Below are 56,580 nucleotides of genomic sequence, written 5' to 3' on the forward strand. Positions count from 1 at the left end.
CCGGGGGCACGGGGGCGTCGCCGGCGGGCGCGGGCGTCGCTGCGTCCATCGCGATCGGGGTACCGATCGGCTCGACCTTCGACCCCTTCCATTCCCCGTCGACGTCGGTCAGCCCGATCCGCATGGTGAGCTTGATCTTGTTCGGCGCTCGGTCCGGCCAGGTCGTCGTGGACGTCAGCACGACCAGCGCGGTCGCCTTCCCCTCGTCCCGGCTGAAGTCGGTCAGGGTCGCGTCGAGGACCTGCGCCTCGCTCCGCGCACCCGTCTGCCGGATCTGCTCCGCCAGCGCGTCCCGCGTCTCGTTCAGCGAGGCGACCATGTCGTCCCCGGTGATGGAGGACTCCATCTTCGCGAACGTCCCGTCGAGGTCGTCGGGGTTCACCGTGTTGAGGTTGATCGCGACCTGCCGCGCACCGGTCAGTGCGTCCTCACGAGCCGCTGCGGCGGGTTTGTCGACGACCAGGGCATGCGCCCATCCGTAGCCGAACCACGCGGCGAACCCGAGCGCCACCACGGCGAGCAGGCTCGCCGCCACCAACGCGGGCTTGAGCAGTGTCGTGTTGCGCATCACTTCTCCACCCTACTTGAAAGTAACTTCGGCCCACCCGAGCCGTCACCACGCAGCCCGAGGGCGCCTCACTTCGGGGTGATGCCCATCAACGCCGCGAGCTGGGTGGCGATCGGGTTCAGGTTCAACGCCTCCGGCGCGACCTTCGGCTTGTAGTCCCAGGGCTGCGGCGTGTTCGGGTCCGCGTACGCGATGCGGTTCGCCGAACGCACACCCGTGACGCTGCCGAGCGGTGTCGTGCAATTCGCATTCGTGTTCAACGGGAAGTCGTCCACGGTCGGATCGAAGTCCGGGTTCTCCCGCTTCATCTGGTCGACGATCGCGTGCGTGCCCTCGTAGCCCTGGGTACACGGCGGCGGCTGGTTCGTCTCCAGGATCAGTCCCTGATGGAGCGTCCCGTCGCCTGGCGCAGCCGTCCCCGCGCCTGCCGCCAACGCGGGCAGGAACGTCAGCAGCGTGTTCAAGGCGAGCGAACGCGGACCGAGTGACGCGCTCACCAACGCCAGATTGCCCAGATCCGTGGTCAGCGCGGGACCGGCCTCGTCGATCAACGAACCGACCTCCTTGCTCGCCGCCGTGCCCGTCTCGATCAACCGACGCAGGTCCGGATCGTTGTCCCGCAACTGCGCCGACAGCCGGTTCAGGTCACCACTGAACTGCCGGATCGCCGACGACTGCTCCGACTGCGTGTCGAGTACGACACGGCCGTCACGAATCAACTGCAAAGTCTGCGGCAGATGCTCGATGCCGACCTCGCTGAGCGAATTCACCGAGTCCACCAACACCTGGAGATCGTCACCTCGGCCGTCGAACGCGCGACCGAGCTCCGTCACCGTGGTGTTCAGCGAATCCAGCGGAACGGATCTCACCAGCGAGTTCGTGCTCGCCAGCACCTCCTCGACCGGCACCGGGATCGACGTGTCGTGCCTCGTGATCTGCGAACCGTCCTCGAGATAGGGCGCCTCGTCCGACGGCGGCTGCAGGTCCACGTACTGCTCACCGATCGCCGACCGGTTCGCGACCACCGCTCGCGCCGACGCCGGAATATCGGGGCCGCCGGAGTCCAGCTCCAGATCGACCTCGACCCCGTCGTCGGTCAGGTGCAGTTCCCCGACCCGGCCGACGGGCACACCCCGATAGGTGACCTCGGCGTTGGTGAAGATGCCACCGGAATCCGCGAAATCGGCCGTCACCCGGTACTGCCCGAACCCCATCAGGTTGTCCAGCCGCACATACGTCGCCCCGACGTACAGCAACCCGACCGCCGCGACCAGGACGAACACCACCAACTGGACACGAACCAGCTTCGACCTCACCGGCCACCCACCCCCAACGAGTCGAGCAGTCCGCTGAGCGGGTTCTGCGGCGTCTGATCCCGCACCGCACCGGCGACCGGTTCGGTGCCGGGCGCGGGCGCCTCACCCGCAGGCGGCGCGGGCGCAGGCACGATCGGCGGAAGCGGCAGCAGTGACACCGTCGGCCACCCCGGACGCGGACCGTTGCCGTTGTAGTACGGGTTCGACGGGTCGACGTTGGGGACGTAGCCGTTGTACCCCGGCGGCGGCGGGACGTAGACGGGGTCGGGCATCCCGACTCCGAGCGCCTCCAACTGCTGCCCCAGGCGCATGTCCAGGGTCAGGAACAGGTTCATCGAATTGCCGTGGATGACCTTCTCCGCGCCGTCCGGGAACGGGAACGTCGGAATCAGCGGCATCACCGTCACCAGGTCGTCCCCGGTGTCGGCGAGTGCCTGCAACGTCGGCCGCAGCGCGCGGAGGTCGGCGATCAGGTTGTCGCGCGACTGCGTCAGGACGTCCGTGCCGACCTCCCCCAGCCGATTCAGCTGGGTGAGCATCTGGATGAACTGCGGCCGCTGCTCGTTCAACACCTGCACCGCAGGAGGGATCTCCGCGAGCACCGCATCGATCTGATCGGTCTGCTCCGCCACCCGGCCCGACAGCGCGTCGAGGCCGTCCAGCGCGCGGGTGATCTCGTTCTTCTGACGTTCCAGACCGCCGATCAGCGTGTTCGCCTCCTCCAGGAGGGCCCGTACACGGTCCTCCCGTCCGTCGAACGCCACCGTCAGCTCGTGGATGATCGGCTGCAACTGGGCGACGCCACCACCGTTGAGCAACAGCGACAGGGCCCCGAGGACCTGCTCGATGTCCGTCGCGTGCCTGGTCCGGTCCACCGGAATCGTGGCACCGTCCGCCAGGCGCGCGGAGGACGGATCGATCTCCGGTGCCTCCAACTCGATGAACTTCTCACCGAGCAGGCTCGTCTGCTGCACACTCGCGACGGCGTTGGCAGGCAGGTCGACAGCCGAATCGACGACAACCGCCACGTCCGCGGTCCACCCGTCGTCCGGGACGCCGATGTTCTCGACCCGCCCGACCGCCACGCCGTCGACCTTGACCGTCGACTGCGGCACCAGATCGAGGACGTCGTCGAACTGCACGGTCAGGTGCATCGGATCGTCACCGATCTCGGCACCACCGGGCAGCGGGATGCTGTAGATCCCCGAACCGCAACCCGACACGACCAGCGCGGTCACGCAAGCACCCGCGCCCATCGCGACAGCCCTGTTCATGCCCTTCAACGGCCACCCCTGCATCATTCCCACCCGCCTCACTGCCCGGACCTGGGAATGTTCTGGTCGCTCAGCCCCGGCGCCTGCGAATTGCCCAGCCGCGGCGAGACCGTTCCCGGCACGGTGCCCGGCTGGGACGGCCGCTGCAGGTTGTCGCCACTGAGAATGCCGAAGGGCAGGTTCAGCGTCGGGGTCTTCACACCCGCGGTGACCTGGTCCATGATCACGTTGCAGTTCTCGATGACCGGGCGCATCTGCCTGCTCAGGGCGTCGAACTCGGGATCGCCCGGCATCAGCTTGCCGAGGTCCATCAGCTTGCACAGGGCACCGAAGGGATCCTGCGTCTCGGGCAGGTTCACCCGCGACGCGAGCGTCCCGGACTCGGCGTCGTAGGAATTGACGACGTTGCTGATCGCGAGGGGCAGCACCGTCAACGCGTCCACCAGGTCCTGTCGATTGTCTGCGAGCGTCTGCGTCACCTGGACCAATCCCTCCGCGTTGCTCGCGACCAGATCCTTGTTGTCGCGAATGAACACCGCGACGTCCCCGAGCGTGACGGACAGCTGGTTCAGCGCCGCGCCGAGATTCTCCCGCTCGCCGTCGAGGAATCCACTGAGGTCCGCGAGCTGCGTGTTGAACTGTCGGACCTGCTCGTCGTTCGCGGCGAGAGCACTGACGAACGTCTGCAGGTTGTCGACCGTGTCGAACAGGTCGCCGCGGCTGTAGTTCAGCGTGGCGGCCGCCTTCGACAGTTCCGTGATGGTGGCGCCGAGGGCCTCGCCGTTCCCGTCGAGGTTCGCCGCGGCGGTGTCGACCAGGTTCGTCAGCGCGCCGTCCTTGTTCGCACCGTTCGGCCCGAGCGCCTCGGACAGTTCCTCGATGCTCGCGTACAACTGGTCGACCTCGACGGGTGTCGCCGTCCGGTCCCGCGAGATCGTCGCCCCGGACTCCATGACCGGACCACCGGAGTACGCGGGCGCGAGCTGGATGTACCGGTCGGCCACCACCGACGGCGTCACCTGCGCCGCCTTGGCGTCGGCGGGAATGTCGACACCGCGATCGACCCGCATCACCACCCGGACCTCGTCGCCGAGGGGTGTCACCTCGTTGACCTCACCGACCTTCACGCCGAGGACGCGGACGTCCGACCCGGAGTAGATGCCGACGGACTTGTCGAAATAGGCGGTGACGGTCGTGGTCCCGGCGCGGGTGAAGGCCCACCACCCGCCGACCGCGACGAGAAGCACGGCGATCACGACACCGACCGAGGTCAGGACCTGGCCGCGGCTGAACTTCGGCAGCCGCCCCGTTGTCATACCGGTCATCAGTTGGCCCCCAGCGTGCGCACCGGATCGCGGTACCCCGGAATCAGGGGCAGCGCAGGCGGCGTCAGATTGACGACGACCTGGTCGAACCAGCGGCCGTTACCGACGATGTTCGCGTACAGCCGGGTGAACGGCGCGTACAGCTTGATCGCCTGGTCCAGGTTGTCGTTGTTGTCCTGCAGGATCTGGACCACACCGCGGAGTTGTTCCAGCGCGGGTCCGATCTGCTGCTCGTTGTCACGCACCAGCCCGGTGAGCTGCTGCGACAGCCGCTGGGTGCCGCTCAGGAGCTGGGAGATCGACTGCTGGCGGGCGTTGAGCTCCCCGAGCAGAAGGCCGGCGGAGGAGATCAGCTGGGTGAACTCCTCGTTGCGTTCCGCGAGGACGGTGGACGTCTTCGCAGTCGCGGCGAACAGCTTCGTCAGCTCCGCATCCCGGCTCTCGATCGTCCGGGACAGTCGCGCGACCCCGTCGAGAGAGGCCCTGACATCGGCCGGGGTGCCCTCGAACGCCTCCGACAGGGTCTGCATGCTCTGCGCCAGCTGCGGGGTGTCGATCTCCTGGATGGTCGTCGCCGCGCTGGAGAAGGCGTCGATGACGTCGTAGGGCGAGGTCGTCCTGTCCAGCGGAATCGTCGCGCTCGGTGAGAGCCCCTCCCCGCCCCGGGGATCGAGTGCCAGGTACTTCTGTCCGAGAATCGTCTTGATCTGGATCGACGCCGTGGTCTGGTCACCGACCCAGGCGTCCTGCACCTTGAACGCGACCTCCACCCGATCGCCCTCGAGGGACACATCGGTGACGCTTCCGACCTTCACACCAGCGATCCGGACCTCGTTGCCCGGTTTGAGGCCTGCGGCCTCGCTGAACTCGGCGCGGTACGTCGATCCCGCTCCGATGATCGGCAGATCCTCGAGGAAGAACGCCGACATGGTCGCGAGGAGCACGAGGACGATGCCGAGTGCCCCGATCTGCGCCGGACTGCGGCGCGGCGCGCTCATTCGCCCGCCCCGTTCGCCGAGCATCGCGGTGCCGAGTTCGTGTACAGCGGCTGGTTCACCGTCGGCATCCCCGTCGGCAGGTTCAGGTACTGCGACTCACCCGGACCCGCGACGACGTCGATGCCGCACAGGTAGAACTGGAACCACGAACCGTAGCTGGCGATTCGGCTGAGCTTGTCCAACTTGACGGGCAGGTTCGCGAGCACCTGGTTCACCGCGTCGCTCTGTGCGTTCAACGTGCCTGCCAGAGTGTTGAGAGCCGACACCGAACCCTGGATCGACGGTCGCGTCGGCTCGAGTACGTCCGCCGCCGTGTCGGCCAGACCGGCGAGCGACGTGACGGCGTCACCGACCACCCCTCGGTCGTTGGCAAGGCCCGTCACCAGCTGCTGCGTGTTCACGATGAGGGAGCTGAGCTCCTTGTCGTGCTCGTTCACGGTCGTGAGGACGACGTTGAGGTTGTCGATCACGTCCCCGATCACCCGGTCCTTGTCCGCAATCGTGTTCGTCAGGGACGCCGTGGTGCGAACGAGTTCCGAGATGGTGCCGCCCTCCCCCTGGAAGACCTGGATGATCTGGTACGACAGCTTGTTCACATCGTCGGCGCTGAGTGTCTGGAACAGCGGCCGGAACCCGTTGAACAGGGTGGTGAGGTTGACCGCGGGGCTGGTGTGATCGAGGTCGATCGTCTGCCCCTCCGTCATCTTCATGCCCTGCGGTCCGTCGCCCTGTTCGAGCGCGATGTAGCGCTGCCCGACCAGGTTGCGGTAGCGGATGGTAGCCGTGGATCCGACCGGCAGCCAGTCCCGGTCGGTCAGCGAGAACTCGACCTTCGCTTCGCGGTCGTTGACGATCGAGATCTTGTCGACCTGCCCGACGCGGACGCCCGCGATCCGTACCTCGTCACCCTTGTTGAGCGAGGTGACGTCGGAGAAGATCGCGTTGAACCGGGTTCCTCCACCGCCGCTGGTGTTCGCGATGGTGAACGCCAGCAGCGCGGTCGCGACGATCGTCACGACGGCGAAGATGATGAGCTTCGTCATCGGGCCCGCAAGCCCCCTCAACTGGGCCTTCACTTGACGCTCACCTCCGCCCCGCGCAGCGCCGGTGCCCCCACCAGAGTTGTCCAGCCGGCCACGTCCTCGGGCAATGTGCCCGTGCCCTCCCCGTAGATCACTGCCAGCGTGTCCTGTTCGTACGTCGATCCGGTGTAACTCGCGGGCGTGGCGCCGGGAACGGGCGCGTACTGCGGCGCCGCGGGCGACGCCACGTACGACGGGCCGGGATTGCGCGACGGCACCTGGTAGGCACCGTCGTTGTAGGACCCGCCCGGATACTGCCCGAACTTCTGGCCCGGGTCCGCGGGGGTGTAGCACTTGGCACCGCGACTGTCGAAGAGTCGCGGCTCGTCCTGGTTCGGCAGGTAGCGGCCCTTCGGGTTCACGAACACCGTCGCCGCACGCGCACCCGGGTGATCCTGCATGCTGCCGTCGGGATTGAGACCGAGGATCGCGTTCGCGCGCCCCACGATCGGCACGAACTGCGAAAACGTGCACCCGAACGTCGGTGACGCCGCAGCGAGCACCTCGAGGGTGTCGCGCGAATCCGCCGCGATCGAGATCAGCGAGTCACGGTTGGCCGTCAGGAAGTCGGCCGTGGTCCCCGCCGTCGCGGTGACGGAGGACATCAGTGCACGGATCTGATTCTGCTGCTGGACGACGGTTGCCCCGGTGGTCCGGAGGTTGTCGAGCGCGCTGACGAGTTCCGGAGCAGCCTCCGAATACGTCTCCGAGAAGTCCGCGAGGCCGCGCAGCGACTCCTCGAGGTTCGGCAGTTCCGCGTTGACGCCGGCGAAGATCGTCTCGAGGCGTTCGAAGCTCAGCCCGATATCGGCGCCGCGGCCGGTCAGTGCCTGGTTCAGAGCACCGAGCGTGTTCGCGAGATCCTGCGGGGGAACCGCCTGCAGCAGCGGCAGCAAGCCGTCGAGGAGTTCCCCGACCTCGATCGCGTTGCCGCTCGCGTCCTGGTAGAGGGTGTCGCCGTCGCTGATCGGAGCCGTCGTGTCCCCTTCCGGAACGATCAGCGCCACGTACCGCTCACCGAACAACGTCTTGGGCAGCAATCGCGCCGTCGTGTTCGCCGGGATCAGTTCGGCCTTGTCCGGTGCGATCGCGAGCTGCGAGGTGACCTCGCCGTCCTTCGTCGTCGACGAGCGAACCTCGCCGACGATGAGCCCACGGACCTTGACGTCCGCGTGCGCAGGCAACGAGTTGCCGACCGTGTCGGTGACCAGGCTGACGTTCACGACCTTGGTGAACGACTTGTTGTACATCCCGATCGTGAATGCCAGGAACAGGGCGAGAACCAGGAAGAAGGCAAGCCCGAGCAGGCGTCGGCGCAGCGCCGAGGTGTCGTTGCTCATCCCGCCACCCGCACGGTCGTCGTGGTGCCCCAGATCGCGAGGCTGAGGAAGAAGTCGAGAACGGCGATCGTGACGATCGCGGTGCGCACAGCGCGGCCGACCGCGACGCCGACACCGGCGGGACCGCCGGATGCGGTGTAGCCGTAATAGCAGTGGACCATGATGAGCACGAACGCGAAGACCAGCACCTTCCCGAACGACCACAGGACGTCGGCAGGCGGTAGGAACAGGTTGAAGTAGTGGTCGTACGAGCCGCTGGACTGCCCGTTGAAGACCGTGCTGATGATGCGGGACGCGAAGTACGAGGCGAGCAGGCCGACGATGTACAGCGGGATGACGGCGACGAAGCCGGCGACCATGCGGGTCGTGACGAGGAACGGCACCGACGGCACCGCCATCACCTCGAGTGCGTCGATCTCCTCCGAGATCCGCATCGCGCCCAGCTGGGCGGTGAAGCCACACCCGACGGTCGCCGACAGCGCCAGTGCCGCCACGATGGGCGCGATCTCCCGGGTGTTGACGTACGCGGAGAGGAAGCCCGTGAGCACCGAGCTACCCAGCTGGTCGAGCGCGGCGTAGCCCTGCAGTCCGACGACGACACCGGTGAAGCCGGACATCATCACGATGACGCCGATCGTTCCGCCGATGACCGCGAGTGCGCCGCTGCCGAAGGTGACCTCGGCGAGCAGTCGCAGCACCTCTCGTCCGTAATGAGTGATGGTGCGGGGGATCCACCCGATTGCCCGGGCGTAGAACGACATCTGGTCGCCCGCGCGGTCGAGCATGTGCAGCGGTGCCCTGCCTGCGCGGCGCGCGAGAATCACGGTGCGGCTGCCGCGGCCCTTGGCGATGGTCATCGACTCACGCCCCCTTCGCCGGAACGATCTGCAGGTACACCATCGTCAGGATCAGGTTCGCGAAGAAGAGCAGCAGGAACGTGATGACGACCGTCTGGTTCACCGCTTCGCCGACGCCCTTCGGTCCGGGATTGGGGTGCAGTCCCTTGTAGGCCGCGACGACACCGGCGATCACACCGAAGATCGCCGCCTTCGCCTCCGCGACGTACAGGTCGGGGAGTTGCGCGAGCGCAGAGAACGAGGCCAGGTAGGCACCCGGCGTTCCGCCCTGCAGGATCACGTTGAAGAAGTACCCGCCCGCGATGCCGACGACCGAGACGAGTCCGTTGAGCAGAAGCGCGACGAGGACCATCGCGAGGACTCGGGGAACGACGAGCCGGTGGATCGGGTCGATGCCGAGAACCTCCATCGCGTCGATCTCCTCACGGATCGTGCGCGAGCCGAGGTCCGCCGTGACCGCCGAGCCGGCGGCACCCGCGATCAGCAGGGCCGTCACGATCGGACTGCCCTGCTGGATCACGGCCAGGACGCTCGCGGCGCCGGTGAATGCTTCGGCGCCGAGCTGTTTGATCAGCGACCCCGTCTGCAACGACACCACGGCACCGAACGGAATCGCGACGAGCGCGGTCGGCAGGATGGTCACGCTCGCGATGAACCAGGCCTGCTCGATGAACTCACGGAACTGGAACGGCTTGCGGAACGTGTTGCGGACGACGTCGACGAACAGTTGGACGATCAGGCCGGCCTGGGTCAACGCTGCCGACAGTGGACTCAGCAGCGTGCTCTTCGATCCCCCCACCCGCGGCTACCCGTGACCCCAGGAAGAGGACTCCGCGCCGGCGTCACTGTAGGCAGGGATCACCTGCGTAGCGGCGTCGTCACTGTCGCCGAGACTCTCACGGATGCTGGCCTGCGCCTCCGGCGGCAGAGTGTGCAGGATGGACCGGACGCGGTCCTGCCTGCGGTGCACGGCCTGCCGGACGGGCATGCCCGGAGTGGCCTGCATCTGCGGAATGACGCCGGACACCTCCTGCGAACCGTCGTGGTGACCGGCTTCCTTCATCGCCAGCTCGGCCGCCATCTGAGAGTCGTCCTTCTCCTCCGACATGCCGATCGGGCCGATCTTGCTGCCGTTGAGGAACTGCTTGACGACCGGCTCCTCACTAGTCAGCAGCACCTCACGCGGGCCGAACATGACCAGCTGCTTGCGGAAGAGCATGCCCAGGTTGTCGGGGACGGTACGCGCCAGGTTGATGTTGTGCGTCACGATCAGGATCGTGGCGTCGATCTGCGCGTTGATGTCGATCAGCAGCTGGCTCAGGTACGTCGTGCGGACGGGGTCGAGACCGGAGTCGGGCTCGTCGACCAGGATGATCTCGGGGTCGAGGACCAGCGCACGCGCCAGACCGGCGCGCTTGCGCATACCGCCGGAAATCTCGCCGGGCAGCTTGTTCTCCGCGCCGAGCAGACCGTTGAGCTCGAGCTTCTCCATCACGATCGTGCGGATGTCGGACTCGGACTTCTTGGTGTGCTCGCGCAGCGGGAACGCAACGTTGTCGTAGAGGTTCATCGAGCCGAACAGCGCGCCGTCCTGGAAGAGCACGCCGAACATCTGCCGGACCTCGTACAGCTCTCGTGAGGAGCACTGCAGAATGTCGGTTCCGTCGATCACGATCGATCCCTGCTCGGGCCGCAGCAGGCCGATCAGCGACTTGAGGAACACGGACTTACCGGTGCCGGACGGACCCAGCAGCGCGCTGACCTCACCGGCAGGCAGCGTCAGCGTGACGTCCTGCCAGATCTTCTGCGAACCGAACGACTTGGTAAGCCCTTCGACCTTTACCTCTACACCCACCACTTACCTCCACGCTGTTTCGACAGGTCCCCCACTGTGGGTTGGGTCACTGTATCGCATCAATGTGGTACTCGTGACCACCGATCCTACTCACGAGTAAGTACGGAGTGCAATAGCCAGCGCGACCCCCTTTCGAACACCTGTTGGCCAGGGCAAACAACGCCACGACCGCACACCCCGACCGACCGAAACGAAAAAGAGGGCCGCTCCCCTCGCGGGGAACGACCCTCTTTCGTCAGACCTGACGCCGAGGCGTCACGCGACAAGCACCTTACTTGATGGTGATCTTCGCGCCAGCAGCCTCGAGCTTCTCCTTGGCAGCCTCAGCGGCGTCCTTGGCGACCTTCTCCAGGATCGGCTTCGGAGCACCCTCGACGAGGTCCTTCGCCTCCTTCAGGCCCAGGCCGGAGACGACCTCACGGACGACCTTGATGACCTGGATCTTCTTGTCGCCGGCACCCTCGAGGATGACGTCGAACTCGTCCTGCTCCTCAGCGGCCTCAGCGGCAGCAGCCGGAGCGCCTGCAGCGGCGACGGCGACCGGAGCAGCAGCGGTGACCTCGAAGGTCTCCTCGAATGCCTTCACGAACTCCGAGAGCTCGAGGAGGGTGAGCTCCTTGAACTGGTCCAGCAACTCTTCGGTGGTGAGCTTCGCCATGATGGCGGTCCTTCCTGTAAGTCCCATGTCGCTGATCCGCGACGAGGTGGGAGTGGTTTGTTACGTGATACGCAAGACCTTGTTCGCGTCCGCGAGGACGCCCGTCCGGTCTCGTGCGGATCAGCTTTCGGCTGCGGAGCCTTCCGCGGCCTTCTTGTCCTGCAGCGCAGCGGCCAGGCGGGCCATCTGCGAAGCGGGGGCATTGAACAGGCCAGCGGCCTTTGCCAAGTTGCCCTTCATCGCGCCGGCAAGCTTGGCCAGCAAGATCTCGCGGGACTCGAGGTCCGCGATCTTGTTGACCTCGTCCACGGACAGCGCAGCGCCGTCCATGTAGCCGCCCTTGATGACGAGTGCCTTGTTGTCCTTCGCGAAGGCCTTCAGTGCCTTCGCAGCGTCAACCGGCTCGCCCTTGATGAATGCAATGGCGGTCGGTCCGACGAACAGGTCGTCAAGGCCCTCGACGCCCGCCTCAGCGGCGGCACGCTTGACCAGGGTGTTCTTGGCGACGGAGTAGGTAGCGCCTTCTCCGAGCGCGCGACGCAGCTGCGTCAGACTCGTCACCGACAGACCACGGAACTCCGTGATGACGGCGGCGGTCGAACCCTTGAACTGCTCGGTGATCTCCGCAACCGCGGTAACCTTCTCGGGCTTTGCCATACTTCGCCTCCTCTCGTGACATCGTGTTGGTGCGTCCTGCCGGACGGTGTGAAACATCCGGCGAAAGGCCCCGTAACACGACAAACGCCCCGGTGCAGGGCACACGGGGCGTAAACGAGGAGGGATGGACACGGCTCACGCCGGAAACCAACCTCTCCCCTACCTCGTCCTCCTGCGTGGGCCGCCGGACCTGCTCCGGACCTTCAACCGATCTCGCTGCTGGGCAGCGCACACCGGTGACCAACGGTCTTTGGTAGAACTTCTTGGGGTGAACTCGAACTAGTCGAACTCTTCGAAGAAGAATACGCGACTCGGGTCGCGACACCAAATCGTGTCCTCCGAGCATCCCGCCGTGACCTCACCGGCCTCCGCCTTCGCCCGCTCCCGGGCGGGCCTGACACTCGTTCCACCGTCGCCGCGTCGGCTGACCGCACACACGAAAAAGCCGGCCGGGAGTGAACTCCCGACCGGCTTCGTTCTCACGTCAGCGACGTACCGCTTACGCCTCGTCCTCGAGGAGGTTGCGGGTACGGTTCGGATCCACCGGGATGCCCGGTCCGGTGGTGGTCGAAACCGTGATCTTCTTGACGTAGCGACCCTTGGCCGACGACGGCTTCGCACGCAGGATCTCGTCCAGCGCAGCGCCGTAGTTCTCGACCAGCTTGGCATCGTCGAAGGACGCCTTGCCGATCACGAAGTGCAGGTTGGCCTGCTTGTCGACGCGGAAGTTGATCTTGCCGCCCTTGATGTCCGCGACAGCCTTCGCCACATCGGTGGTGACGGTGCCCGTCTTCGGGTTCGGCATCAGGCCACGCGGTCCGAGGACGCGGGCGATGCGGCCGACCTTGGCCATCTGGTCCGGGGTGGCGATCGCGGCGTCGAAGTCCAGCCAACCGCCCTGGATGCGCTCGATCAGGTCCTCGGCACCGACGGCGTCCGCACCTGCGGCCTCGGCCTCGGCGGCCTTCTCGCCTGCGGCGAACACGATCACACGGGCGGTCTTACCGGTGCCGTGCGGGAGGTTGACGGTGCCACGAACCATCTGGTCCGCCTTGCGGGGGTCGACGCCGAGGCGAACGGCGACCTCGACGGTCGCGTCCATCTTCGAGGAGGAGGTCTCCTTCGCGAGCTTCGCAGCCTGCAGCGGGCTGTAGAGCTTGCTCAGGTCGACCTTCTCAGCGGCGGCGAGGTACGCCTTGCTGCGCTTTGCCATGTCTTCTGTCCTTACTTCTCACCACTGACCGTGCGGGTCTGCGGTGAATGATTCGGTTGTGGTTGCGGACCTGGCCGGTCCTCCCACGCGTTCTGTTTCTGTTCGGCCGTCAGCCGAAGCAGGAGTGGATCAGCCCTACGGAGCCCGAGGCGGGCTTCGCTTCGCTCAGCCCTACGGAGTCCAACACGGACTTCGCTTCGCTCAGCCCTCGACGACGATGCCCATGGAACGGGCGGTGCCTGCGATGATCTTCGCGGCGGCGTCGATGTCGTTGGCGTTGAGGTCTTCCTGCTTGGTCTTCGCGATCTCGCGCACCTGGTCCATGGTCACGGTCGCGACCTTGGTCTTGTGCGGCTCGCCGGAGCCCTTCTGGACGCCTGCGGCCTTGAGCAGCAGCTTGGCGGCCGGCGGGGTCTTCAACTTGAAGTCGAAGGTCCGGTCTTCGTAGACGGAGATCTCCACGGGGATCACGTTGCCGCGCTGCGACTCGGTGGCCGCGTTGTAGGCCTTGCAGAACTCCATGATGTTCACGCCGTGCTGACCGAGCGCGGGACCCACCGGCGGGGCAGGGTTAGCCTGACCGGCCTGGATCTGAAGCTTGATCAGCCCTGCGAGCTTCTTCTTCTTGGGGGGCATCTTCGTTCCTATTTCTTGCGGGTGTGTTTCTTGCTGCAGTGCAAGTGTATGGGCCGCACCTCGGCGAACCGGGGTCGGATCGTTGGCAACTAGATCTTGGAGACCTGGTTGAACGACAACTCGACCGGCGTCTCACGGCCGAAGATCGAGACCAGGACCTTGAGCTTCTGCTGCTCGGCGTTGACCTCGCTGATGCTGGCAGGCAGCGTCGCGAACGGGCCGTCCATCACGGTGACCGATTCGCCGACCTCGAAGTCGACCTCGATCAGCGGCTTGGCCGCGGCGGCGGACGCACTGTCGCCGGCGACTGCGGCCGCAGCGGCGGCAGGCTTCTTCGCGCCCTGCTGCGGCATGAGGAACTTGACGACCTCGTTGATGCTCAGCGGCGACGGGCGCGAGGTGGCACCGACGAACCCGGTGACACCCGGGGTGTTGCGCACTGCGCCCCACGACTCGTCGTTGAGCTCCATGCGCACCAGGATGTAGCCCGGCAGCACCTTGCGGTTGACCTGCTTGCGCTGGCCGTTCTTGATCTCGGTGACCTCTTCGGTCGGAACCTCGACCTGGAAGATGTAGTCGCCGACGTCGAGGTTCTGGACGCGGGTCTCGAGATTGGCCTTCACCTTGTTCTCGTAACCTGCGTAGGAGTGGATGACGTACCAGTCTCCGGGTGCGCGGCGCAGCGCCGCCTTCATCTCCGCGACGGGATCGACGGGCTCCTCGGACACATCGCTCGCGTCCTCGGCAGCTTCGACGTCGGCGTCGGCTTCGGCAACCTCGGGGGCTTCGTCGACGATCACGCCGTCAGCGGACTCCGCAGCGACCGCGTCATCGGCAACGGGCTCTCCGGCCACGGCCTCATTTGCGTCGTTATCGGGGGTGCTCACTGGCGGGCTCGCTTCCTCTCATTGCGGGTCGGTTGTCGGGGTCAGCCGAACAACCAGGTGACGCCCTTGACGAACGCCAAGTCCAATCCAAAGATGAACGCCACCATGAACGCCACGAAGACGAGCACAACCGTGGTGTAGGTGACCATCTGCTTGCGGTTCGGCCAGATCACCTTGCGCAGCTCGGCGATGACCTCGCGCATGAACCGCCGGAAGCGCTTGAAGAGGTTCTCCTTGCGCGGCTTCTCCGCTTTCTTCGCCGGCGCGGAAGGTCCGGTGGCGGCGACCGTGGTCGCCGCAGACGAGTCCGCGGCCGCGCTGGAACGGCGACCCGGACGCTTGCCAGTCGGTCGAGACGATGCGGCGCTTGCGGCGACGTCGTCGGTGTCCGAGGACCCCGTGGAGTTCTCGGCCTTTCCGCGATCGTCGCTCACCGTCGTTCCTCTCAGTTGCTGACATCCGGGGCAGGGGCGACAGGACTTGAACCTGCAACCTGCGGTTTTGGAGACCGCTGCTCTGCCAATTGAGCTACGCCCCTTTGGTTGAAGATCGTGACCAGGTCACTTTCCGTCAACCAACTCTGTGACCACACAACACGCGCGCCACCCCGGTCGACTCGAATTGACGCCGTAGGGCAGCGCGCAGCGCTGAACAATCCCAGAAATCTCAGTGTACTGCACGGTGGTCTAACAAACCCAATCGGCTCGATTTCAGCCGAGTCGGACGGTTGCGGCAGCTCGACCGAAGATCTTCTTGCCGTCCACCTTCGCCACGATGGCAATCACCGCAGTGCGGTCCGCCTCGTCGACCGAGCGTACCTTACCGGACAGCTCGATCTCGGTGCCCGTGCCTTCGTTGGAAACGTAGACGGGGCTGGTGAAACGGACGTTGTACTCGAGTACCGCTCCCGGGTCCCCGAGCCAGGACGTGATGTACCCGGCTCCGACACCCATCGTCAGCATGCCGTGCGCAACAGCCATTGGCAAACCCACTGATCGGGCGACCGTGTCGTCCCAGTGGATGGGGTTCGGGTCGCCTGCGACGCCGGCGTACTGCACGAGATCGGCGCGCGTCAGCGTCACCACGGACTCCGGCAGTTCCTGTCCGGCGACGACGTCCTCGAATCGCTTGAGCGCCATCACTCGCCCTCCTCGACGTGTCGACCCATCAACGTGGTGTAGGTGGTGAGCACGGGCTCACCGTCCTGGTCGGTGATGTCGTTGCGGGTGACGATGATGTCGCTGCCGCCCATCACCCGGAGTGAGTCCACGAACACGTCGCAGTAGAGCCGGTCGCCGACCTTCATCGGGCGGTGGAAGACCAGGCGCTGATCCGTGTGCAGGATGTTACTCAGGTCCAGTTCCAGGCCGAGCGTCTCGAAGAACTCCTCCTGCGCGAGGAAGCCGAACACCGAGATGAAGGTGAGCGGCGCCACCAGGCTGTCGTGACCGAGTTCCGCGGCCGCGGACTCGTCCCGATGGGCGGCGTTGTCGTCTTTGACCGCGCGCGCGTACTCACGCACCTTCTCGCGGCCGACCTCGTAGTAGTCGCTGAACCTGTGATGCAGGCCAACGAGATCAGCGTTCAGTTTCACTGAAGCGGGACCCTATCTGCAGTGGACGCAGGCCGTGAGAGAACACAGCGATGGGCCGGCCACGGATGCGATCCCGTACCGGCCCTGCGTCGTATCGAAAAAAAATCGCGTGCCCCGCAGGAGCGGGGCACGCGATGAATGCTACTTGGATTCCCGGTGCGCCTGGTGGGTTCCGCAGTTAGGGCAGAACTTCTTCAGCTCGAGGCGATCGGGGTCGTTGCGCCGGTTCTTCTTGGTGATGTAGTTCCGGTGCTTGCATACCTCGCAGGCCAAGGTGATCTTGGGACGAACGTCTGTGGAGGAGGCCACGGGTATGCCTTCTTTCGGAGAAACTGTGGGTCACCCTGATCTCGGTCGACCAGAGTCTTTTCAGGTTTGTAGCGATGGCCGGACTTGAACCGGCGACACAACGATTATGAGTCGTTTGCTCTACCAACTGAGCTACACCGCCTCGATGCATCGGTGCCACTCTACGCGGCACCCATCCAGCGAGCCCCCTAACGGAATCGAACCGTTGACCTTTTCCTTACCATGGAAACGCTCTGCCGACTGAGCTAAGGGGGCGTGCTCCGCTGCGCGTTGTCCGCGCTTCGAAGCCTCCAAGAGGTTACACAGTCTGTGTCCGGAGTTCCAAACCGCCTGGTCAGGACCCATATTCAAACTGTCTAACCACCAGGCCCCAGCGAGCTCACGCTCACTGGGACCCAGGTGTGGCAGGTGTAGGATTCGAACCTACGTAGGCATAAGCCGACGGATTTACAGTCCGCTCCCATTGGCCGCTCGGGCAACCTGCCGGGTGTCATCCAGGAATCCTCGTTCCACCCTTTCGGGCATCCCGGTTCTCCCTGGCGCTTGAGAAGAATACAACCACCGGGGCGGGTAAATGCAAACCGTGTGGTTATCGTGGGTTCCGAACCCCCGAGACCCTTGGCGGGGGACCGACGACATAGGGAGAGTGACGTGGCGGATTCGTCCTTCGACGTGGTGAGCAAGGTCGAGCGGCAGGAAGTGGACAATGCTCTGCACCAGGCGGAGAAGGAGCTGAACACCCGCTTCGATTTCCGGGGCACCGGCGCGAGCATCGAGTGGTCCGGTGAGGAATCCATCACACTGACCGCAGACACCGAGGAGCGACTCAAGGCTGCCCTCGACGTGTTCAAGGAGAAGCTGATCCGCCGGGACATCTCCCTCAAGGCGTTCGACGCAGGCGAGCCCGCCCAGTCCGGCAAGGTCTACAAGCTCACCGGGTCACTCGTCCAGGGCATCACGACCGAGAACGCGAAGAAGATCTCGAAGAAGATCCGCGACGAGGGCCCGAAGGGTGTCAAGGCGCAGATCCAGGGCGAGGAGCTGCGCGTCAGCTCCAAGAAGCGTGACGACCTGCAGGCCGTCATCTCCCTGCTCAAGGGCGAGGACTTCGGCATCGCGCTGCAGTTCGTCAACTACCGCTAGACCCACCGGTGCCGGCGACCACGTCGCCGGTTCACCGCACGACGCCGGGCGCCCATCGCGGGCCGCCCGGCGTCGTGCGTTCCGTGTCCTGTCAGCCCCCGACGACCGGCAGCACCAACTGCTGGCCCGCATCGCCTGCCGCGACGGTCACCTGGCGCGGAACGAGGCCCCCGCGGAAGCTCGAGTCGCTGCCGGACAGGACCAGGCGAACGCTGTGACCTGTGTCGAAGCGGTGCACGATCGCAGGCATCGTGATCGTGACCGGGGCGTTCGGGTCGACAATCCGCACCGGCGCAACCTGACCGTTGATCAGCGTCGCCGATCCGTCCGGGGCCACGTCGTACAGCTTCGCGAAGGCGACCACGGCGTCCAGGTCTCCGGTCACCGGCGTCGGAGTCGAGATCCGCACCGTGGCGGCCGGGGCACCGACCACGTCCAGCGGTGCGTCCAGCGCGGCGCCGGTCCAGGTCACGAAGCTGCCGGGCGGCTGATTCTCGGGTCGTGGTCCCGGCGGGACCTGAACGATGGACGGCGTCGACCCCTGGACCACTCCCCCGACTGGCGTCGACAGCGTCTGCGATCCCGCGCGAATGGCACCGCGGTCGGACACCAGCGTCCCGCCGTCGGACAGGTACAACGACTGCGCGGTGCCGACGTCGGGCGTCGACGCCGTCTCGTAGCTGTCTGCGGTTCCGGCGGCGCCGACCCAGTCCCGGTAGTAGGCGAAGGTGGGACCGGTGTCGACGTCGGCATCCTTGAGGTGGCGCTCGAACCAGTCCAGGTACCGCGCGGTGGTGTACTGCGTGTCCGGATTCGGCCGGGAGGCACCGCCCGACAGCAGACTCTGGTCACCCCCCGAGGAGTGCCCGCGTTTCTGCCAGATCATCTTGACCTCGGTGCCCTGACGTTGCAGTGCCTCGAAGGTCGCGGTGGCCTCGTTGAGGTTGAAGAGGGTGTCCTCTGCTCCCTGGATCAGCAGTGTCGGCGTGTGGATCCGGTCGACGTAGGACGCCACCGACGCGGAGCGCAGGAACTGCACTGCCTGCGGGTCGGGAAACCCCTGCGTGAGTGAGGTGGCGAGGGCGCCGCACGCCGGGTCTGCGAAGTTCGGGCAGCCGAGGACCTTGGTCGGGTCGGCGCGGTAGCCTGCGGCGCCGGGAGCGGTCACACCTGCAGCACTGAAGATCGTCGTCCATGACGTCTTGGTCGCGCCGGGGACCGCCGTGGACACGCCGACCGTCGCGCCGGTGCTGTTGGGTGCCAGCGAGTAGCTCAGGTCGTTCCAGGTGATCATCGGCACGATCGCGTCGATCCGCGGGTCCACGGCGGCCGCGGCGAACTGGATCGCGCCACCGTAGGACCCGCCGACCATGCCGACCCGCGGATCGTCGGGAAGGGTCCGGCCGTCCTGGGCGACGGTGTCGCGGACCACGATGTCGAGTCCGGGCACCGGCCGGGTGTGCGCGGCATCCTCGTAGGCGATCCCGTCGGCGCCGCCGAGGAAGCTGACGAGATCCTGCGCGGCCTGCCCGTCCGGATCGGGGCTGTCGATGGTGACCTTGCATCCGGTGCCGCCGAATCCGAGGCCCGAATAGGCGAGGACCACGTAGCCACGGGCGGCGAGGAACTCCGCGGTCGGCGCCTGCGCGTCCTTGGTCTGACCGAACCCGTGGGTGGTCAGAACGGCCGGCGCGGGCTTGTCGGCCGACACGTCGTCGGGGGTGTAGAGATCGGCCTCGACGTTGCAGTGCCGACTTCCGTCGGGACCGACCGTCGTGTCGAAATAGAGGCTCGACCTGGTGAACCCGGCCGGATCGGCGTGTGCCACACCGGCGGGGAGCGCCGCAGACGCGATCACCGCGAGTACCCCGAACAGCGTCGTCGTCGTTCTCATCTACCGCCCGATCAGTATGGAATTGCTTACCAAACGGTAAAACTACCCTTGTCGGAGTTACTCGGGGAGCCGTCTACCCGCAAGATCTTCCAGGCGTGCGATCCGGTCCGCCATCGGTGGGTGCGTGGCAAACATCCGGCTCATCTTGTCGCCGGCCCGGAACGGGTTGGCGATCATCATGTGCGACTGCGCGGCGATCTTCGGTTCCGGCGGCAGTGGCGCCGCCTGGGTGCCCCGCTCGAGCTTGCGCAGCGCCGACGCGAGGGCCAGCGGGTCACCGGTCAGTTCGGCGCCGGACTGGTCGGCCTGATACTCCCGCGACCTCGAGACCGCCAGTTTGACGACCGTCGCCGCGATCGGCCCGAGCAGGGACACCAGAAGCAACGCCAACGGGTTAGGTCTGCCCTCCCCTCGACCCCCGAACATGCTCGCGTACATCGCCATGTTCGCGAGACCCGAGATCACCGCCGCCATCGCTCCGGCGACCGACGAGATGAGGATGTCCCGGTTGTACACGTGGGACAGTTCGTGGCCGAGGACGGCACGGAGTTCGCGTTCGTCCAGGATCTGCAGGATTCCACTGGTGCAGCACACCGCGGCGTTGCGCGGATTGCGTCCGGTTGCGAACGCGTTGGGAGCCGCCGTCGGACTGATGTACAGGCGAGGCATCGGCTGGTGCGCGGTCGTCGCGAGTTCGCGGACGATCCGGTAGATGACCGGCGCCTCGACCTCGGTGATCGGCTGCGCGTGCATCGCCCGCAGTGCCAGCTTGTCGCTGTTGAAGTAGGCGTAGGCGTTGGCGCCGACGGCCAGCACGACCGAGAACAACAGGATCGTCCGGTTACCGAACAGCGAGCCGATGAACACGATCAGCCCGGACATGACGACGAGCAACCCGAAGGTCTTCAGCCCGTTCGAATACCGATGCACAGCGGCGCCTTCCCGATCAGATCCCGGTCGGCCGCATGCGGCGGCCGACCCGCCACCAGGTCAACGAGGAACCCCGGGACGGGAGTTCCCTCCGGTGAGACGTTACGTCAGCCGACCCGCGCGACCGTGTATTCGACCAGTCGTTTCAGAGCCTCGTTCGCCGGGCCCTGCGGCAGCTCGGCGAGTTGCGTGCGCGCCAGTTCGACGTATTCGTCGAGCTTGGCCTTCGCCGCCGCCATCCCCGGAGAGCGTTCCAGCAGAACGAGCGCCTCGGCCACGTCGGCGTCGTCGGTGACCGGTCCGTCCAGGAGCACACGGAGTCGGTCCGCATCCGGCCCCTCCTCCCGGAGCGCGTAGAGCACCGGCAGAGTGTGCACGCCCTCCCGCAGATCGGTGCCCGGAGTCTTGCCGGACTGCTCGGTCGCCGAGGAGATGTCGATGATGTCGTCGACGATCTGGAACGCGGTGCCCACGGCGTCTCCGAGACGCTCGAGCCGCGCGACGTCGTCGTCGGACGCGCCGGAGAAGGTCCCGCCGAACCGGCCGCACGCGGCGATCAGCGAGCCGGTCTTCTCCCACACCACCTTGAGATAGTGCTCGACCGGATCCTGGGATTCCTTGGCGCCGATGGTCTCGCGCATCTGGCCCGTGACCAGCGCCGCGAACGTCTCCGCGATGATCCGCACCGCGTCGGGTCCGAGTGTCGAGACCAGCCGCGAGGCGTGCGCGAACAGGTAGTCGCCCGCCAGGATCGCGATGCTGTTGCCCCACCGGGAGTTCGCGCTCGGCGCACCCCGACGCATCGACGCCTCGTCCATGACGTCGTCGTGATACAGCGTCGCCAGGTGCACCAGTTCGACCACCGTCGCCGCCGTGATCACCGGCTGATCGGTGCCGTTCGGGCCGAGCTGGGCGGTCAGCAGGGTGAACAGGGGCCGGAACCGCTTGCCCCCCGCCTTCGCCAGGTGCAGCGCGGCTTCGGTGAGGAAGTCCTCACCGTCGGACAGTTCACCGACCAGCAGTGCCTCGACGTCGGCCAGACCGGTCCGAATGACGCCTGCCAGCGCCTGGTCACCCAGGTCCACACCGGCGACGACGGTGTTCGTCACTTCGCTCGTGCTCACGATCCCAGTACCCATCCTGTTCTCCGGGATGCCCAACCGGACCCCTCACCAACCTGCCGTGGATGCTCACGGTAGTGAACCCGTCGCCCGCACGGCGTACCGGGCTGTCGCCGGGCATGGCGCGACGCCTGCGAAGATACTGCCGTGGTGTCCCCGCAGCCCGAACCCGATCCGCGTGTCATTCCGTCCGGACCTCGTGAACCCGTGCCGTCGGGAGCTCCCACACCCCGGCCCGCCACGGTGCCGGAACACGCCGAGGTCCTGGTCGTCGGCGCAGGTCCGGCCGGATCGGCGGCGGCCGCGTGGGCGGCCCGCACCGGCCGCGGAGTGGTACTGGCCGACGCCGCGACGTTTCCCCGGGACAAGACCTGCGGCGACGGGCTGACACCTCGGGCGATCGCCGAACTCGAACACCTCGGTCTCGGCGACTGGCTCTCGGGCGGACCGGTGAACCGTGGCCTCCGGCTGACCGGCTTCGGGCAGCAGCTGCAACTGCCGTGGCCGGGGGGTTCGCTCCCCTCGACCGGGAGCGCGGTACCTCGCGTCGAGCTCGACGATCGCATCCGCCGGGTCGCGGTCGACGCGGGCGCGACGATGCTGCAGGGCGCGAAGGCCGTCGACGTCCAGCGCGACGGCGGGAGGGTGCGCGCGGTGACATTCACGACCTCCGACGGTCCGCGCACCGTGCGGTGCGAGCACCTGATCGTGGCCGACGGTGTGCGGTCCACACTCGGTAAGCAGTTGGGCAGGCAGTGGCACCGGGACACCGCCTACGGCGTCGCGGCCCGCGCGTACGTCGACTCCGGTCGCAGCGACGACGAGTGGATCACGTCTCATCTCGAGCTGCGCGACGCGGCGGACACGCTGCAGTCCGGCTACGGCTGGGTGTTTCCCCTCGGGTCGGGCCGGGTCAACATCGGCGTCGGGACGCTCGCGACCGCGGCACGTCCGGCGCCGGGCGCTCTGCGTCCGCTGATCGAGCTCTACGCGAGTGCGCGCCGCCACGAGTGGCAGTTGGACGGCGAGATCCGGTCCGTCGCGTCGGCACTGCTCCCGATGGGCGGCGCGGTGTCCGGGGTCGCGGGCCGGAACTGGGCGTTGATCGGGGACGCGGCAGCGTGCGTGAACCCCCTCAACGGCGAGGGCATCGACTACGGCCTCGAGACCGGCCGGATGGTGTCGGATCTGCTGGGGGCGGGTGACCTGACCGACCTGTGGCCGCAGGTGTTGCGGGAACGCTACGGCCGCGCCTTCTCCATCGCCCGCAGGCTGGCCGGGCTTCTCACCGTGCCGCGCGTGCTGCCCACGAGCGGGCCCGTCGCGATGCGGTCGAGGGCGCTCATGACGGTCGCCGTTCGGGTGATGGGAAATCTGGTGACGGACGCCGACGCCGACCTCACCGCTCGGGCGTGGCGGGCAGCCGGCGCGTCGTCCCTTCGACTCGACGCGCGGCCGCCGTTCAGCTGAGCCCGAAGACGGGGAACCGCCCGACGACCGATTCGTGTTCGAAGACGACACGCGCGCCTCGCGGTTCACGGCCACAGGATTCGATCGACGCGTAGATCCACGGCCCCTCGTCGAGTTCGACGATCGCGATGGTGAGCGGTTCGAGACCTCGGTTGCCGCTCCCGGACGCCGCGGGGTCGAGTCGGGTCCATGACACCACCGTGCCGCGACCGGTCGAGGGCACCCATTCGAGGTCGCCGCCGCAGTCTCGGCACACCCACACCTCGGGCGCGAACAGCGTCGCGCAGCAGACGCAGGATCGGAGCATGAAGGCGGTCGCCAGCGGCCGGGTCACGTGGTCGATGCTCATGCCGACACCAGTTCCCCCGACCGCGCCAGCACTCTCTGCACGGTGTCGCCGAATCGGACGGGATCGCTGATCGGCCAGCAGTGCTTCCCACGGACCATCATCACGTTCGGTTCGCCGAGCGCCGCGCGCATGGACGCGAAGCTGGCCTCGGGGATGACGGTGTCGCCGGTTCCCCACAGGAGTGTCACGGGCAGTTGCCGCCGTGCGAGAACTTCGAGTTCGGGTCGCAGGTCGGCGGTGCGAGCGAGGTGCCCGGCCCGCCAGACTGCCATGGGGTCACGGATCACGTTCGGGAGCGCGACACCGGCGATCGCGCCGACGACCTGACCGACCGAGCGGGAGCCGAGGGCATCAGCAGGCAGGTGGAGCATCCAGTCCCAGATCGGGCGTTCGTGGATCGGGCGGTCGACGCCCTCGGACAGCCAGCGTGCCCCTCCGACGGAGTTGACGAGGACCAGTTCGTCGACGTGATCGGGCAGGTCGTGTGCGGTGCGGACACCGACGCCGCCTCCGAAGGAGTGGCCGACGACGGTGACACGGCCGCGGATGCCGACGGCGTCGACGAAACGTCCCACCCACTGCGCGTAGCCGTCGATGGTCCGTTCCCCGACCGGGAGTTCGGGGGTGCCACCGAAGCCGGGCATGGCGGGCGCGTACACGCGGACCCCGCGGTGGGCCAGCTCGTGGAGTGCCGTGCGATAGGTGGCGGGGCCGAGCCCCCAGCCGTGCAGGAACAGGACGGGCCTGCCGTGCCCACCGACTGCGTAGTCCACCGTGGTGCGGCCCATCTGGACCTGCCGCCAGCGAACGTCGTGACTCGGGCGGAGCACGGTGGCCTGCGGCGATGAGGGGGCGGACTGGTGCATCGGATACCTCGGATTCACAACGGCACAGCGACGGTTCAACAGGTGGTTGAGACCTTCATCACAGTGCCGGGTGGAACCCGAATGCACGACGGCCGAACTACGGGGTTATGTACCTGTTTTCGGTAACGGGTACGTGGCGGGAGAACAAACGAGAGGTCACGCTGTCACAACTGGTGAGGACTACTCATCATCATGAGCCTGAATAGACAGGTGCGCCTGCTGCTCGACGACCCACGCTGCGATCTGGGCACGGGAGTTGAAGCCGAGTTTCGACAGGACGTGCTCGACGTGTCCCTGCGCGGTCCGCTGCGAGATGACCAGTTTCGCGGCGATGGCCTTGTTGGTCAGCCCCTGCGACACCAGATCGGCGACCTGCTGCTCGCGACGGGTGAGCGAGACCATGTCGGGTGTCTGCACGGCCTGGGCCTGCTGCTCCCCCAGTACATAGGCGAACGTCTCCTCGGCAGAGAGGCCGCGGCCCTGCCGGAACGCCGCCTCGAACACGGCGTCCGCGAGCGCGTCCCGAGTCCGCTTCTCCGCCTCCTCGTGATGGACGAGAACGTTCGGAACCAGGACGGTGGGGCTGCCGACCGACTCCGCGCGGGACTGGACGGCTCCCATCAGCACCGCCGCCCGTCGGTACCGTCCGTCCGCGGCCGCGATCCACGCGAGCACCTCGGTGCACGAACTGCTGCCGAGAGGATCGTCGACGACACGGGCGAGTCGCAGCGCCTGCTCCAGCAGATCCGTCGCGCCGACGGGATCGTCGGACCAGCAGCTCAGTGCCAGCGCGAGAAGCGAGTACTCACGGAGCGCGGACTCGCCGTGTTCCTCGGTGATCTCGAGAATCTCCTCGTGGTAGGCGATCGCCCTGTCCTCGTCACCGCTCACGCCGGTGGCAACGGCGATCCCGACCAGTGCGGTCGTCAACCGGAAGAGATCCCCTGAGCGGCGGTACCGGGCGATGGCGTACTCGAACTGCGGGATGGCCTCGACCAGACGGCCGGCGAACAGTGCGACCGATGCCGACGCGAGACACGAGATCAGGTCGGCGTCGGAATCGCCCAGAGCTGCTGCCAGCGCTCGGCCGCGAGCGGACAACGCCTCGGCGCGTCGCAGGTCGCCCTGGGTTCCCGCGAGCACGCAGTCGACGGAGATCGCCCGGATCCGGTTCCGTTCGGGACTGTCCAGTTCCACCTCGAGGAGCCGGTCCAGCCAGTGCCTGCCCTCGGTCGACATCCCGCGGCACAACCAGTACGGGTACAGGGCGACGCCCATCTGTAGACCGGCGTCCGCCTCCCCCGACTCGGCCACACAGAAGGTCAGTGCGTCCCGCAGGTTCGGCTGCTCCCGATCGAGTCGCCGGATCAGCTCGACCTGCCGCGGTCCGATCCAGTTCTCCTCGGCGGATTTCGCGAGGGAGGCGTACCAGTCGCGATGCCTGCGTTGCTGTGCGGTGAACTCTCCCGCCTCGATCAGCTTGTCCCGGCCGTACTCGCGGAGCGTCTCGAGCATCCGATACCGCACTCCCTCCCCGGCGTCCTCCCGGATCAGGATCGACTTGTCGACCAGCGACGCGACTCCGTCGAGCAGTTCCAGCGACGGCACCTCGCCGCCGCAGACCCCTTCGGCCGCGTCCAGCTCGAAACCGCCCGCGAACACCGAGAGCCTGCGCCAGAGCACCTGGTCTGCGGTGGTGCACAGTTCGTGGCTCCAGTCGATGCTCATCCGCAGCGATTGTTGCCGGGTCGGGGCACCGCGACTGCCCTTGGTCAGCAGCTCGTAGCGGTCGGTGAGGCGGTCGAGTATCTGTTCGGCCGACATCGCCCGGAGACGGACCGCCGCCAGTTCGATCGGCAGCGGCAACCCGTCGAGCCGCTGGCAGATCGCGGCGACCGCGCCCATGTTCTCTTCCGTCAGCTCGAATCCGGGTACCGCCGACCTGGCGCGCTCGACGAACAGCGACACGGCCTCGTATCGGGGCAGGCCCTGGAGCTGCGTCCTCTCCGGGTCGGGGACGGTGAGCGAGGGAACCCGGAGGACGGTCTCGGCGCCGATCGCGAGCGGTTCCCGGCTGGTCGCGAGGATCCTCAGGTCCGGGCACACCCGGAGCAGCGCCTCGGCGAGGCGAGCGACCGCGTCGATCAGGTGCTCACAGTTGTCGAGGACAAGGAGCGCGGTGCGGTTGGTCAGGTGGTCGGTCAGCATCGTCAGCGGCGGCAGCCCCGGCTGTTCGCGCAGTCCGATCGCGGCCGCGACCGTTGCCGCCACCAGGTCGGGGTCGTGCAGTTCTCCCAGTTCGACGAGCCAGACGCCATCGGTGAAGGCGCGACGGGAGTCCTCGGCCACCCGCAGTGCGAGTCGGGTCTTCCCGACGCCACCGATCCCCGTCAAGGTGACCAGGCGCGACGTCGTCAACGCATGCCTGGCTTCGGTGAGTTCGCGACGCCGACCGACGAAACTGGTCAGCTCTTGCGGCAGATTCCCCCAGGTCACACGACCGGTGGACTCCTTCATGCTCGTGCCTTCCCTCGTCCCCTCGGAGCGCCCCGACTGCGCTCCCAGCGTTACCGGCGGGCTCGATGCAGTGCGACGATCCCACCGGTCAGGTTGCGCCACTGTACGTCTCGCCACCCCGCCGCCTCAATCGCTAGGGCCAACTCCTCCTGCCGGGGCCAGGCCCGGATGGATTCGGCGAGGTAGACGTACGCGTCCGGATTGGAACTGACGGCCTGCGCGACCCGGGGCAGGGCCCGCATCAGGTACTCCATGTAGACGGTTCGGAAGGGCCCGAACGTCGGTGTGGAGAACTCGCTGACGACGAGCCTGCCGCCCGGTTTGGTGACACGGGCGATCTCACGAAGCCCCGCTTCGAAGTCGGAGACGTTGCGCAGCCCGAACGAGATGGTCGCGGCGTCGAAGACGCCGTCCGCGTACGGCAGCGACATCGCGTCGCCCGCGACCATGGGAACTCGGCGCGACACGCCCGCCTTCAACATGCCCTTGGAGAAGTCGGTGGCAACGACCCAGGCGCCGGAGCGGCCGAGCTCGACGGTCGAGACGCCGGTACCCGCGGCCAGATCGAGGACCCGCTCGCCGGGCTGGAGGTCGAGCGCCTCGCGCGTCGCCTTCCGCCAGCCGCGGTCCTGCCCGAACGACAGGACCGTGTTCGTCAGGTCGTAGCGCTTCGCGACCCCGTCGAACATCGACGCGACCTCGTGCGGTTCCTTCTCGAGCGAGGCCCTGGTGCTGTTCTGTGCTGCCACACCGCAACCGTACAGGCGCGGTGGCTCACGCCGTCCGGCGCGCCGGTGCGGGCGGCGGACCGATCACCTGCTCGTAGTGTCCGAGCAGTTCGGTGCACACGGCAGGCCAGGTCCGGCCGAGGACGGATCGGCGGGCGGTGATCCCGAATCGGGCCCGGAGCAGCGGGTCCCGCAGTGCCGCGACCACGCTCGGGAGCTGGTCGGTGAAGCTGTCGACGGGCAGTCGGTAGCCGTTGCGGCAGTGCTCGATCAGGTCGCGGGGCCCGCCCGCGTCGGGTCCGACGACGGGGACACCGCTGGCCAGCGCCTCCTGGACGGCCTGGCAGAACGTCTCGTGTTCCCCGGGATGAACGAAGACGTCGAGGCTGGCGTACGCGCGAGCGAGGTCGTCGCCGCCGAGTTGACCGGTGAACACCGCGGACGGCAGGTCGCGGGCGAGGCGTTCGCGTTCCGGTCCGTCGCCGACGATCACCAGCTGGACGGCGGGGGCGGCCGCCAGGACGGCGAGCCGTTCGACGTGCTTCTCCGGCGCGAGCCTGCCGACGAATCCGACGATCATGCGGTTGCCGGTCGGATCCCAGCTCGCGCGCAGGGCCACGTCGCGCCGGCCGGGCGCGAACCGGATGGTGTCGACTCCGCGCCCCCACCGGTGCACCCGCGGGACGCCGCGGGCGATCAGGTCGTCGGCTGCGGCGGTCGAGGGAGCGAGGGTGCGGGCGGCGCCGCGGTGCAGTCGCCGGGTCCAGCTCCAGGCGGCGCGGCTGGTCGGCCCGAGGCCGTAGCTGCGGGCGAATCCGGCGACATCGGTCTGGTAGACCGCGACGGCAGGCACCGAGAGCCGGTGCGCGGCGGCCAGTCCGCCCGCTCCGAGGACGAACGGGGACGCCAGGTGCACGACGTCGGGATCGAAGTCGCGGAGCGCGCCCAGCATCGACGGCTGCGGAATCCCGACAGGAAGCGAACTGACGCGGGGCACCATGATCGCGGGCACCCGGTGCACGGGAACGCCCTCGTGGACGGTTGGTGCAGGTGGCCCCGACCGGGACCGCCCGCCGGGGACTCCCGGCGCCACGATCATCGTGGGGTGTCCCGCTCGGCGGAGATGCTCGACCACCCGGACGACGGAGTGGCTGACCCCGTTGACGTTCGGCAGGAACGATTCGGCGACGACGGCTACGCGCACGACTCCGAGTGTGCGCGCCACGCACGACGGGTCGGGGCGCGGCGGGTGACGGTGCCGCGAACACCGGGCGACGAGTGGGTTGCCCTATCCGGCGACGTCGGCGTCCGGTACGGCGGCAGCACGACGGCGCACGTACCACAAGGTCGGCGCCGCGAGCAGCCACGTCACGACGATGACGGACCCCGCGGGGACCAGTGCCACCCGCACGTCACGGCCCGACACCCGGACGAGGTCGGGGTCGGCGCGGGCGTACTCGACGTCGATGCGCTGTCCGACGGTCAGGTTGGTCGGGTACAGGACCCCGAGGCGCGGGTTGTGCGTGATGCCGTCGGGGGTGACGAAGCTGACCGCCGATCGCAGCGCTCCCGCGGACAGCACCTCCGCGGTCGCAACGCCCTTGTCGGAGTTGATGGTGTGGTCGTTGCGCCATGCGGCGAGCACGAGGAGCACGGCCAGGACGGAGACCGACACCGCGACGATCAGTACCCCCCTGGTGACGCGGCGCGCGGCCACCTCCGTCACAGCTGCGCCCGGACGGCGGCGTGCAGTTCACGCAGACCCGACCGCTCGGTCGTGACCTCCAGGACACGGATGCCGCGACCGAAGGGATGTGCCAGTTCGGTCGCGAGTTGATCGGGCGTGACGTGGTGGTGTTCGACGCGGTACGCGGCACACAGCGCCGACAGATCCATGCCGTGCGGGGTCCCGAAGATCCGTTCGAAGACGCCCGCGTACTGCGGGTCGCCCTGTTCGAGGAGCTCGAAGATGCCGCCACCGTCGTCGTTGGCGACGACGATCGTGAGGTCCTTCGGTCGCGGTTCGCCGGACCCGATCAGCAGCCCGGAGGCGTCGTGGAGGAAGGTCAGGTCACCCATCAACGCGATGGTCCGGCCGCCCCCGGACGCGTCGGCGGCGAGGGCGGCGCCGACAGCGGTCGAGACCGTTCCGTCGATCCCCGCGACGCCGCGGTTCGACAGCACCCGCACCCCCGGCCGCGGATGGCCGACGAGGGCCGCGTCGCGGACGGGGTTGGACGCACCGAGCAGGAGTTGGTCACCGTCTGCCAGCGCGTCGGTCACGACGGCGGCGACGTGCAGCCCCGTCGGGGTCGCGTGCGCGGAGAGCTGCTGCCGCACGGCCTTGTCCGCGTGTTCGGTCAGGTGCCTGCAGCGTTCGAGCCACGCCTGACTCGGCGCGCCCCGCACGACAGCGCGGGTTCCGGTGGCGAGGACGTTCCCGGAGACGTCGGGCCAGCGGGGGCCGGTCGTCAGCGCGTACACGGCCACTCGGGGGTCGGCGAGCAGCGCCGACACCGGGCGGTGCAGCGTCGGCCTGCCGGTGATGATCGCCTGCCGCGGATTGAGCTGCGGCAGCGCGAGCGGATGAAGGGCCACCCCGTGCAGCGGCGCCGTCGGCTCGGCAACGGTCGGGAGTCCGGCCAGTTCGGGGCGGTGCGCGGCGCCGTGCCCGGAGATGACGACGGTGTCCGGAGTGAGATCGATCTCGAGCGGCACGTCCAGGGTCGCGTGCTCGGTGGTCGTCCACGCGGAGCCGTCGGGCCTGCCCTCCGGAACCGGCCCCTGCGGGTGGGCGTCGGGGACGAGGGGTTCGCGCAGGGGGATGTCGAAGTGCACAGGTCCGGCATTACCGGAACGGGTGCCGCGAGCGGCGGCGAGCACCCGGCACACCGCGGAGCGCCACTGACTGTTCTGGTCCAGGCGGTCCTCGGCGAGCCCGAGGCTGATGGTCGCGCGGACCTGGGTGCCGAACAGACCGAGTTGCTCGATGGTCTGGTTGGCGCCGGTGCCGAGCATCTCGTAGGGCCGATTCGCGGACAGCACCACCAGGGGCACGCGTGCGTAGTTGGCTTCGAGGACGGCGGGTCCGAGGTTGGCGACAGCGGTGCCCGAGGTCATGACGACCGGCACCGGGCGTCCCGCCGACACCGCGAGTCCGACGGCGAGGAATCCGGCGGTGCGCTCGTCGATCCGCAGGTGCAGCCGGATCCGCCCCGCGGCGTCGGCGGCCTGCAGCGCGAACGCGAGCGGGGCATTGCGCGACCCCGGGCACAGCACCACCTCCCGCACCCCACCTCGAATCAGTTCGTCGACGACTGCGGCGGCCTGCGCGGTGGACGGATTCACGGTGTCCAGGGTGTCAGACGTTTCGGCGGGGGTGCCGGTCGGCTGGCACCATGTGCCGATGCGCACCGTCTTCCCCGCCGACGAGGTTTCGACGAACCGGATGTACGCACTGCTCACCGCGTCGGTGGTGCCACGGCCCATCGCTTGGGTGTCGACGTGCGCGGTGGACGGCACCGCGAATCTGGCGCCGTACAGCTTCTTCACGGTCGCATCGGTGTCGCCGGCAGTCGTGCAGTTCACGTCCGTGACCCGCAAGGACAGTCTCCGCAACATCGAGGCGACCGGGGAGTTCGTGGTGAACCTGGCGTCGGCGCCGCTGATCGACCGGGTGAACGCGACGTCGGCGCTGTTCCCGTCCGACGTCGACGAGTTCGCGGCGGTCGGGCTGACCGCGGAACCGAGTTCGCTGGTCGTGCCGCCGCGGGTCGCCGAGTCGCCCGTCGCGATCGAGTGCGGGCTGCATCGGGTGATCGAGGTCGGGAACAGTTTCGTCGTGATGGGTGAGGTGCGGGCGATCGCGGTGCGTCCCGAGTGTCTGGCGGAGGACGGGTTGCCGGAGTTCGCGGCGATCGCGCCGCTGAGCCGACTCGGGCGAACCGAGTGGGGTCTGCCGCCGCAGGTTCGGGTGCTGGAGCGTCCGGGACAGCCGTGACACCACCGCCAGGTGAAGTTAGCCTTACCTCAATAAACGGCAACTTCCGAGGACGGATACATGGCCAAGCGCCCCAAGTACGTCAGGCCCGAACACCGCGAGTTCCTCCGCGCGACGGTGGCGGGCAGCAAGCAGATCAGCCCGCACTTCGTGCGGGTGACGGTCGCGGGCGAGGATCTGCGCTCACTGACCCCGCTGGGCAATGATCACTGGTTCCGCCTGTTCATTCCCACCCCCGACCAGGACGAGCTCCGACTGCCGACGGCGACGGGAAATCTGCTCTGGTACGCGCAGTACCTGGCGATGAGCAAGGCGTCCCGGCCGATCGTGCGCAACTACACGATCCGCGCGTTCCGGCCTGCGGAGAAGGCGTTGTTCGGGAACACCCCGGAGATCGACATCGACTTCGTGTGCCACGGGTCGGGCGACGACGCGGGCCCGGCGTCGAACTGGGCGCAGGCGGTGTCGGTCGGCGACGAGTTGGCGCTGCTCGACGAGGGACTCATCCACAACCCACTACCCGAGGCGAGGCGGTTCCTGCTGGTCGGTGACGAGAGTGCACTCCCGGCGATCGCGGGCATCCTGGAGTCGGCGACCCCGGACATCACCGGCGATGTGTTCCTGGAGATTCCGTCGGCCGACGACGAGCAGGAGCTCACGGTTCCCGACGGGGTGACACTGACCTGGCTGCCGCGGTCGGATCCGCATGCACGGCCGGGCGAGCTGGCACTGGAGGCGGTCCAGGCGGCCGAGTTGGCGCAGCTGCCGGACTACGTGTTCGTGGCGGGCGAGCAGGCCCTGGCGGCCGGAGTGCGACGGCACCTGGTCAACGATCGTGGCGTCCCGAAGGCGGACGTCGTGTTCACCGGTTTCTGGCGTCACGGCCGCGCGGCAGGCTGAGGCGCCTGCGGCGCTCGTGCGCGGTGTGCGCGTCCAAGGACTCGCACACCGCGCACGAGCAGCAGAGCTGCCTAGTTGGCGTGCTTCTCGACGAGCGTTCCGAGGCGCGGCAGCGCCTCGACGACGTTCTTCTTCGCCGACGGACGCAGCGAGGAGTAGACCTTCTTGACCGCGGCCTTGCTGGTGCCCTCGATCTTCTCGTCGGTGACGCCGAGCAGCGCGTCCGCGACCTCGTCGCCGCGCGCGACCAGGAAGTCACCGAAGCCGGCGCCGCCCACGGTCCGGTAGTCCTGCCAGAACGGCTCGAGACGAGTGACGAAGCTCGGCAGCAGGCCCTCGACGGCCTCGGGAACGATCGCCGGTCCGACCTTCTTCACGGCACCGTAGCCGCCCTTGAGCGCGAGACCCGATGCGCCCGACTTGTCCGAAACCTCGGCGTCGATGAGCTCCTGGACGTCCGCGACGACGGCGGGCAGCCGCGCCGGGTCGAGCAGGGTTTCGTTCAGTGCTGCAACCACTTTCAATGCCTCCGAGTTTTGCGTGAATGTCGAGCGCGACCTTATACGACCGCCCGACACCATCATCAACTCCAGTCACCACCATCACAGCAGCCACGTTGGTCACTCGGTGCACCATTCGCTGACCAGCAATTTCACAGCGCATTCACAGCAGAGCATGACATCGGGCCATCCGGTCGAGCCACCAGGCAGTCCGCTCCGGCGTCGCCGCGAGCGCGGCGAGTCGGTCGGGGTCCGGCGTCACCGCAGCGACCGCGAGTTCCCCGTTCGACATCGCACGCGCTGCCGCGATGTCCGCGTCGAAAAACCCTCCGGTTCCCAGCCCACATGCCAGGTCGAGGACCGGGAGGGCCGCCGCCGCGGACAGCCCCGCTCCGATCCCGACAGCGGTGTCCAGCGCGCTCGACACGACCACCTTCGCCCCGCGGCCGGCGAGCTCCTCAGCGAGCCGCACCACCGCCCGCATGCCGCCGAGCGGCGCGACCTTGACGACCGCGACGTCGGCGGCTCCCGCCCGCACGACGCGCAGCGGGTCGTCGGCGCGGCGGATGCTCTCGTCGGCGGCGATGGGCACCGCGACGCCCCGTTCCGCGAGTCGGCGACGCAACTCGACGAGCTCCTCGACGGTCGCGCAGGGCTGCTCCGCGTACTGCAGTGCGCCGTCCGCAGTCAGGGCTGCCAACGCCTGCACGGCGTCGTCGACCGTCCAACCGCCGTTGGCATCGACACGCACGTGGTCGACGTGCTCGCGGACGGCAACGACGCGGGCGACGTCGTCGGCGAGGGTCTGCCCCTTCTCCGCGACCTTCACCTTCGCGGTGCGGGCACCGGGAAACCGGGCGAGGATCTCGGGCACCCGCGCAGCCGCGATGGCCGGGACGGTGGCGTTGACGGGGATCGACGTCCGCAGAGGTGTGGGCGGACCCTCCCAGGCGCTCTCGATCGCCGACCGCAGCCAGGCCGCGGACTCGACGTCGTCGTACTCGGGGAACGGCGCGAACTCGCCCCACCCCGCGGGACCGCGCAGCAGCAGCGCCTCACGAACCGTGATGCCGCGGAAACGAACCCGCATCGGCAGGGCGACCACGGTCGCGGTGGCGCGCAGTTCGTCCAGGGACGGCACGGTCAGGGTTGCCCGGGGAGCAGCACGACCATCAGCGCCTCGGCGTCGGCGAGCAGGGTCCCGTCGGCGTCGGTGAGGCGCGCCGAGACGAAGGTCTTGCGTCCGTCGACGCTGTCGACCCTCCCCTCGACGAAGAGTTCCGTCTCGATGGGGGTGATCTTGCGGTAGTTCACGTGCAGGTAGGCGGTCCGGCTGATCGGCCTGCCCGCGGCGTGGGTGACCATCCCGAACAGGTCGTCGAACAGCAGGGGAAGGACGCCGCCGTGGGCGGCACCGTTGCCGCCCATGTGATACCGACGGAAGACGCCACTGGCGCGTACCCCGTCCGCTCCGAATCGCTGAGCCTCCCACGGCAGCATCAGGAGACTGCCTCGGCCGGGCAGGGCGATGGACCGTCCGGACGGCGACCGGCCTTCGGGCACCCGGTACTGCCCCAGCAGCGCGGCGAGGGCCTCGGCCTGTTCGGCCGCTCGCTCGATGACGTCCTGCGGCGGCGCGGTGGACACGGCCAGGTCCTGGACGACGCGCAATGCCTCGACGAGCCTGCCGAAGTGCGGGCCACCGTTGTCGGGGTCGGCCCGGTACACCGGGAATCCACCGTGCTTCTCGTAGTCGCCGTCCCGCTCGGTCTGCTCGCTCATGTCCTGCACGGTAATCCCCGGCCGCATCGCCGCGCGCAAGGTCAGTGCGCGTCGGCCTATCCTTGGCGTCCGTGACCTTCAATCCCCAGCTGTGGCGCCCCGTCCCCGGGTTCGAGAACCTGACCGACATCACTTACCACCGGCATGTCACCGAGGGTGTCGTCCGGGTGGCGTTCGACCGGCCCGAAGTGCGCAACGCGTTCCGCCCGCACACCGTCGACGAGCTGTACCAGGCACTCGACCACGCCCGCATGACGTCGGACGTGGGCTGCGTGCTCCTCACCGGCAACGGTCCCAGCCCGAAGGACGGCGGCTGGGCGTTCTGCTCGGGTGGCGATCAGCGGATCCGCGGCCGCAGCGGCTACCAGTATGCGGACGGGGAAACGGCCGACACCGTCGACAAGGCCCGCGCTGGGCGCCTGCACATCCTCGAGGTCCAGCGGCTGATCCGCTTCATGCCTAAGGTCGTCATCGCCCTCGTCAACGGCTGGGCCGCGGGCGGCGGACACAGCCTGCACGTCACCTGCGACCTCACGCTGGCTTCACGCGAGCACGCCCGCTTCAAGCAGACCGACGCCGACGTCGGCAGCTTCGACGGCGGCTACGGCAGCGCCTACCTCGCAAAGATGGTCGGCCAGAAGTTCGCCCGCGAGATCTTCTTCCTCGGCGACACCTACACCGCCGAGGACATGCACCACATGGGCGCCGTGAACCGGGTCGTCGACCACGCCGAACTCGAGAACGTCGCCATCGAGTGGGCAACCAAGATCAACGCCAAGTCCCCGCAGGCGCAGCGGATGCTCAAGTACGCCTTCAACCTGCAGGACGACGGCCTGGTCGGCCAGCAGCTGTTCGCGGGCGAGGCGACGCGGATGGCCTACATGACCGACGAGGCCGTCGAGGGCCGGGACTCGTTCCTCGAGAAGCGCGACCCCGACTGGTCGCCGTACCCCTGGTACTTCTGAGCGGCTCGCGGCCGAGCACACACCCTTTCCCGCGTCCACACGGGTTCTGCACGCACAGAAGTCCTGCGCGTACATCAGAACCCGTGTGGACGCCGGGAGCCGGCGCTACCGCGTGAGTCCCAACGCCCGCTCCAGCGTCGGCCACGCCTTGGGCAGCTGGTCCTTCCAGTACGCCCAGGCGTGCACCCCACGCGCCTCGTACTCGACGGTTGCGGGAATGCCGAGATCACGCAGCTTCTGGTCGAGGCGCTTGGTGCAGCGGTTCGCGACGGCCTCGATGGCGCCGCCGACGACGATCCGTTCGAGATCGGTGCCCGGCCCCTCGTACCGGCCGGCGAGGCCGGTGGCCACCGACATGTAGATCGGCTTGCCGCGCAACGCTTCCGCGTGCCGCACGGAGTCGTGTGCTTCCCAGCCCGATCCGCCCGGCGAACCCCACACGTTCCGGATGTCGCCGCCCCGGGAGGAGACCGTGAACTGTGTGCTCAGCCGGCCGACGTCGTCGGTCGTCGAGTAGCAGCCGCTGAACACCGCGATCCCCCGGTACAGGTCGGGGCGCCGATGGGCGAGCATCATCGCGCCCTGCGCACCCATCGAGTTGCCCGCGATCGCGTTGACGCCGTTGGTCTTCAACCGTGCGTCGATGAGCGGCGGCAACTCCTCGGTGATGAAGGTTTCCCACTTGTGTACGCCGAGGTTCTTGTCGGGGCTGTCCCAGTCGGTGTACAGGCTGGCGACGCCGCCGTTGGTCATCACCACGTTGACGTTCTTGTCGGCGAAGAACTTCGGGGCGTCGGTCATGTACATCCAGCCGGACTGGTCCTCACCGCCGCCGACCCCTTCGAGCATGTACAGCGTCGGCCGCGGCGCGCTCGTGTCGGCGGGGAGCAGCACGTCGACGCCCACCACCCGGCGCAGGGACGGCGACGCCACCAGGAAACGCTTGACCTGTGGGGAGGTGACGGTCTCACCGACGATCTCCGGCACGACGATGTCGTCACGCAGCGGGGGCAGCGGCCCCGGATCGTCCTGCCAGACTTCGGGCACCGTCGACCCTGACGTGACACTGCCGGCATCCATGCTGCCGAAACCCGAACTGCCCGAGCTCGCACTGCCGCTCGACGCGGGTTCCGCCACGGCGTGGCCCGCCCCGGCGAACACCGCGACCGCGGCGAGCGATGCCGCCGCCCATGACGTCCGACGTCCCACCCTGCGCATCAAAGTCCCCTCCCAGATCCCCATGTCGTCGTCGGCAGAAGGTTTGGCGAGCGCGGAACGCGGACCCCGTGCACGTGCGCTGCCACACCGACAGGCGCACGCTACCGGCCCCCGGAACCTACGCCGGGCGTACGGTCGAGGTGCCCACCGTTACGTGGCGAGTGTCACAGTGTGACGACTTTGGAAGTCGGGATCGGGTGCGAGTCGGCCTTGATCCAGCGCATCGCCCAGGTGCCCTCGGCGTGGCCGTCGGTGTTGATCCAGTTGCCGAAACCCGGGTCCTTCGCCGACACCACGATGGTCAGCGTGCCGTCGTCGTTCAGCTTCGCGGTGTGGTTGTTGATGTAGATGTTCGTCCGGTGGTAGTCGAGGGACTCCACCCAGAAGTTCTGCAGCACGAAGTTGTAGTACTCGCAGTTCGGGACCTCGGTCTCGATGACCCACGCCTCGTCCTCGGCGAGCTTCCAGTACCCGTGGAAGTAGAAGATCGTCGGATCGCCGCCGGCCTTCTGGAACTGCTCCTGCCCGCGGTCGAATATCTCGTTGGGCTGCGGCATGAAGTCGCGCGACCACTCGAGGAACGTGGCGGCCGAGCCCTTCAGCATGCCGATCGCCCGGTCCAGTCGCCCGCCCAGCTCGTCCTCGGTGAGCGGAACGAATTCGCCGTCGGGGTCGAGGCATTCGATGGACAGCTCGCCGGGCACCTCGGCGCGCCGGTCCGCGTAGGTCTGCCGCACGGAGATGAGGTTGCTGTCCGGTGCGAGCGGCAGCCACGCGCCCTCGGCGGGCTCGTCCACGCTCGCGATGAACTGGAAGCGTCCGTTCTCGTCGACCTCGAGGTCGTGGATGTGCAGGTCACCGGTCTGCAGCATGGTGCCGTCGATGTGGTAGCGGTTGACCCGCGAACCGAAGGTGATCAGCGGGATCGTGCCCCGGGTTCCGGTGATCCGGTACGTGTACTTCCCGGAGATGTTGGCGCGCATGTAGATGTTGTCCGGATTGTCGGCGCCGATCTTGGTCATCATGTTGGGGTTCGGCGCGGACGTGAACTGCGGCCAGCGCGGGTCGGTGTACTCGACGCAGTTGATCGTCGCGTAGCGCAGCAGGCGCGACAGGTAGCGCACGCCCTCGGCCTGCGTCAGGGGATCCTGCGGCACGATCGGGTCCGACAGGATGTTCCCGACCTCGAGCAGGTCGGTGCAGAATTTTTCCCAGGTGGCGTTCATCGTGAATTCCTATCCGGTGAGAGGGGTCAGGCGGTGGCGAACGTGGCGTCGACCTCGGCGGCGGTGATTCCGAAGTCTTCGAGCGAGTACGTGTGTGACGGGCGGCGGTGGTCGGCGAGGCTGGCCTCGTGGGCATCTGCGATCGCGCGACGCGCCTCGTCGGAGAACGGCAGGGAGAACCGGTCGTAGACCATCTCGGCCGACCCGATCGGGTCGGCCACGAAGTCCCGGTAGTCGATGTCGATGAACTGCTCGGGGTTGTGGCGGGCCCGGGCCTCCTGGAAGTTCGCGTTCCCGCGCGCCCACAGATCCAGCTGGGTCCGTCCGATGGTCTTGCGGTCGAAGGCCCGCGACATGTCGTGCCCGCCCTGCTCGGCGAGGCTGAAGGTCGACGCCATCGAGGTGTGCGGGTCACGGAAGGTGCGAACGAACAGCGCATCCGGGAAGACCTTCACGATGTCGTCGATCGCGAAGACGTGGCTCGGGCTCTTCAGAACCCAGCGGCGATCACGATCGTTCATACCGATCAACTGCAGGTTCTTCTTGTACCGGGCATAGGTGTCGGTCCAGTCCTGCTTCGCCAGCCATGCCGTGTACGACGGCACGTACGCCACGGTGTCGAACGCGGTCGAGAGCATCGTCTGCTGGAGCAGTCGCCAACACTCCTCGACCTCCTCGGCACCCATGAAGTGCACCTTCATCAGGTCTGCCTCGTTCGCCTGACGCGCCCGGTAGAAGGCGTCGGCGCGGAGGAAATCGGGGTTCGCTGACCACGTCTCACGGGCGGGACGGGGCTGCGGCGCCTCGGCCAGCCACATCTCGACACCCTGGTGGGCAGGGTCGGCGCTGAGCAGGCGATGCAGCGCGGTGGTGCCCGTGCGGGTCAGTCCGCACATGAAGATCGGCCGCTCGATCTCGACGTCGACATGCTCGGGGTGCCGCGCGAACGCCGCCTCGCTGATCAGCCGGCCCCGGAGCGCGGACAGGATCATCTTGCGGGCGACCACCTTTCCGTGCGGGGTGAGGTCGGCTTCCCGCTCGAACGAGTCGAGCAGCACCGTCAGTCCCTCCAGGTACTCGTCGCTGCCGAAGTCGCCGAGGCCGGCCTCCGTGCGCGCCTGCGCGTGAAGCTCCTCGATGGAACCGATTCCGTCGTAATCCTGAGACATTCCTACATCCTTGTGAAAGTGGATCAGTGGTGGGCGTGGCCGCAGTTGACGTCCAGGCACTGCCCGGTGATCGCGCGGGCGAGGTCGGAGGCCAGGAAGATCACCGCGTTCGCGATGTCGTCGGGTTCCGGCAACCGGCGCAGGTCGGTGCCTGCCGCGATCTCGGCGTAGACCTCGGCGGGGTCGACGCCGCGCTGCTCTGCCTGCTTCTGGACCATGGCCTTGACCCGGTGCGCCCAGATGTAGCCGGGAGCAACGGAGTTCACTCGGACACCCATCGGGCCCAGCTCCACCGAGAGACTGCGGGCGAGGGCGAGCAGTCCGGCCTTCATCACCCGGTATGCCCCGAAGTTCGGCAACTGGTTGCGCAGCACCATCGAGTTGATCACCACGACCGACCCCTCGGACTTCTCCAGGGCGGGAGCGAGTTTGCGGGTCAGGTTGAGCGAGGCCAGCAGGTTGATGTCCAGGCCCTGCCGGACCGATTCGAACTCGGCGTCGAGGAGCCTCTCGTGTGGCGGCTGCACGAATGCGTTGTGCACCACCGTGTCGACCGCTCCGAACTCGGCCAGCGCCGCATCGGCGAGATTCGTCACCGACGCGTCGTCGGTGAGGTCCGTCGGCACGGACACCGCGGTACCGCCGAGTCCCCGGATCTCGTTGGCGACCTCCGTCAGCCGGGACTCGGTCCGCGCGGCCAGGACGACCCGGGCACCGGCGAGGGCGCTGCGCACGGCGACCGAGCGTCCCAACCCCTCACCGACACCGGAGACGATCACGACCTTGCCGTCGAGCAGCGCCGGCATCACCGGCGCTGCTCGCAGGCCCGCGCTCACACCTGAGCCTTGGGGTCCAGGACGACGCTCAGCGAGACGATCTTCCCGTCGTCACCGAATTCGAACAGGTCGGTGGACAGGAAGTCGGGCATGCCCTCGCGCTGGACGCGGAGCTGCATCGCCGCGAACCGGCCGGTGACGGTGATCGGCGAGTACCGGCTCACCGTGAACGCCACCTTCGCGTTTCCGGTGCCGAAGGCCCGGATCTCGTCGATGCCACGGAAGGTCTGCACGCCCAGCGGCTCGTGCTGGACCGCGTCCGCCGCGAACAACGACATCAGTTGATCGACGTCGTGATCACCGAGATGCTTGACGTACGAATCGATCACCGAACAGATTTCGTCTCGGGTGGGCACAGGGAACGCTCCTAAGGTGTGGTTGGTGGAACGGGCCGGGTCAGCCGATGACGCCGCGGATGCGGAGCTTCTCGACAATCTGAACGGCGGCCTCCGCGGGAGTCGTCACGGTCGTGTCGACTCGCAGCTCGGGGTTCTCCGGCGACTCGTACGGGGAGTCGATGCCGGTGAAGTTCGTCAGGTCGCCACGCCGCGCCTTCTTGTAGAGCCCCTTCGGATCCCGCGACTCGGCGACGTCGATCGGGGTGTCGACGAACACCTCACAGAAGCGGTCCTCGCCGATCAGCTCGCGGGCCGCCTCACGCTCGGCCCGGAACGGGGAGATGAACGACGCCAGCACGATCAGTCCGGCGTCGGCCATCAGCCGGGCGACCTCGGTGACCCGGCGGATGTTCTCCACCCGGTCGGCCTCGGTGAAGCCGAGGTCCCGGTTCAGACCGTGGCGGACGTTGTCGCCGTCGAGCAGATAGGTGTGGCAGCCGCTCGCGTGCAGTTGCCGCTCGAGCTCGTTCGCGATGGTCGACTTGCCGGACCCGGACAGACCCGTGAACCACAGCACCTGCGGCCGGTGACCGTTCAGGACCGACCGGGACTCGGCGTTCACGTCGACGGCCTGCCAGTGGATGTTGTCCGACCGGCGCAGCGAGTGCGCGATCATGCCCGCACCGACCGTGGTGTTGGTCAGCCGGTCGATCAGGATGAACCCGCCGGTGTCGCGGTTGTCGGTGTAGGCGTCGAACGGGACCGGCCGGTCGAAGCTGATGTTGCACACGCCGATCTCGTTGAGGGCGAGGGTGTTCGTCGCCGTCTGCTCGAGCGTGTTGACGTTGATCTTGTACTTGGGCTTGGTGATCCGCGCCTGCACCGTCATCGTCCCGATCTGGCAGACGTACGGGCGTTCGGGGAGCATGTCGTGCTCGCCCATCCACACCAGCTGCGCCTCGAACTGATCGGCAACCCCCGGTAGGGCGTCCACAGCGGCGAGGACGTCACCGCGGCTGACGTCGATCTCGTCGGCGAGAGTGATCGTGACCGACCGGCCGGCGGTGGCCTCCTCGAGGTCGCCGTCCATCGTGACGATCCGCTCGACCGAGGACTCAGTTCCGCTGGGCAGCACCCGGACCCGGTCGCCCGGACGCACCACGCCGCCGACGACCTGTCCGGAGAAGCCCCGGAAGTCGAGATCGGGCCGGTTCACCCACTGCACGGGCATCCGGAAGGGCCCGGTGCGCAGGTCGTCGTCGATGTCGACGGTCTCGAGGTGTTCGATCAGCGACGGACCCTGGTACCAGGGCGTGTTCGGGCTGCGCTCGGTGAGGTTGTCACCCATGTACGCGGACATCGGGATCGGGACGACGCGGTCGAGTCCGATCTCGGCCGCGAATGCCGCGTACTCGCCGTCGATCCGCTCGAAGACCTCCTGCGAGTAGTCGACGAGGTCGAGCTTGTTCACCGCGAGCACGACGTTCCGGATGCCGAGCAGTGACACCAGGTAGGAGTGCCGGCGGGTCTGGGTGAGGACGCCCTTGCGGGCGTCGATCAGGATCACCGCCAGATCCGCGGTCGACGCACCGGTGACCATGTTGCGGGTGTACTGCTCGTGGCCCGGGGTGTCGGCGACGACGAACTTGCGCCGCTCGGTGGTGAAGTAGCGGTAGGCGACGTCGATCGTGATGCCCTGCTCCCGCTCGGCCGCGAGACCGTCCACGAGCAGCGCGAAGTCGAGGCCCTCGCCCTGGGTGCCGACCTTCTTGGAGTCGCTCTCGAGCGCGCTCAGCTGGTCCTCGAAGACCAGCTTCGACTCGTACAGTAACCGGCCGATCAGCGTGGACTTGCCGTCGTCGACGCTGCCGCAGGTGATGAACCGCAGCATGGACTTGGTCGCGTGCCGCTCGAGGTACTGCTCGATGTCGTCGGCGATGAGGTTGGACGAGTGAACCATCAGAAGTACCCTTCCTGCTTCTTCTTCTCCATCGAGGCGCTGCTGTCGTGGTCGATCACGCGGCCCTGACGCTCCGACGTGGTGGTGAGCAACATTTCCTGGATGACGTCGGTCAGGGTCGCGGCCGTGGACTCGACCGCGCCGGTGAGCGGGTAACAGCCGAGGGTGCGGAACCGGACGCTCTTGAGTTCCGGAACCTCCCCGGGGCGCAACGGCATCCGGTCGTCGTCGACCATGATCAGGGTGCCGTCTCGCTCGACCACCGGCCGCTGCGCGGCGAAGTACAGCGGCACGATCGGGATGTTCTCCTGCCGGATGTACTCCCATACGTCGAGTTCGGTCCAGTTCGACAGCGGGAAGACGCGCAGCGTCTCGCCGGGCGACCGCCGGACGTTGTACATGCGCCACAGTTCGGGTCGCTGCCGCTTGGGGTCCCAGCGGTGCTCGGCCGAGCGGACCGAGAAGACCCGCTCCTTGGCACGGGACTTCTCCTCGTCCCGGCGGGCGCCACCGAACGCCGTGTCGAACTTGTGGAGGTCGAGGGCCTGCTTGAGCCCCTCGGTCTTCCACATGTCGGTGTGCGTCGACGAGCCGTGCGTGAACGGGTTGATCCCCTTCTCCACGCACTCCGGGTTCTGGTACACCAGTAGATCGAAATCCCCTGCGGCGGCGGACTCGTCGCGCAGCCTGTACATCTCCCGGAACTTCCACGTCGTGTCGACGTGCAGCAGCGGGAACGGCAGCCGCGAGGGGAAGAACGCCTTGCGGGCGAGGTGCAGCATCACCGCACTGTCCTTGCCGACCGAGTACAGCATCACGGGATTCTCACTCCCCGCGACGGCCTCCCTCATGATGTGAATGCTCTCGGCCTCGAGTCTCTCGAGGTGGGTCAGCGCACGTGTCATCGCGCAAGTACCTCCAGTGCTGTGCCGGCCAACTCCGGGCGGCAGATCAACAGGTCGGGCAACCAGGGGTTCTCCTGGTTGTAGACGGGTTCGGAACCGTCGATTCGCGAAACATGCAGTCCCGCAGCACGGGCCACGGCAACCGGAGCAGCCGAGTCCCACTCGTACTGACCTCCGGTGTGGGCGTAGACGTCCACCTCGCCGCGAACCACCGCCATCGCCTTCGCGCCGGCGGAACCCATCTCCACCAGTTCGGCGCCCAGCGCGGTCGCCATGGCCATGACGGGCTCGGGCCTGCGGGTCCGGCTGACGACGACCCGGGGTGCGGCCGGCGCGGGTTCGGCGGGCGTCGGTACATCCAGCGTCGAGTGGGTGACACCCAGCGCGGGCAGGGCCACCGCGCCGACGGTCAACCGTCCGCGCTCGACGAGCGCGACGTGCACGGCCCAGTCGATGCGGCCGAACTCGCCGAACTCCCTGGTCCCGTCGAGTGGGTCGACGATCCACACCCGGTCGGCGGTCAGGCGCGACGGATCGTCGGCTCCTTCCTCCGACAGCACCGCGTCTGCCGGAAAACGTCGCGCCAACTCGACGACGAGGAACTCGTGGGAGATGCGGTCACCGATGCGGCGCACCTCGCCCGGGTCGAGACGCGAGAGTTGCGCGTCCGCCCGGAAATCCAGGAGCAGTTCCCCTGCCGCGGTGGCCATGTCGGCTGCAGCACGGGCATCTTCGGAACTGTGAACGGCCGGTGGGTGCGGCGCGGAGGCCGCGGCGTCTGTGGTCACGATTGTGACCGTAGCAACAGAATGAACAATGTTCAATCCTAGATTGAACATTGTTCATTCACTGAGGTGAGGCGAGCCCACGCCGAGCCGCACAGATACGGTGGCGTGGTGAGCGAATCGAACGGCAAGTCGATCTACGGCGATGCGGACGCGCGGCGCCGCCGCACCCTGGACGCGGCAGCCGCCCTCCTGGACGAAGGCGGGTACGGCGCACTCACGATTCGATCGGTCGCTCAGCGATCCGGAACCAGCACCGGCCTGATCTACCAGTACTTCGCAGACAAACAGGAGATCTTCATCGCGCTGCTCAACGAGAGCCAGATCGAATCCGCCGCCTTCGTGTCCACCCTGCCCCGAGACAGCGGCGTCGCCGCATTGATCGCGGCGGCCATCCCGAACTCGGTGCGACAGTGGGCGCGCGTGGGGCGTATGACCGCAACCTGGCGCGACATCGAGGGCGCCGCGCGGTCCGAACGCGAGTCCGTTCGCGAACTGCGGGTGACTGCGGAGCAGTACAACGAGGAACTACACCGGGCAATTCTCGAGGCCGCTGAGGCGGAGGGGCGAACGCTCTTCAACGATCCCGCGCTCATCCGCTTCGTCCTGTCCGGACTCATGGGCGTGTCCGACACGATCGTCAACAATTGGGCGGCACCACTCGATCCGTCCGAGCTCATCGCCTTCTCCGCTGCCGCCATCACTCGCGGCATCACCGCTCCGCCCGCAGCCGACTGAGTCCCCTGCGAGCGGCCGACGCATGTCGGAACCGACAGCACGACGCCGCGCACGCGACTCGGGCACACTGACAACATGAGCGATGTCGCCGCGCACGACCCTCGCGAGCACCCGACACCGGAGCACACGCGCCCCGACGGGACCACGGACGCCGAGGTCGCGGCCGTCGGCAAACTGTCGGAGGCGTTGGAGACCGTCGAGCGGGCCCGCGGTCACCTCTACGGGTTCCACCAGCTGATCGGCCACGCGGACCGGCAACTCGGCGAAGCGGTCGACGCGCTGCGCGACGCCGGCCATCGGGACCTGGCCGCGGCGGTCGAAGCGGATCTACTGGGCCGCAACGTGCTGCCGGGTCGGTGGACGTTCCAGGTCGTCGAGGAGTTCGACGACGGCTACTGGGAGCCGTTCCGGACGTGGGACCGGACGGTCCGCGACGCGGCACTCGGCGGCAGGCGTCACGTGTACGAGTCCGAGATGAAGGAGGCGCGCCGCACACACGGCCGCGCCGGCCACGAGTCCCGCCCGACGGAGGAGAGCTGACGTGGAAATCCTGAGCAGTCGAATCATCTTGCGCCCCAAGGACTACCAGGCGTCCCTCACCTTCTGGCGGGATGCCCTCGGGCTGGCCGTTGCACGCGAGTATCCGGGCGGCACCGTCTTCTTCGCCGGCCAGAACCTGATCGAGATCGCCGCACACGGCGGCTCGGACGTCGAGTCGACCTTCGAGGGCGCGATCTGGTTGCAGGTCCGGGACCTCGACGACGCCGCCGCCGAACTCGCGTCGGAGGGCGTTCGCATCGACCGCGAACCGCGAGTCGAGCCGTGGGGTCTGCGCGAAATGTGGATCGCCGACCCCGACGGCGTGCAGATCGTCCTGGTGCAGGTGCCCGCAGACCATCCGCTGCGCCGCGACACCCGCTGACCCGCCCGGTCACCCCGCCGCTGCACGCCACTCCCCCGGTTCGACCGGATGTGGCGTTCGGTCACTCCGAATGACCGAACGCCACGTTCGGTCAGCTCTCCGGGTGGTTGGTGGTCGACCCTGCGGGGGTGGTGGGTTCGACGGGAGTCGGCGGCTCGACGGGAGTCGGCTCGACGGGGGCGGCCGGTGCCGCGCGGGCGGCGAGGGCGGGCCTGGCGAGCACTTCGACGGCGAGCAGCGCGGCGAGCGCGATCAGGATGGTCACGATGACGACCGTGCCGGAGGGGTACTTCCAGAACACCAGTGTCGCCACGGCGATCACGACGATCGCGATGCGCAACGGGAGCCGGAACGTCGCGGCGTACGTCTCGACGGGGCGGGGTGCGCGGTCGGTCGACGGAGACCGAAGCCGGTCCATCGCCTTCGTGTAGGTACGTCGGATCGCAGTCGCGGAGGCCGACGCTCCGGACAGGTAACCGATGAGGCCGATGAGCACGGCGAGCACGAACACGGCGCGCAGTGTCGTCCGGAGGGGCTGGACGAGCGTGTCGAACAGGATCGCGGCCGCATCCGGACTCAGGACGTCGGGCGGGAGTTCGGAGAGGTAGACGGAGCGCCCGATGCTGATGCCGACGGCGAGGATTCCCATGGCGATGGCGAGGGTCGCTCCGACCAGCGACACCGCACGGCGTCGACCTCCGGGGGGTGCGGCCCAGACAGCCAGCGCGGCGGCGAGCAGGGTCAGCCACGGCAGGACCGCGGACGCCTTGTCGAGCCAGTTGACGAGGCGCTGAGCCTTGACCAGATCGGCGGACTGGAAGACGACGAAGGACGCGTCGACGTCGGGGATCCGGTCGACGAAGCTGAAGCCGCGGTTGACGAGGTCCGCTTTGACGGTGTCGATGATGGCGGCGAGGTTGACGCTGACCTGTCCGCGGTCGTCGATGCTGACGCTTCCGGAGTTCTCGCCGGTCGCGACGGACACCAACTCCTCGTGTGCCTGCCGGTTGGCCTCGATCCACATCGTCTCGAACTGGCTGGATTCGACGAGTTTCGTGGCGGCGTTCCTGACGAACGTCTCCGCCTGCCCGGCGATGACCGGCGCGAGCCCGACGACCGCGCTCGGCACCCGCGGCGCGACCTCCGTCAACCCGGTGAGGGCGTCGGCCGTCATCTGCTCGACGTCGACGCGACTCATGATCTGGTCGGTGATCTCGTTGGCGAGCGCGGACTGCAGCGCCGGTTCGGATGCGAGTGGCGCGACGGTCTGCACGTAGCGGTCGGTGTCGAGGACCTGGCTGCGTGCGAATCGGGCCGCGACGGCACCGATCCCGAGGACCGCGACGAGGACGAGCAGCAGTGCCGCCGCCGTCCATCGCAGTCCCGGGTGGCCGGATGCCGCGGCGGCTCTCGCCTCGGGTAGTGGTGCGGCGGCGCTCGACCGGAGGTCGGCGACCTCCTTACGCAGGTGTTCCAGTTCGGCGCGCTCGTCCAACGAGAGCGGCGCGGTCGAATCTCGATTGTTCCCGGTGTCGGCCATGGCGAACCCCTATGCGTCCGGTCGTGGGGCTGCGCACCCGCCGCCCTGGTCAAGCCCAGCACATCTCGCGGTCCGGCGACTCATCCGCGGCGGGTGAGTCGGGCCCGCCATCGATCGGCGAACGACCGCGGTCGAGTCCGATCGGGATCCTCGGGCGGAAGGGTGAGCAGGGCCGCGCCGAGGAAGCACAGCGCTCCGAGGAACGTGCCGAGATTCGCGACCGTGGCGTTGCGAAGCTCCCCCGTGCTCGGGACGACGAACGCGGCGACGGCGGACACCCCGAACGCGATCGAGCCGAGCATGCCGAGCCAGCTGCTGACCCAGTTCCGGGCGCGCGGATCCCAGAGCTTGTCGGTTTCGGTGGTCGCGACGACGGCGAGCGCGCTGGACACCAGGAAGGCCGTGGACCCGACCATGTCGGGCCGCCACACCCAGCGGCGTTCCTCCTCGGCGGTCAGCGACACCACGAGCGCCGCGCCGGTACTGACGTTGAAGGCGAGGGTGCCCGCGAACTGGATTGCCGCGGAGTACCAGTCGTATCTGTCGACACGGTGGGCTCCGCTCGATGGTGGGATCCGGCCACTGAGCCACAGTTGGATCGCGGCGGCGGTCGTGAAGAACAGGGAGCCGACGAAGTAGGTGACGTTGTCGGCCCGGATACCGACGGCCTGCGCGTATCCCGGGACGGCGCCGACCGCGAACAGCACGGAGCCGATGGCGAACCCGATCGATTCGCGCCGCAATCCGAGCACGGGCTTCGGGACCATCGGCGACCTCCACTCGCGCGGACACGATCCGGGTTCGACTCTGCCCCGGCGAACCGGGTCGCCGACTCACCCGCTGCGGATGAGGTTGGTTCGTCCCGATTGACGGCCTGGGCCTGGAGGCGAACCATCGACCGGTGCGGCAGCACGTGCCGCAGCACGACCATCGATACGCGAGGCGCCGATGAGATCGACCGCGACACCGTATGCCCCGACGACCTCCACGTCGGCCGGATCGAGCTCGTGACCTCCACCGGAACGAGCCGCGCCGCGGGGGCCACCGCGTCCGGACTGGTTCTCACCGTTCTCGGGGCCGGCCAGTTCCTGATGACGCTGGACAGTTCGGTGATGAACGTGTCGATGGCGCAGGTCGCCTCCGACCTGGGCACCACGATCACCGGCATCCAGACGGCGATCACGCTGTACACGCTGGTGATGGCGACGTTGATGATCACCGGCGGCAAGATCGGCACCATCCTGGGCAGGCGTCGCGCCTTCGGGATCGGTCTGGTGATCTACGGGATCGGCAGCACGACGACGGCGTTCGCGCCGAATCTCACCGTGCTGTTGCTGGGGTGGTCGCTGCTGGAGGGCATCGGCGCGGCACTGATCATGCCTGCCATCGTCGCGCTGGTCGCGGCGAACTTCGCAACCGAGCGACGACCGGCCGCATACGGATTGATTGCGGCGGCGGGCGCGATGGCGGTGGCGGCGGGCCCGCTGATCGGCGGCGCGGTGACGACGTTCGCGTCGTGGCGGTACGTGTTCGCGGGTGAGGCATTGATCGTGGTGGCAATCCTGCTGGTGCTGCGACGCATCGCGGACGTGCCGCCGCAGCGGGTGCACCTCGACATTCCGGGCGCGTTGCTGTCGGCGGCGGGACTCGGCCTGGCGGTGTTCGGTGTGCTGCGGTCCAGCGAGTGGGGGTGGGTTCTCCCGCGCGCCGCCGGCCCCGACCTGTTCGGGCTGTCTCCCGTGTTCTGGTTGATCCTCGCCGGACTGCTGGTGTTGTACGCGTTCGTGCGCTGGCAGTCGCACCTGACCGAAACCGGAGGCCAGCCGCTGCTGGATCTGGCCCTGCTGCGCAACCGGCAACTCACCGGCGGCCTGACGATGTTCCTCGCGCAGTTCATGATTCAGGCAGGCGTGTTCTTCGTTGTCCCACTGTTCCTGTCGGTGGTACTCGAACTGAGCGCCCTCGGCACGGGCATCCGGCTGCTTCCGCTGTCGCTGGCCCTGCTCGTGACCGCGATCGGCGTCCCGAAGGTGTGGCCACATGCGAGCCCGCGCCGCGTGGTGCGCGCCGGCCTGGTTTCGATGCTGGTCGGCATTCTGATCCTCGCCGCGGGCATGGACCTCGGCGCGAACGCGGGCGTGGTGGCGATCCCGATGCTGCTGATGGGCCTCGGTCTCGGTGCGCTGTCGTCACAGCTGGGGGCGGTGACGGTGTCCGCGGTCCCGGACGAGAAGAGCCCCGAGGTCGGCGGTCTGCAGAACACTGCCACGAACCTCGGAGCGTCTCTCGGCACGGCACTGATCGGGTCGGTGTTGATCGCCACGCTGAGCGGTTCCGTGGCGGCAGGAATCGCGAGCAGTCCGGAGGTGCCCGCCGCAGTCCAGGAGCAGGCGAGCACCGAACTGAGTTCTGGTGTGCCGTTCATCTCCGACACCCAACTGGAATCGTCGCTCGCCGACTACGGGGTGCCTCCCGAGACCGCGGAGGCGATCCTGGACGTCAACGCGCAGGCGCGGATCGACGCGCTACAGGCGGCCTTCTCACTCGCGGCCCTGCTGACCGCGGGTGCGCTCTTCGCGACGGGCCGAATACGACGATGAGTTCCGCACGGCTCCCTTTCGGCCAGGCCATGGCCGGGCGCCGACGAGTGCCGACGCCCAGCCTGACCTCCTACGCGCCGCGGACCGCTTCGGCGATCCGGTCGGCCTGCTCGCGGCCCTCGTAGAGCTGACGCAGCAGCCACAGGCGCAGCACCCGCGACACCGCACCTGCCAGGTACAGCGCGGCACCGATCACGGTGACGGCCAGCAGCGCGGTCGCGAGGATCTGGTACGACGCGATGTTGCGCAGGTCGTCCTGGCTCAGCGAGGAGAGGTAGACGCCGAACGCGGCGACCGCGCCGACGACCATGAGCACGAGCCCGGCGATGCGGACCTTCCCGTCACCACCGCCGGTGCCCTCGGTCTTCAACTTCAACTCGGACACGTCCTTCTTGAACTGGTCACGACGGTCCTCCGCGAGTGCGGTCATCGTTGGCCTCCTAGGTAGCTGGTGGAAAGTTCTCGGTCGATTTCGGCGGGGTCGCCGGTCCGGACGACACGGCCCTGCAGGATCAGTGCCGCGGACGTCGCGATCGGCAGGACCGCGCGGGCGAACTGTTCGGCGACGAGGATCGACAGGCCCTCGGCCGCGAGCCCGCCGACGATGTCGTACATCTCGGAGACGACGCGCGGCGCGAGCCCCATCGACAGTTCGTCGAGGAGCAGCACCGTCGGGCTCGTTCCGAGAGCGCGGGACAGCGCGAGCATCTGCTGCTCTCCGCCGGACATCGACCCGGCGAGCTGGCCGCGGCGCTTCCCGAGGATCGGGAAACGTTCGTACGCAACCTCTTCGAGGTCCTTGAGGGAGACGCCGGTGCCGGTCGCCACCCACAGGTTCTCGCGGACGGTGAGGTTGGCGAAGATGCCGCGCCCCTCGGGGATCGTGCAGATCCCGAGTCGGGCGAGCGCGGCGGCGTCGGCGCCGTTGACCGTCCGGCCTGCGAGCCGGAACTCGCCGCCCGTCACCGGCAGGATGCCGGAGCAGATCTTCAGCGTCGACGTCTTGCCGCCGCCGTTCGGGCCGAGCAGCGCGACGACGGCACCGGGCGCCAGCGCCAGGTTCACGCCGTGCAGGACTTCGATCGCGCCGTATCCGGCGCGGACGTCGACGAGTTCGAGCAACGGTTCCGGCTGCGGCGCGGCGTTGTTCGTGTCGGCGGCGGGTGCCGTCATGCGACCTCCTCCGTTCCGATGTAGGCCGCGATCACCGCGGGATCGTTCTGGATCTCGGACGGCGTCCCGGAGGCGATGAGCTTGCCGTAGTCGAGGACGTGGATGCGCGAGCACACCCGCATGACGAGCGGCAGGTCGTGCTCGACCAGGCAGATCCCGAGTCCCTCGCCGGAGAGCCGAAGCAGCAGTTCGGCGAAGTCCTCGGTTTCCTTCTCCGTCTGACCGGACGCCGGTTCGTCGAGCAGCAGGACCCTCGGCTCGGTCATCAGCGACCGCGCGACCTCGACGACGCGTGCGCGTCCCGTGGGGATGTCGGAGACGTCCTGGTGCGCGACGTCGGCGAGCCCGGTGAGCTCGAGCAGCCGGTCGGTTTCGGCCTCGATGTCCCGCCTGCCGCGCAGGCCGGTACCCCGCAGTCCTGTGTGATGGATGTCGCCGGCGACCCGGATGTTGTCCCGCACGGACAGCGACAGGAACAGTTCGAGGCGCTGGAAGGTGCGGGCCAACCCGAGCCGCGCACGCCGGTACGGGGCCTTGCGGGTGACGTCGACGCCGTCGATGAGCACCCGCCCCGACGTCGGCTTCTGCAGTCCGGTGACGGTGTTGAACAGGGTGGTCTTGCCTGCGCCGTTGGGCCCGATGAGCCCGGTGACGCTGCCGGCGTGGACGGCGATGCCGACGTTGTCGACGGCGACGTGACCACCGAACCGGACTGTCACACCGCGGGTTTCGAGGATCGGCTGGGTGCCGAAGGTGGGGTCAGGAGACGACATCGGTGAGCTCCTTCACGGGCCGGGTGCGGTCGACGGTCGGGCGTGCCGGACGGGTGTCGGCGGGCAGGCCCAGTTCGCGGTCGACGCGGGCCATGACCTCGTCGCCGTAGGGGACGTCGACACCGATTTCCTCGGGATCGATCGGCCGGCGTCGCTGCGCTTCCTCGGAACCGAGAACGGCTGTCGGCATGACCATCTCACCGACGACGGGAAGCGCGAACACCGTGACGATGGTGATCGAGGCGAACCACCAGTTGTCGAGGACACCGGTCAGGGCCAGCAGGTACGCGACCGCGACGACCGCGGCGCCGCCGACGAACACGGGCTTGGCATCGCGCAGCTTGCGGTAGCCCTCCACGACCTGGTGCACGCTGCCGGACGGGTTGTGTCCCACGCCGATACCGATCAGGGCCGGGCTGACGGCGGCGATGTTGCCGAGTAGCAGGTACAGGCCTTCGAGGTCGGGTTGCGCCTTCGCGAGGTTGTTGAAGGACACCATGATGATCGAGAAGCCGACACCGGCCATGACTCCACCGAAGAAGGCGCCGCTGACGTAGCCGATGCCCGCGACGACGGTGAGCATCAGCAGCGACAGGCTGATGACGATGGTGAACGTCTCGCCCGAGACCGAGCCCATCGCGGACGACATCAGGATGCCGCCGAGCCCCGCGATGCCCGCGGAGATGACGAACACGCTCAGCTTGAGGCCGACCAGGTTCTGCCCGAGCATCGCCGATGCGGCGGGGCTGTCCTTCATCGCGGTGAGCCTGCGGCCGTATCCGCTGTTGCGCAGTGTCACGAGCGCAACGCCGAGCACGGCGAACAGGACGGTGACGGTCATCAGGAATGCGGTCGGATCGGCCAGGTCCAGCGGACCGATCTGCAGCGGCGGAATCACCAGGGTGCCTCCGGTGAAGATGGAGAACTTCATCCCGAACAGTTCGTGTTCGGTGGTGTCACGCAGCACCATGTTGGACAGGAACACTCCGAACGCCATCGTCGCCAGCGCGAGGTACAGGCCGCGCAACCGCAGTGCGGGCAGCGCGACCAGTCCACCGACGAGTGCGGCGACGATCACGCCGAGGATCACCCCGACGAGCGTGAGTCGTTGCGCCAGACCCGATCCGGTGATCCCGAAGTGGAAGGCGACGATCGTCGCGATCGCACCGAACGAGAGCGGTGCCAGATTCATCTCCCCCGCGTAGCCGGTGAGCACCGTCAGCGACAGCGCGATGATCGCGAAGCAGATGCCGATGGTCAGGGTGGTGACCGCGGACTCGACCATCAGCAGGCGGATCAGGTACACGATCACGACCAGGGCCACGCCCCAGCCGACGGCCTTGCGGACGGACGGCACGTGGTACCGCTCGCGGGTGCGGACGGCGGCGCCGCGCAGTCGGTCCTGCGGTAGCACGATCAGGACGACGAACAGCGCGATCATCGGCAGCGAGACACGCAGATTCGACGTCCAGGTCCACGCCGAGGGTGCGTAGCCCAGCAGATAGGTGCCCGCCAACCCGAGCACGATGGCACCGACGAAGGTTCGCGGGATGCTGCGCAGGCGTCCGAACATGGCCGCCGCGAACGCGTCGATCACCAACAGCGTCAACAGGTTCGCCTCGAGGGTTCCGCCGCTGATCGGGGTGACGAGGATGCCTGCGAGGACAGCGAGCATCGAGCTCAGCGCCCACGAGAAGCCGGCGATCCGCTCCGGGTTGTGCCCGCTCAGGCGGAGCAGGTCGGGGTCGTCGACGACGCCCCGCATCGTCGCGCCCATCCGGGTGCGTGTGAACAGCAGTCGCAGGCCGACGGCGATCGCGATCGCAGCGACGAGGCAGAGGAGTTCGTGCACGCGCACGGTGGCGCCGAGGACGGTGAACTTGGCGTCGTCTCCGAAGAACATCTTCAGGGTGCGGGGATCCTCAGGATGCCAGAACCACTGCGACAGGAAGAGCATGCCGAGCATGATCGAGACGGTGACGACGATCTTGGTCACCTCGGCGGTGTCCCGCAGTCCCCGCATGATCAGGAAGTACAGACCAAGGCCCATCAGCGGACCGAAGACGCCGAGCACGAGCACGAGCGCGATCGGGGTCGGCACCCCCCATTCGACGCTGAGCTGCCAGTAGACGAACGCGCCGAGCATGGCCTGTGCGCCGTGCGCGAAGTTGAAGATGCCGGAGGTGTTGTAGGTGAGCACCAGCCCGGAGGCGGCGATCGCATACACGGAACCGAGCACGAGGCCCAGGATCGTGAATGTCACGAATGTGTCCATGTGAGAACCCTTGGTCGAGATCGGGGGCGGCGTCCGCTGTGGGCGCCGCCGCCCCCGATGCGAGTCCGTGAGTCAGACCGGTCCGGTCAGACCTGCGGCTTGATGACGTTCGGCCCGAGGTACTTGGTGGAGGTGCGGTCGGGTCCGAGCTCCGTGCCCCAGGTCGCGGGGTCGGTCTTGATCAGGTACTTGTCGCTGCACTCGAACTCCGCGGACTCCGCCGGGAACACCTGCGTGTACTCGGCGCCCTCGAGCGCGACCATCAGGCCGCACTGGGCCGGCATGTTCTTGCCGGGGTCGGTGACGGCGTGCAGTCCGCCGCCGTCCCACTCGTGGATGCTCGACAGTTCGTTGACCATGCACTGCCTGGTCAGATCCGAGCCGCACTCCTTGGCCGCGGTCGCCCAGAGCAGGAACGACGACGTGGACTGCATACCGAGCAGTGCGGTCTTGCCGCCCTCCGCCTCGACCAGTTCCTTGTACTTCGCGACGGCGGGAACCTTGTCGGCGTTCTCCAGCATCTGGAACGTCATGTCGGCGTTCAGGTTGTTCAGCAGACCGGAGTCCTTGTTGAAGGCCTGCGCGGAGGCGCCGTACCAGGTGGCCTCACCGAAGATGATCGGATCCAGGCCGACCTGGTCGATCGCCTTGAAGAAGTTGAACTCGTTCGGCACCGGCGAACGCGAGGTCCACAGTCCCTTGACGCCGCACTGCTTGTACTTCTCCGCGAACGGAACGTACGTCGGCTCACCCTGGTAGTTGATGGTGACGCCGCAGTCCTTGAGCTTGAAGCCCGCGGCTTCGGCCATCGACCGGGTCTTGGCCAGCGACGTGATGATCGTCGGCATGGTCGATCCGACGAGGTCGAAGTCGTTCAGCATGTCGGGGTGCAGCTGTGCCATCTGGAACCAGGCGGCGCCGTTGGCGTAGTCCACCGGGAACGGCACGCCCTGGTAGGTCATCGGACCGTTGGCGGCGTCGGGCGAGACCGTGAAGCCGGGGACCGCAGCCATGTTGCAGGCCACGCGGGTCTGCTCGGCGGTCTGGTCCATCGCGAAGCCGTGGCCGACCATCATGAACTCGGAGCGGCATGCCTCCTGCATGACGGTGTTCGCCTGCGTCATCGCCGCGTCGTAGTCGGTGCCGACGATAGTGCGGCCGTTGATGCCGCCCTGCTCGTTGCACCAGTCGATCATCGCAGCGACGGCGTCGGACATCTCCTTGTTCAGGCCCGGGCTCTGCGCGTAGCCGCGGTCGTCGCCGTAGCCGATCCTGATCTCGGTGTCGCTGACGCCCTGATCGGTCGCGCCCTTCGCGTCGCCGGCCCCGCACGGTGACGCGAGGGTGCCGAAGTCGGTGTCGGCTGCGGATGCGGACGCGGTGCCGCCGGAGCCGCTCGCGGTGGGGACGCCGGCGTCGCCGCCCCGGTCGGTGGCGCACGCCGAGGCGAGCGCGGCCGACAGGGCGAGGGCCGCAAGTAGCTTCGCGGTCTTTCGTGGTTGCACGTTCGGGGTCTCCGTTCTTGACGCGGGCCAGATGCGATGGTCCGCAAAAGTGTTCTGCGTCACTCGATGCGGGGACGCTAGCCAGCGAAACGAACGCGATTTCCGCGGTTCCCGGTGAGTGAGACCGTGGCGTGAGCGCCGCCACACCAGCACCGATCCGTCACCTCTCACGTGGCATTCCGGTCACGCGGACCGTGCCTCCGGGAGCTCCGCAACCGCCCTGCGACACGGGGTGGAGACCCTGTGCGGAATCGCACGTCAACGAGGCCGTGGCCAACTCGACTTTTACGCGGTCGTAACGGAAGATTGAGTTTTGTGAACGCGGAACTCATCGTTCTTCTAGTCGTGGTCGTCACAGCCCTTGGGTTCGACTTCACCAACGGCTTCCATGACACCGGCAACGCGATGGCCACCTCCATCGCCACCGGGGCTCTTCGACCAAAAGTCGCAGTGGCGCTGTCGGCCATCCTCAACCTGGTGGGCGCGTTCCTGTCGGTCGAGGTCGCCGCCACCGTCGCGAAGGGTGTCGTCAACCTCAGCTCGACCGGCGGCGAGGACCTTCTGGTCATCGTGTTCGCCGGACTCGTCGGCGGCATCCTCTGGAATCTGATGACGTGGCTGTTCGGCATACCGTCGAGTTCCTCGCACGCCCTGTTCGGTGGGCTCATCGGCGCCGCACTCGCGGGCATCGGCGTGAACGGTGTCGAGTGGGGCGGTGTGCTGAGCAAGGTCGTCCTGCCCGCGATCCTCGCGCCGGTCGTCGCGGGACTCGTCGCGGCCTGCGGAACCTGGCTGATCTACCGGATCACCCACAGCGTCGACGACGGCACCAAGGAACGCGGATTCCGCCTCGGCCAGATCTGCTCGGCGTCACTCGTCTCGC

The 56,580-nt window shown here is 67.8% G+C and carries 57 protein-coding genes and 4 tRNA genes (1 of these 61 only partly in view); 10 read left to right on the forward strand and 51 right to left on the reverse strand.

Annotated elements, in window-relative coordinates; genetic code table 11:
• From FFS72_RS08395 to FFS72_RS08505, 23 genes are all read right to left on the reverse strand, one after another.
• Positions 1-568: hypothetical protein (locus FFS72_RS08395; RefSeq protein WP_137873524.1), on the reverse strand; the 568-nt coding region annotated here is incomplete at its 3' end.
• A 68-nt stretch (positions 569-636) separates the two neighbouring features.
• Positions 637-1,884 (reverse strand): MCE family protein, encoded by a 1,248-nt coding sequence (locus FFS72_RS08400; RefSeq protein ID WP_137873525.1) that lies wholly within the window; start codon positions 1,882-1,884, stop codon positions 637-639.
• Entirely contained in the window at positions 1,881-3,158 is a 1,278-nt protein-coding gene (locus FFS72_RS08405) for an MCE family protein (RefSeq protein WP_137873706.1), read from the reverse strand. Before FFS72_RS08405 ends, FFS72_RS08400 begins: the two co-directional genes overlap by 4 nt.
• A gap of 38 nt (positions 3,159-3,196) precedes the next feature.
• The gene (locus FFS72_RS08410) at positions 3,197-4,474 is read right to left on the reverse strand and encodes an MCE family protein (protein WP_137873707.1); all 1,278 of its coding nucleotides are present in this window, start codon (positions 4,472-4,474) and stop codon (positions 3,197-3,199) included.
• Between the two features lie 8 nt (positions 4,475-4,482).
• Positions 4,483-5,481: an MCE family protein gene (locus FFS72_RS08415; RefSeq protein ID WP_137873526.1), complete on the reverse strand. Its 999-nt coding sequence runs from the start codon at positions 5,479-5,481 to the stop codon at positions 4,483-4,485.
• Positions 5,478-6,545, reverse strand: coding sequence for an MCE family protein (locus FFS72_RS08420; protein WP_137873708.1), 1,068 nt, complete (start codon positions 6,543-6,545; stop codon positions 5,478-5,480). The genes FFS72_RS08415 and FFS72_RS08420 overlap by 4 nt, the downstream gene beginning before the upstream one ends.
• An 8-nt stretch (positions 6,546-6,553) precedes the next feature.
• Positions 6,554-7,903, reverse strand: coding sequence for an MCE family protein (locus FFS72_RS08425; protein ID WP_137873527.1), 1,350 nt, complete (start codon positions 7,901-7,903; stop codon positions 6,554-6,556).
• Positions 7,900-8,760 carry an MlaE family ABC transporter permease gene (locus FFS72_RS08430; RefSeq protein ID WP_137873528.1) on the reverse strand — a complete coding sequence of 287 codons (861 nt, stop codon included), beginning with the start codon at positions 8,758-8,760 and terminating at the stop codon, positions 7,900-7,902. Before FFS72_RS08430 ends, FFS72_RS08425 begins: the two co-directional genes overlap by 4 nt.
• A gap of 4 nt (positions 8,761-8,764) precedes the next feature.
• A complete protein-coding gene (locus FFS72_RS08435; protein WP_137873529.1) occupies positions 8,765-9,559 on the reverse strand; it encodes an MlaE family ABC transporter permease in 795 nt (264 codons plus the stop codon).
• 6 nt (positions 9,560-9,565) lie between these two features.
• A complete protein-coding gene (locus tag FFS72_RS08440; protein ID WP_137873530.1) occupies positions 9,566-10,618 on the reverse strand; it encodes an ABC transporter ATP-binding protein in 1,053 nt (350 codons plus the stop codon).
• A gap of 268 nt (positions 10,619-10,886) precedes the next feature.
• The gene (gene rplL, locus FFS72_RS08445; protein WP_050065692.1) at positions 10,887-11,273 is read right to left on the reverse strand and encodes a 50S ribosomal protein L7/L12; all 387 of its coding nucleotides are present in this window, start codon (positions 11,271-11,273) and stop codon (positions 10,887-10,889) included.
• Positions 11,274-11,393: 120 nt separating this feature from the next.
• Positions 11,394-11,930 carry a 50S ribosomal protein L10 gene (rplJ, locus tag FFS72_RS08450; protein WP_050065691.1) on the reverse strand — a complete coding sequence of 179 codons (537 nt, stop codon included), beginning with the start codon at positions 11,928-11,930 and terminating at the stop codon, positions 11,394-11,396.
• Positions 11,931-12,429: 499 nt separating this feature from the next.
• Entirely contained in the window at positions 12,430-13,143 is a 714-nt protein-coding gene (gene rplA, locus FFS72_RS08455; RefSeq protein ID WP_137873531.1) for a 50S ribosomal protein L1, read from the reverse strand.
• Between the two features lie 201 nt (positions 13,144-13,344).
• A complete protein-coding gene (gene rplK / locus FFS72_RS08460) occupies positions 13,345-13,779 on the reverse strand; it encodes a 50S ribosomal protein L11 (RefSeq protein ID WP_007534031.1) in 435 nt (144 codons plus the stop codon).
• Positions 13,780-13,868: 89 nt separating this feature from the next.
• Entirely contained in the window at positions 13,869-14,666 is a 798-nt protein-coding gene (gene nusG, locus FFS72_RS08465; protein WP_137873532.1) for a transcription termination/antitermination protein NusG, read from the reverse strand.
• Between the two features lie 41 nt (positions 14,667-14,707).
• Positions 14,708-15,100: a preprotein translocase subunit SecE gene (secE, locus tag FFS72_RS08470; protein WP_137873533.1), complete on the reverse strand. Its 393-nt coding sequence runs from the start codon at positions 15,098-15,100 to the stop codon at positions 14,708-14,710.
• Positions 15,101-15,131: 31 nt separating this feature from the next.
• Positions 15,132-15,204 (reverse strand) — tRNA-Trp (locus FFS72_RS08475).
• 172 nt (positions 15,205-15,376) lie between these two features.
• Positions 15,377-15,805, reverse strand: a complete 429-nt coding sequence (gene hadB / locus FFS72_RS08480) for a (3R)-hydroxyacyl-ACP dehydratase subunit HadB (protein ID WP_137873534.1) — start codon at positions 15,803-15,805, stop codon at positions 15,377-15,379.
• Entirely contained in the window at positions 15,805-16,260 is a 456-nt protein-coding gene (gene hadA, locus FFS72_RS08485; RefSeq protein WP_050065686.1) for a (3R)-hydroxyacyl-ACP dehydratase subunit HadA, read from the reverse strand. The genes hadB and hadA overlap by 1 nt, the downstream gene beginning before the upstream one ends.
• A 141-nt stretch (positions 16,261-16,401) precedes the next feature.
• Entirely contained in the window at positions 16,402-16,569 is a 168-nt protein-coding gene (gene rpmG / locus FFS72_RS08490; protein WP_031937658.1) for a 50S ribosomal protein L33, read from the reverse strand.
• A 69-nt stretch (positions 16,570-16,638) separates the two neighbouring features.
• Positions 16,639-16,711 (reverse strand) — tRNA-Met (locus FFS72_RS08495).
• Between the two features lie 40 nt (positions 16,712-16,751).
• Positions 16,752-16,824 (reverse strand) — tRNA-Thr (locus FFS72_RS08500).
• Between the two features lie 147 nt (positions 16,825-16,971).
• Positions 16,972-17,054, reverse strand: a tRNA-Tyr gene (locus FFS72_RS08505).
• A 166-nt stretch (positions 17,055-17,220) separates the two neighbouring features.
• Here FFS72_RS08505 and FFS72_RS08510 point away from each other — a divergent pair.
• Positions 17,221-17,712: a YajQ family cyclic di-GMP-binding protein gene (locus FFS72_RS08510; protein WP_050065685.1), complete on the forward strand. Its 492-nt coding sequence runs from the start codon at positions 17,221-17,223 to the stop codon at positions 17,710-17,712.
• A 91-nt stretch (positions 17,713-17,803) separates the two neighbouring features.
• On the opposite strand, the gene FFS72_RS08515 is transcribed toward FFS72_RS08510, so the two are convergent.
• The 3 genes from FFS72_RS08515 to FFS72_RS08525 all read right to left on the reverse strand — a co-directional run bounded on the left by FFS72_RS08515 (position 17,804) and on the right by FFS72_RS08525 (position 21,675).
• Complete coding sequence (locus FFS72_RS08515; protein WP_137873536.1) at positions 17,804-19,606, reverse strand: CocE/NonD family hydrolase; 1,803 nt, start codon at positions 19,604-19,606, stop codon at positions 17,804-17,806.
• A gap of 57 nt (positions 19,607-19,663) precedes the next feature.
• The gene (htpX, locus tag FFS72_RS08520; protein WP_050065683.1) at positions 19,664-20,536 is read right to left on the reverse strand and encodes a zinc metalloprotease HtpX; all 873 of its coding nucleotides are present in this window, start codon (positions 20,534-20,536) and stop codon (positions 19,664-19,666) included.
• 107 nt (positions 20,537-20,643) lie between these two features.
• Positions 20,644-21,675, reverse strand: a complete 1,032-nt coding sequence (locus tag FFS72_RS08525) for a polyprenyl synthetase family protein (RefSeq protein ID WP_137873537.1) — start codon at positions 21,673-21,675, stop codon at positions 20,644-20,646.
• A 189-nt stretch (positions 21,676-21,864) separates the two neighbouring features.
• Between FFS72_RS08525 and FFS72_RS08530 the strand changes: the two genes are divergently transcribed.
• Positions 21,865-23,127: a geranylgeranyl reductase family protein gene (locus tag FFS72_RS08530; RefSeq protein ID WP_137873709.1), complete on the forward strand. Its 1,263-nt coding sequence runs from the start codon at positions 21,865-21,867 to the stop codon at positions 23,125-23,127.
• Here FFS72_RS08530 and FFS72_RS08535 read toward each other — a convergent pair.
• From FFS72_RS08535 to menD, 7 genes are all read right to left on the reverse strand, one after another.
• Positions 23,120-23,476, reverse strand: a complete 357-nt coding sequence (locus tag FFS72_RS08535) for a Zn-ribbon domain-containing OB-fold protein (RefSeq protein WP_137873538.1) — start codon at positions 23,474-23,476, stop codon at positions 23,120-23,122. The genes FFS72_RS08530 and FFS72_RS08535 overlap by 8 nt on opposite strands.
• Entirely contained in the window at positions 23,473-24,342 is an 870-nt protein-coding gene (locus tag FFS72_RS08540) for an alpha/beta fold hydrolase (RefSeq protein ID WP_137873539.1), read from the reverse strand. Before FFS72_RS08540 ends, FFS72_RS08535 begins: the two co-directional genes overlap by 4 nt.
• Before the next feature lie 180 nt (positions 24,343-24,522).
• A complete protein-coding gene (locus FFS72_RS08545) occupies positions 24,523-26,859 on the reverse strand; it encodes an ATP-binding protein (RefSeq protein ID WP_137873540.1) in 2,337 nt (778 codons plus the stop codon).
• A gap of 50 nt (positions 26,860-26,909) precedes the next feature.
• Complete coding sequence (locus tag FFS72_RS08550; RefSeq protein ID WP_137873541.1) at positions 26,910-27,608, reverse strand: demethylmenaquinone methyltransferase; 699 nt, start codon at positions 27,606-27,608, stop codon at positions 26,910-26,912.
• A 25-nt stretch (positions 27,609-27,633) separates the two neighbouring features.
• Positions 27,634-28,791 (reverse strand): glycosyltransferase family 4 protein, encoded by a 1,158-nt coding sequence (locus FFS72_RS08555; protein ID WP_137873542.1) that lies wholly within the window; start codon positions 28,789-28,791, stop codon positions 27,634-27,636.
• An 84-nt stretch (positions 28,792-28,875) separates the two neighbouring features.
• Positions 28,876-29,313, reverse strand: coding sequence for a DUF3592 domain-containing protein (locus tag FFS72_RS08560; RefSeq protein ID WP_137873543.1), 438 nt, complete (start codon positions 29,311-29,313; stop codon positions 28,876-28,878).
• Entirely contained in the window at positions 29,310-30,935 is a 1,626-nt protein-coding gene (menD, locus tag FFS72_RS08565; protein WP_137873544.1) for a 2-succinyl-5-enolpyruvyl-6-hydroxy-3-cyclohexene-1-carboxylic-acid synthase, read from the reverse strand. Before menD ends, FFS72_RS08560 begins: the two co-directional genes overlap by 4 nt.
• A 58-nt stretch (positions 30,936-30,993) precedes the next feature.
• Here menD and FFS72_RS08570 point away from each other — a divergent pair, with 58 nt between their 5' ends.
• Together FFS72_RS08570 and FFS72_RS08575 are read left to right on the forward strand one after the other, a co-directional pair.
• Positions 30,994-31,587, forward strand: a complete 594-nt coding sequence (locus tag FFS72_RS08570; protein WP_137873545.1) for a flavin reductase family protein — start codon at positions 30,994-30,996, stop codon at positions 31,585-31,587.
• 60 nt (positions 31,588-31,647) lie between these two features.
• Entirely contained in the window at positions 31,648-32,487 is an 840-nt protein-coding gene (locus tag FFS72_RS08575) for a siderophore-interacting protein (RefSeq protein ID WP_137873546.1), read from the forward strand.
• Between the two features lie 71 nt (positions 32,488-32,558).
• On the opposite strand, the gene FFS72_RS08580 is transcribed toward FFS72_RS08575, so the two are convergent.
• The 3 genes from FFS72_RS08580 to FFS72_RS08590 all read right to left on the reverse strand — a co-directional run bounded on the left by FFS72_RS08580 (position 32,559) and on the right by FFS72_RS08590 (position 34,769).
• Entirely contained in the window at positions 32,559-33,005 is a 447-nt protein-coding gene (locus tag FFS72_RS08580) for a DUF6918 family protein (RefSeq protein WP_137873547.1), read from the reverse strand.
• 145 nt (positions 33,006-33,150) lie between these two features.
• Complete coding sequence (locus FFS72_RS08585; protein WP_171018611.1) at positions 33,151-34,134, reverse strand: o-succinylbenzoate synthase; 984 nt, start codon at positions 34,132-34,134, stop codon at positions 33,151-33,153.
• Entirely contained in the window at positions 34,131-34,769 is a 639-nt protein-coding gene (locus FFS72_RS08590; RefSeq protein WP_137873548.1) for a PaaI family thioesterase, read from the reverse strand. The genes FFS72_RS08585 and FFS72_RS08590 overlap by 4 nt, the downstream gene beginning before the upstream one ends.
• Positions 34,770-34,840: 71 nt before the next feature.
• Between FFS72_RS08590 and FFS72_RS08595 the strand changes: the two genes are divergently transcribed.
• Positions 34,841-35,734, forward strand: a complete 894-nt coding sequence (locus FFS72_RS08595) for a 1,4-dihydroxy-2-naphthoyl-CoA synthase (RefSeq protein WP_137873549.1) — start codon at positions 34,841-34,843, stop codon at positions 35,732-35,734.
• A 105-nt stretch (positions 35,735-35,839) separates the two neighbouring features.
• On the opposite strand, the gene FFS72_RS08600 is transcribed toward FFS72_RS08595, so the two are convergent.
• The 8 genes from FFS72_RS08600 to FFS72_RS08635 form a co-directional block, all read right to left on the reverse strand.
• Entirely contained in the window at positions 35,840-36,952 is a 1,113-nt protein-coding gene (locus tag FFS72_RS08600; RefSeq protein WP_137873550.1) for an alpha/beta hydrolase, read from the reverse strand.
• 164 nt (positions 36,953-37,116) lie between these two features.
• The gene (locus FFS72_RS08605) at positions 37,117-38,178 is read right to left on the reverse strand and encodes a DUF1214 domain-containing protein (RefSeq protein ID WP_137873551.1); all 1,062 of its coding nucleotides are present in this window, start codon (positions 38,176-38,178) and stop codon (positions 37,117-37,119) included.
• A gap of 26 nt (positions 38,179-38,204) precedes the next feature.
• Positions 38,205-39,347 (reverse strand): sulfotransferase family protein, encoded by a 1,143-nt coding sequence (locus FFS72_RS08610; protein WP_137873552.1) that lies wholly within the window; start codon positions 39,345-39,347, stop codon positions 38,205-38,207.
• 23 nt (positions 39,348-39,370) lie between these two features.
• On the reverse strand, positions 39,371-40,153 hold the full coding sequence (locus FFS72_RS08615; RefSeq protein ID WP_171018612.1) for an SDR family oxidoreductase: 783 nt from the start codon (positions 40,151-40,153) through the stop codon (positions 39,371-39,373).
• A gap of 26 nt (positions 40,154-40,179) precedes the next feature.
• Positions 40,180-40,539: a nuclear transport factor 2 family protein gene (locus FFS72_RS08620; RefSeq protein ID WP_137873554.1), complete on the reverse strand. Its 360-nt coding sequence runs from the start codon at positions 40,537-40,539 to the stop codon at positions 40,180-40,182.
• A gap of 40 nt (positions 40,540-40,579) precedes the next feature.
• The gene (gene cysN / locus FFS72_RS08625) at positions 40,580-42,481 is read right to left on the reverse strand and encodes a sulfate adenylyltransferase subunit CysN (protein ID WP_137873555.1); all 1,902 of its coding nucleotides are present in this window, start codon (positions 42,479-42,481) and stop codon (positions 40,580-40,582) included.
• Entirely contained in the window at positions 42,481-43,386 is a 906-nt protein-coding gene (gene cysD, locus FFS72_RS08630; protein ID WP_137873556.1) for a sulfate adenylyltransferase subunit CysD, read from the reverse strand. The genes cysN and cysD overlap by 1 nt, the downstream gene beginning before the upstream one ends.
• Positions 43,383-44,096, reverse strand: a complete 714-nt coding sequence (locus FFS72_RS08635; protein WP_249353215.1) for a 3'(2'),5'-bisphosphate nucleotidase CysQ — start codon at positions 44,094-44,096, stop codon at positions 43,383-43,385. Before FFS72_RS08635 ends, cysD begins: the two co-directional genes overlap by 4 nt.
• 186 nt (positions 44,097-44,282) lie before the next feature.
• On the opposite strand from FFS72_RS08635, the gene FFS72_RS08640 reads away from it, so the two are divergent.
• The 3 genes from FFS72_RS08640 (at position 44,283) to FFS72_RS08650 (ending at position 45,831) form a co-directional block, all read left to right on the forward strand.
• Positions 44,283-44,909, forward strand: a complete 627-nt coding sequence (locus tag FFS72_RS08640) for a TetR/AcrR family transcriptional regulator (RefSeq protein ID WP_137873558.1) — start codon at positions 44,283-44,285, stop codon at positions 44,907-44,909.
• Positions 44,910-44,984: 75 nt separating this feature from the next.
• Positions 44,985-45,449: a hypothetical protein gene (locus tag FFS72_RS08645; RefSeq protein WP_137873559.1), complete on the forward strand. Its 465-nt coding sequence runs from the start codon at positions 44,985-44,987 to the stop codon at positions 45,447-45,449.
• Position 45,450: 1 nt separating this feature from the next.
• Positions 45,451-45,831 carry a VOC family protein gene (locus FFS72_RS08650; protein ID WP_137873560.1) on the forward strand — a complete coding sequence of 127 codons (381 nt, stop codon included), beginning with the start codon at positions 45,451-45,453 and terminating at the stop codon, positions 45,829-45,831.
• Between the two features lie 91 nt (positions 45,832-45,922).
• Here FFS72_RS08650 and FFS72_RS08655 read toward each other — a convergent pair whose 3' ends face one another.
• Complete coding sequence (locus FFS72_RS08655; protein ID WP_249353197.1) at positions 45,923-47,371, reverse strand: hypothetical protein; 1,449 nt, start codon at positions 47,369-47,371, stop codon at positions 45,923-45,925.
• An 80-nt stretch (positions 47,372-47,451) separates the two neighbouring features.
• Positions 47,452-48,138, reverse strand: coding sequence for a hypothetical protein (locus FFS72_RS08660; RefSeq protein ID WP_137873561.1), 687 nt, complete (start codon positions 48,136-48,138; stop codon positions 47,452-47,454).
• A gap of 240 nt (positions 48,139-48,378) precedes the next feature.
• Here FFS72_RS08660 and FFS72_RS08665 point away from each other — a divergent pair, with 240 nt between their 5' ends.
• Positions 48,379-49,971: an MFS transporter gene (locus FFS72_RS08665; RefSeq protein WP_249353198.1), complete on the forward strand. Its 1,593-nt coding sequence runs from the start codon at positions 48,379-48,381 to the stop codon at positions 49,969-49,971.
• Positions 49,972-50,041: 70 nt separating this feature from the next.
• On the opposite strand, the gene FFS72_RS08670 is transcribed toward FFS72_RS08665, so the two are convergent.
• The 5 genes from FFS72_RS08670 to FFS72_RS08690 all read right to left on the reverse strand — a co-directional run bounded on the left by FFS72_RS08670 (position 50,042) and on the right by FFS72_RS08690 (position 55,697).
• On the reverse strand, positions 50,042-50,401 hold the full coding sequence (locus tag FFS72_RS08670; protein WP_137873562.1) for a hypothetical protein: 360 nt from the start codon (positions 50,399-50,401) through the stop codon (positions 50,042-50,044).
• Positions 50,398-51,144 carry an ABC transporter ATP-binding protein gene (locus FFS72_RS08675; RefSeq protein ID WP_137873563.1) on the reverse strand — a complete coding sequence of 249 codons (747 nt, stop codon included), beginning with the start codon at positions 51,142-51,144 and terminating at the stop codon, positions 50,398-50,400. The genes FFS72_RS08670 and FFS72_RS08675 overlap by 4 nt, the downstream gene beginning before the upstream one ends.
• A complete protein-coding gene (locus tag FFS72_RS08680; protein WP_137873564.1) occupies positions 51,141-51,917 on the reverse strand; it encodes an ABC transporter ATP-binding protein in 777 nt (258 codons plus the stop codon). Before FFS72_RS08680 ends, FFS72_RS08675 begins: the two co-directional genes overlap by 4 nt.
• Positions 51,904-54,192, reverse strand: a complete 2,289-nt coding sequence (locus FFS72_RS08685) for a branched-chain amino acid ABC transporter permease (protein WP_137873565.1) — start codon at positions 54,190-54,192, stop codon at positions 51,904-51,906. Before FFS72_RS08685 ends, FFS72_RS08680 begins: the two co-directional genes overlap by 14 nt.
• An 86-nt stretch (positions 54,193-54,278) precedes the next feature.
• Entirely contained in the window at positions 54,279-55,697 is a 1,419-nt protein-coding gene (locus FFS72_RS08690) for an ABC transporter substrate-binding protein (protein WP_137873566.1), read from the reverse strand.
• 315 nt (positions 55,698-56,012) lie between these two features.
• On the opposite strand from FFS72_RS08690, the gene FFS72_RS08695 reads away from it, so the two are divergent.
• Positions 56,013-56,580, forward strand: the 5' end (the start) of a protein-coding gene (locus FFS72_RS08695) for an inorganic phosphate transporter (RefSeq protein WP_137873567.1). 671 nt of this gene lie beyond the right edge of the window; only the first 568 of its 1,239 coding nucleotides appear in the window; its start codon is at positions 56,013-56,015; its stop codon lies beyond the right edge, outside the window.

This window comes from Rhodococcus sp. Q, assembly GCF_005503035.1.
GTDB lineage: Bacteria > Actinomycetota > Actinomycetes > Mycobacteriales > Mycobacteriaceae > Rhodococcus_G.

Coding starts and splice junctions, on each gene's coding strand:
- FFS72_RS08610 (WP_137873552.1), bottom strand. CDS start 39,347: ATGTCTCAGGATTACGACGGAATCGGTTCCATCGAGGAGCTTCACGCG.
- hadB (WP_137873534.1), bottom strand. CDS start 15,805: ATGGCGCTCAAGCGATTCGAGGACGTCGTCGCCGGACAGGAACTGCCG.
- FFS72_RS08615 (WP_171018612.1), bottom strand. CDS start 40,153: ATGCCGGCGCTGCTCGACGGCAAGGTCGTGATCGTCTCCGGTGTCGGT.
- rplL (WP_050065692.1), bottom strand. CDS start 11,273: ATGGCGAAGCTCACCACCGAAGAGTTGCTGGACCAGTTCAAGGAGCTC.
- FFS72_RS08575 (WP_137873546.1), top strand. CDS start 31,648: ATGGCCAAGCGCCCCAAGTACGTCAGGCCCGAACACCGCGAGTTCCTC.
- FFS72_RS08635 (WP_249353215.1), bottom strand. CDS start 44,096: ATGGCCACCGCGGCAGGGGAACTGCTCCTGGATTTCCGGGCGGACGCG.
- FFS72_RS08680 (WP_137873564.1), bottom strand. CDS start 51,917: ATGTCGTCTCCTGACCCCACCTTCGGCACCCAGCCGATCCTCGAAACC.
- cysD (WP_137873556.1), bottom strand. CDS start 43,386: ATGACACGTGCGCTGACCCACCTCGAGAGACTCGAGGCCGAGAGCATT.
- FFS72_RS08600 (WP_137873550.1), bottom strand. CDS start 36,952: ATGCGCAGGGTGGGACGTCGGACGTCATGGGCGGCGGCATCGCTCGCC.
- FFS72_RS08425 (WP_137873527.1), bottom strand. CDS start 7,903: ATGAGCAACGACACCTCGGCGCTGCGCCGACGCCTGCTCGGGCTTGCC.
- FFS72_RS08415 (WP_137873526.1), bottom strand. CDS start 5,481: ATGAGCGCGCCGCGCCGCAGTCCGGCGCAGATCGGGGCACTCGGCATC.
- cysN (WP_137873555.1), bottom strand. CDS start 42,481: ATGGTTCACTCGTCCAACCTCATCGCCGACGACATCGAGCAGTACCTC.
- rplJ (WP_050065691.1), bottom strand. CDS start 11,930: ATGGCAAAGCCCGAGAAGGTTACCGCGGTTGCGGAGATCACCGAGCAG.
- FFS72_RS08590 (WP_137873548.1), bottom strand. CDS start 34,769: ATGAGCGAGCAGACCGAGCGGGACGGCGACTACGAGAAGCACGGTGGA.
- FFS72_RS08660 (WP_137873561.1), bottom strand. CDS start 48,138: ATGGTCCCGAAGCCCGTGCTCGGATTGCGGCGCGAATCGATCGGGTTC.
- FFS72_RS08605 (WP_137873551.1), bottom strand. CDS start 38,178: ATGAACGCCACCTGGGAAAAATTCTGCACCGACCTGCTCGAGGTCGGG.
- FFS72_RS08410 (WP_137873707.1), bottom strand. CDS start 4,474: ATGACAACGGGGCGGCTGCCGAAGTTCAGCCGCGGCCAGGTCCTGACC.
- rplK (WP_007534031.1), bottom strand. CDS start 13,779: ATGCCCCCCAAGAAGAAGAAGCTCGCAGGGCTGATCAAGCTTCAGATC.
- FFS72_RS08535 (WP_137873538.1), bottom strand. CDS start 23,476: ATGAGCATCGACCACGTGACCCGGCCGCTGGCGACCGCCTTCATGCTC.
- FFS72_RS08525 (WP_137873537.1), bottom strand. CDS start 21,675: ATGGGTACTGGGATCGTGAGCACGAGCGAAGTGACGAACACCGTCGTC.
- FFS72_RS08685 (WP_137873565.1), bottom strand. CDS start 54,192: ATGGACACATTCGTGACATTCACGATCCTGGGCCTCGTGCTCGGTTCC.
- FFS72_RS08675 (WP_137873563.1), bottom strand. CDS start 51,144: ATGACGGCACCCGCCGCCGACACGAACAACGCCGCGCCGCAGCCGGAA.
- FFS72_RS08515 (WP_137873536.1), bottom strand. CDS start 19,606: ATGAGAACGACGACGACGCTGTTCGGGGTACTCGCGGTGATCGCGTCT.
- rplA (WP_137873531.1), bottom strand. CDS start 13,143: ATGGCAAAGCGCAGCAAGGCGTACCTCGCCGCCGCTGAGAAGGTCGAC.
- FFS72_RS08405 (WP_137873706.1), bottom strand. CDS start 3,158: ATGAACAGGGCTGTCGCGATGGGCGCGGGTGCTTGCGTGACCGCGCTG.
- FFS72_RS08570 (WP_137873545.1), top strand. CDS start 30,994: ATGCGCACCGTCTTCCCCGCCGACGAGGTTTCGACGAACCGGATGTAC.
- FFS72_RS08545 (WP_137873540.1), bottom strand. CDS start 26,859: ATGAAGGAGTCCACCGGTCGTGTGACCTGGGGGAATCTGCCGCAAGAG.
- FFS72_RS08670 (WP_137873562.1), bottom strand. CDS start 50,401: ATGACCGCACTCGCGGAGGACCGTCGTGACCAGTTCAAGAAGGACGTG.
- FFS72_RS08540 (WP_137873539.1), bottom strand. CDS start 24,342: ATGCACCAGTCCGCCCCCTCATCGCCGCAGGCCACCGTGCTCCGCCCG.
- FFS72_RS08655 (WP_249353197.1), bottom strand. CDS start 47,371: ATGGCCGACACCGGGAACAATCGAGATTCGACCGCGCCGCTCTCGTTG.
- FFS72_RS08430 (WP_137873528.1), bottom strand. CDS start 8,760: ATGACCATCGCCAAGGGCCGCGGCAGCCGCACCGTGATTCTCGCGCGC.
- FFS72_RS08645 (WP_137873559.1), top strand. CDS start 44,985: ATGAGCGATGTCGCCGCGCACGACCCTCGCGAGCACCCGACACCGGAG.